A 57671-nucleotide genomic window follows, 5' to 3' on the forward strand; every position below is an offset into this window, starting at 1 on the left:
ACTCTTCGCCATGATCTTCGCCAGGTTCGCGTAGAATCGAGCAGAGTGAGCAGATCGTCGACGGCACCGGGACCTCTCATCGACGCACCGCAGCGGTCGCTCACCCAGGCGGGTGAGCAGCACCCGCTGCGCGCGAGCTGTCAGGTCGTCGAGGCGACGGTGGATGTCGCGGTAGGCTATTGGAGCTCCCTGGCCACCGCGGTCTGGATGAAGACGACCCACCCGCACCACGCCGCCTCCCTGAAGGCGGCGATCATGGGGGCGCAGGCGAGCTCCCCGTCCCGCAAGGTGTGGCTGCTGCAGATCGTGACCCCTGAAGCCATCGTACCCGACACGCGCAGCCGCAGCGCTCTCGCCGCGATGTTGTCTTCGGTGGATGGCATCGTGTCCCACTCGGCGGTGATTCACATCGGGTCGGGCTTTCACGCGTCCCTCGTGCGCAGCATCGTCACGGGGCTCAACGCCCTGGGACGCCAGCAGTTTCCACATTGTGTCTTCGGCAGCATCGAGGAAGGCGTTGCCTGGCTGGCCACCCACGGCCTGCCGGACCGGGCGGCCGCCCATCACGACCTCTCGGCGTTCCATGAGGCCGCGGTCGCGGGCCAGCTCACGAACGTTCGGACGTGAGCGCCCGGCCCGGGGCATCGTGGCCTCGAGCCTCGCGTTCCCGCGCGCCCGGGGCGCCACGTTCTCGACCGATCGAGGAGCTCCTCCTCGTCTTGACGGGCGCGCCGCGACCAGGGATCCTCACCGGCATGCGTTTCGCCGCGTTCGGGGTGATCCTGTTGCTCGTGGGCGACGCGCACGCCGAGTCGACGGCGCCAGCGCCCGCCGTCGACACCACCCGGCGCGACGTGGGCACTGGCCTCTCCGTGGGCGGACTGGTCCTCGGCTCCGTCGGAGCAGGCATGTTCTTCCTCACCCGACGGAGCGGCGACGATTCCTGCGGTTGCGCGTCTCGCGCATGGGTCTTTCCCACCGTGCTCATGAGCGTCGGAGGCGCGATGACCCTCACGGGTGTACCGCTCTGGATCACCGGTCAGATGAAGCTCGATCGCGCCACGGCCCAGGCCGAGCTGCAGCTCGGTCCGCTCGGCGGAAGCGTCCGGCTCCTGTTTTGAAGCGCGCTCACGGCTCCGCGGGCGCCCCGTCCCGTATCCCGAGCGTCTCCTCGCGCGCCGACAGGCACGCCTCGCTCCCCACGACGAACGCGCGGCAGTTGTCCGGCCTGATCTCGTAGATGGCGCAGCGCCGGTCCTCGCAGAGGTGCTGGCACCGCCCGCTCGCCGCGAAGCGCAGCGTGATCTTCCCGTCCCGCGCCCGCCGCACGTAGGCGCGCCCCGTGAGGTCGCCGCGCCCGGCGCCCCGGAAGCGCGCGAGGTCCACCTCGTCGAGCAGCACGTTGGCGTCGTGGCAGCAGGCGCCGCACGAAAGGCAGTCGAGCGCCACCTCGCGGATCGCCCCCGGGTGCGTGCTGTCGCGCTCGCACCAGTCGAGGACCGAGCCCTCGTACTGCCGCTTCACCCGCGCCGTCGCGAGCCCCTTGGCCGGCCCCTCGCCCACGCGGCGGAAGCGCTGCTGCTCGATCGACAGGAGCGACCACAGCCCGAGCTCCGTGAGCTTCCCGTCCTCGCCGATGGAGAGCAGGAGATCGACCCGCTCGTCCGGCAGCACGATGGCCGCGTGCCCGCCGGCCCTCACGTGCGCCGCTGCGCGGCTCAGGAAACGCGGGCGAAACCGGCGCCAGACGGGGCGAGACACGACGTATGCGGACATCGGGGCGCATCTTCGCGCCCCGGCCCCGCGCTGCCAAGCCCCGCCCTCGCCCGGCGGGCGCGCTGCGCTATGTTGGAAGGGTGCGACATCGCAAGAAGATCGTCATCGTGAAGACGGGTGAGCCCGTCCCCCCGGTCCTCGAGCGACGCGGCCAGTTCGCCGACCTGATCGAGCAGACGATCGGCGCCAGCTGGACGGGCGGATACGCCACCGTCGACGCCCGCACGGACGAGCTCCCCGCGCCCGCCACCCCCGAGACCGCCGCCTTCGTCGTCACCGGCTCGTCGGCCAACGTCCCCCACCGCGAGCCCTGGATGCTCCGCTGCGAGGCGTGGCTGCGCGGCGTCGTGCACGCCGGCACCCCCACGTTCGGCATCTGCTTCGGCCACCAGATCCTCGCCCAGGCCCTCGGCGGCGAGGTCGTCCGCAACCCGCGCGGCCGCGAGATCGGCAGGATCCGCGTCCAGCGCCGCGCCGACGACCCGCTCTTCGACGGCCTGCCGTCGAGCTTCGAGACGCACGCGACCCACGTCGACACGGTCGGCACGCTCCCCGAGGGCGCCACGAGCCTCGCGTTCACCGAGCTCGACGACCACCAGGTCATCCGCTTCACGAGCACGTGCTACGGCGTGCAGTTCCACCCCGAGATGGACCACGACGTCATCGCCGGCTACATCGCGTGGCGGCGCGAGATCCTGCAGGCCGAGGGCCGCGACGTCCCCGCGCTCCTCGCCCCCATCGCGCCGGATCAGCTCGGCACACGGACGCTGCACAATTTCATCCGGCACGTGGTCGTGCGCGGCGCCTGATCCGTACGCTGCCGACCTGACCTGGGTAGTCCCCGCCCTGACTGACGCGCCGGTCAGTCGCCCCTCGACCTGGCCCGCCGGCCGCGCGACGGGCTCACCCGCTCCGGCGCCTCGCCGGGGGCGTCCCCCGTCGCGGGCGCGGCGCGCTCGCCCTCCGGGCCCCGCGCCGCGAGCCCGGCCGCGGGGTCCATCCGGAGGTAGCCGCGCCGCAGGAAATCGTGGAGCGCCGTCACGATCCGCTCGCGCGGGCGGGCCTGCTCCTCGAGGGCGTTCTCGAACAGCACCTCCTTCAGCGCGCCGATCGTGAACGTCGCGTAGAGCTCGGTGTCCCCCGGCTCGATGACGCCGAGCCGCTGCCCCTCCGCGAGGCTCTGCTGCAGCAGGAGCTTCACCTCCTGGCGGAACGCCCGCAGCTCCTTCACGAACGCCGGGTCGAGCCCGGCCGCGTGCGACAGGAGGATGCTCGTCAGCGCCGGATCGTCGAGCAGGACGGCCACGATCGCGCGGATGTTGTGCTTGACCTGCGCCTCGACGTCCGCCGACGGGTCCACGCGCAGGATGGCGCCGCCGAGCCGCGAGAAGAGGCCGCGCACGAGCTCGCCGAACACCGAGCGCTTGTCGGGGAAGTAGAGGTAGAACGTCCCCTTCGCGACCTTCGCGAGCGCGACGATGTCGTCGACCTTCGCCTCGTGATACCCCTTCTCGGAAAACACGGTACGCGCGGCGCGGAGGAGCGCTTGGCGGCGCTCGGCCTTGTCCATGGGCCGGTCGCTTTACCATCACCGGCCCGCCATCTGGGGACCGATGTCTCCCCTCCGGGGTCGCGCGGGCCCGCCGCCTGAAAAGATCCGGAAAGTTCGCGGCACAGCGCACGACACGCGGACGCCGGGGGGCACCCCGCGCCATCAGACGCAACCAGCCGCAACCCAACCAAACCGAGCGCGGCGTCGGAACCTTGCACCCTGGACGCAGCGATGGCCCGAGATGGCCGGAAAACGGCGTCGCGCCGCGACCAAGACGCACCGGATTGCTTGATTTCCCGGGCATCCCGTTGTAGCCATCACGACTGACCAGCCAGTCAGTCGGACGCTGGGGACCGGCGACGGCGGTGGGAGGAGCCCCGATGGGAAGGCAGATCCAGGAACCGGTCGTGGTCGGCATCGACGTCGGCTCGACGACGGTGAAGGCCGTCGTGCTCGATCCGCAGACGCTCGAGATTCTCTGGAGCGACTACCAGCGGCATCAGACGAAGCAGCCGGAGAAGGTGCTCGAGCTCCTCGAGGCCATCGAGGCGTCGTTCCCGGCGTCGCCGAGGGACAGCTGGCGGGTGTTCATGACGGGCTCCGGGGCCGCGCCCCTCTGCCCGGGCCTGGGCGCCAAGTTCGTGCAGGAGGTCAACGCGGTCACGCTCGCGGTCGAGAACCTGCACCCGGACGTGGGCAGCGTCATCGAGCTCGGCGGGCAGGACGCCAAGATCATCATCTTCCAGCGGGATGAGAAGACGGGCGACAAGACCGCCGCGCCGTCGATGAACGACAAGTGCGCCTCCGGCACGGGCGCCACCATCGACAAGTGCATGATCAAGGTGGGCCTCCCGCCGGCGGAGGTGGTGAAGATCCACTTCGACGACTCGAAGCTCCACCACGTCGCGGCGAAGTGCGGCGTCTTCGCCGAGACGGACATCGTGAACCTCGTGAAGAGCGGCATCCCCTCGACGGAGATCCTCTGCTCGCTCGCCGACGCGATCGTCCTCCAGAACCTGTCGGTGCTGACGCGCGGCTCGACGCTGAAGCACAAGGTGATCCTGCTCGGCGGCCCCAACACCTACCTCCCGTTCCTCCAGGAGTGCTGGCGCAAGCGGATCCCCGAGACCTGGGACGAGCGCGGCTACAGCTGGCCGAAGGACCAGCCGGTCGAGGAGACGATCTTCGTCCCGGACAACGCGCAGTACTACGCGGCGTTCGGCGCGTGCGTGTACGGGCTCAAGGAGGCGCCGGAGGTCGGCCGCTACGCCGGCAAGTCGGGGCTCGTCGAGTACATGACGAACGGCAGGAAGGCCCGGCTCGGCGAGAGCGCGGGCCCGCCGCTCGTGAAGACCCGGGACGAGGTCGACGAGTTCCGGAAGCTCTACAGCATCCCGAGGTTCACGCCGATGAAGCTCGCGCCCGGCCAGGTGGTGCGCGGGGTCATCGGCCTCGACGGCGGCTCCACCTCGTCGAAGGCGGTGCTCATCGACGAGGACGGGAACATCGTCTGCAAGGCCTACCAGCTCTCCAAGGGCAACCCGATCCAGGACGCGAAGGAGCTGCTCTCCCAGCTCCGGCAGTACGTGCTCGATCAGGGCGCGACGCTCGAGGTGCTCGGCTTCGGCGGCACCGGGTACGCGGCCGACGTGCTCCAGGAGTGCATGCGCGCCGACGTCAACATCGTCGAGACCGTCGCCCACATGATGAGCGCGGTGAAGTTCTTCGGCGACGTCGACGTCATCTGCGATATCGGCGGACAGGACATCAAGGTCCTGTTCATGAAGAACGGCGATATCGCGAACTTCCGCCTCTCCAACTCGTGCTCTGCGGGCAACGGCATGTTGCTCCAGGCGATGGCCGACCAGTTCGGCCTGAAGGTGACCGAGTACGCCGACACGGCGTTCGGCGCCGAGCTCGCGCCGAAGTTCAGCTACGGCTGCGCGGTCTTCCTGGACACGGACCGCGTGAACTTCCAGAAGGAGGGCTTCTCGAAGGAGGAGCTGCTCGCCGGCCTCGCCCAGGTGCTGCCGAAGAACGTGTGGCAGTACGTCGTGCAGATCCCGCGGCTCGCGGCGCTCGGCACGCGCTACGTGCTGCAGGGCGGCACGCAGTACAACCTCGCGGCGGTCAAGGCGCAGGTCGATTACATCAAGGAGCGCGTCCCCGGCGCCGAGGTGTTCGTCCACCCGCACACGGGCGAGGCCGGCGCGCTCGGCGCCGCGTTCGAGACGCTCCGGGTCGTGAAGCGCAAGGGCCGGTCGACGTTCATCGGGATCGACGCGGCGATCGCCCTCGAATACACGACGAAGAACGACGAGGAGACGGTCTGCCACTTCTGCCCGAACGAGTGCAAGCGGACCTTCATCGACACGAAGCGGCCTGACGGGACGACGAGCCGCTACATCTCGGGCTTCTCGTGCGAGAAGGGCACGGTCGAGAGCGAGCAGGCGATGCTCGCGCTCGTCGCCGAGCGGAAGAAGATCGCGAAGCAGTTCCCGAACCTCGTCGACTACGAGTCGAAGCTCGCCTTCCGGCACTTCTACGACACGGCGCCGCTCCCGGAGGACGGCGCGCCGGTGAAGGACACGGTCGTCAAGAAGGGCTTCCTCGGCATCCGCCGCGTGGAGACGACGCGCCCGTTCCGGCGGAGCGGCATCGAGGTGCGGGAGCGCCTCCGCCGCGTCCGCATCGGCATCCCGCGCGTGCTCAACATCTACTCGACCGGCCCGTATTACCGCGCCTACTTCGAGGCGCTCGGCATCCCCAAGCAGAACGTCGTCTTCAGCGACGCGACGAGCGAGGAGATGTGGGTCGAGGGCGGGAAATACGGCTCCATCGATCCGTGCTTCCCGTCCAAGGTGGCGCAGGCCCACGTCCACAACCTGCTCTTCCACCACCACACGGACGAGAAGAAGCTCCATTACATCTTCTTCCCCATCCTCACCCATGTGCCGAGCTTCGGCGAAGGGGTGATGGACAAGACGAGCTGCCCGATCGTCGCGGGCGTGCCGGACGTCATGAAGGCGGCGTTCACGAAGGAGGTCGACTTCTTCAAGACGCGCGGGATCGAGTACCTGGACCCCGCGCTCACGTTCTCCGAGATGACGCTGACGGCGCGCCGGATGTTCGAGACCTGGGGCCCGCGGCTCGGCATCACCGAGGACGAGAGCGATCACGCGCACCGCGAGGGGATGCGGGCGCTCTCGCAGTTCGAGCGCGACCTCCAGGACAAGGGGCGGGCGATCCTCGAGACGGTCGAGTCCGAGAACCGGGTGGCCATCCTGATGATCGGGCGGCCGTACCACTCCGACCCGGGCCTGAACCACGGCATCCCGGAGGAGTTCCAGGTGCTCGGTTATCCGATCCTCTCGGTGCGGTCCATCCCGCGCGACATGGAGTACCTCGCGCGGTACTTCAAGGACGAGATCGCGATCGGCCAGCACCCGCTCGACATCAACGACGTCTGGCCGGAGAACTACTCGGCGAACAGCGCGCAGAAGGTCTGGGCGGCCAAGTTCGCCGCCCGCCACCCGAACGTCGTCCTGCTCGATCTCTCGAGCTTCAAGTGCGGCCACGACGCGCCGACGTACGGGATCATCGACAGCATCGTGAGCTCGAGCGCCACGCCGTACGCGGCGCTGCACGACATCGACGCCAACAAGCCGGGCGGGTCGATCAAGATCCGCGTGAAGACGTACGCGCACAGCCTCAAGCTGCACGAGGAGGCGCTCGAGGACGCGGCGAAGAAGAAGGCGCAGCTGGTCCAGCGCATCGAGGAGAAGCGGCTCGAGCTGCTCCAGCTGAAGCGCGACCAGCAGGCGGCGCGCAAGATCACGGATCCCGCGCTCGAGCGGGAGATCGCCGCGCTCGCCGAGAAGGTCCGGAGCTACGTCGCGCCGGTCTCGCCGCCCGAGGCGCCGAAGACGGGCCTCGTGCAGATCAAGAAGAAGCAGTCCGACGGGACCGTCGTCCCCCTGGAAGCCTGAACCACGTCGAAGGTCGAGGGGGGGACGGCGGGGCCGCCCCTTCCAGCATCCAAGCGAAGGGAAGCCACGCCATGCAACATACGAGCACGACGAGCACGACCACCACGCAGAAGACGCGCCTTCCTCTGGCGGGCGAGACGCGATCCATCAAGACCGACGTCGACATCGAGGCGGAGCTCAGGGCGTTCGAGGAGGCCGAGCGGGAGCGGCTCGGGCTCAAGGCCGAGCGGCGCCAGTGGGTCGACAACATGCTCAAGCCGAAGATGACGAAGAAGGAGCGCGAGAACGTGACGCTCCTCATCAGCGGCCTCACCGCCGCGCAGGACTTCCTGTGCGAGGGCGCGCTGAAGGGCCTCGGCTACAACGTCCACTACTTCGGGATGAGCGACAACGCGGGGCTGCAGACGGGCAAGGAGTTCGGCAACCGCGGCCAGTGCAACCCGACGTACTTCACGGTCGGCGGCCTCGTGAAGTACCTCATCGACCTGCGCGACAAGCAGGGGATGTCGACCGAGGACATCATCAAGAACTACGTGTTCCTGACGGCGGGCGCGTGCGGGCCCTGTCGGTTCGGCATGTACGTGACCGAGTACAGGAAGGCGCTCCGCGACGCCGGCTTCGACGGCTTCCGGGTCATGCTGTTCCAGCAGACCGGCGGGCTCTCGCAGGCGACGGGCGACGACGTCGGGCTCGAGATGAACCCCGCCTTCTTCATCGCGATCATCAAGGCCATCGTCTGCGGCGACACGCTGAACGCGCTCGGCTACCGGATCCGGCCTTACGAGGTCGAGCCGGGCGCGACGAACCGCGCGATGGAGAGCGCGAAGCGCATCCTCTACAAGGCGCTTTACGAGCAGACGAACGTGTTCAAGGCGCTCTACGAGGCGCGCAAGGAGTTCGAGGGCGTCCGGGTGGACAAGCTCCGGCCCAAGGCGAAGACGTCGATCATCGGCGAGTTCTGGGCGATGACGACCGAGGGCGACGGCAACTACGCCCTGCAGAAGTTCCTCGAGAGCGAGGGCGGCGAGAACGACATCCAGCTCACGACGGCGTGGCTGCTCTACAACATCTGGGAGTGCGCCCGAGACACGCGCGAGCGGCGCGACCTGCGCGGCGCCGACGAGGGCAATTACGGCCTCGCCAGCCTGGACGAGTTCGGCGTGGCGAAGCGCCTCGCGACGATGCGCCTCGCGGAGGGCGCGCTGCGCGTCGGCTTCCAGGCGTTCGCGCTGCCGCTCGGCCTGTTCGACTACCACCTTCCGGACATGGAGCTCGTGGCGGAGGTGGCGAAGGACTACTACTCGAACGACCTCCGCGGCGGCGAGGGGCACATGGAGGTCGGCAAGCTCATCGTGAACGCCGTGAAGTCGAAGGCGCACCTGACGGTGAGCGTGAAGCCGTTCGGCTGCATGCCCTCCTCGGGCGTCTCCGACGGCGTCCAGTCGCTGATCACGGCGCGCTACCCCGGGACGATCTTCTGCGCGGTGGAGACGAGCGGCGACGGCGCGACGAACTTCTACTCGCGCATCCAGATGTACATGTTCAAGGCGCGCATCCTGGCCGAGCAGGAGCTCACCCGCGCGTACGAGGAGGCGGGCGTCACGGAGGCCGAGGTGCGCGCGTTCCTCGCGAGGAACCCGAAGTACGCGAGCCCGCTCCACCACGCGCCGCACCGCGTCGCCGGCTCGGCCGCCAACCTTGTCTACGAGGTGGCGCCGCTCATCAAGCAGACGGCCGCCGAGCGCGCCGTGGGCAAGGCCAGGGCGGCGGCGGGCGCGCTCCGCGACGCCGTGAAGGCCGCCCCGGCCAAGGCGAAGGCGGCCAAGGAGTTCCTCACGGACCCGGAGACGCTCGCCCGGGCCCGCGAGGACGTCGCGCTGATCCGCGACATCGTCGGCGGCAAGGCCGCGGAGCGGTTCAGCCCGCTGGTCAAGCGCCTGGCCGGCAAGGCGTACTTCGAGAACAACCCCGAGGTGCGCCACGTGAGCCACGGGGCGAACAGCGTGGAGCCCATCGCCGCGGAGTGAGGCCGACGAGGCGGACGCCGCCGGGCGAGCTGCGCCCGGCGGCCCCCCTCCGCCTCTCCGCGATCGGCGCGCTGCGCCGCGCCGCCCCGCCCGCCGCGCGCCGTCCGGCCGCGACGCACGCGCGAAATTCTGCTAGATATCGCGCGCCATGACCGAACTGCGCTCGTTGTCTCCCGATGCTCTTGCCTCGCTCACCCGTGAGCTCGAGGCGCGTTTTGCTGCCTTTGAAGCCCGCGGCCTCAAGCTCGACATGACGCGCGGCAAGCCGTCGTCCGAGCAGCTCGATCTCGCGAACGGCATGCTCGCGCTGCCCGGCGCGGGCGACCTCGTCGCCTCGGACGGCTCGGATACGCGCAACTACGGCGGCCTCGACGGCCTGCCCGAGATGAAGGCCATCTTCGCCGAGATGCTCGAGGTCCCCTCGGAGCAGGTCATCGTCGGCGGGAACAGCAGCCTGACGATGATGCACGACGCGGTGGTCCGCGCGCTCCTCCACGGCGTGCCCGACGGCAGCGGCCCCTGGGTGAAGCAGCCCAAGGTGAAGTTCCTGTGCCCGAGCCCCGGCTACGATCGTCACTTCGCGATCTGCGAGCACCACGGCATCGAGATGATCACGGTCGACCTGCGCGACGACGGGCCGGACATGGATCAGGTCGAGAAGCTCGTCGCCGAGGACGCGGCCATCAAGGGCATGTGGAGCGTGCCGAAGTACTCCAACCCCACCGGCACCACGTACAGCCCCGAGGTCGTGCGCCGGCTCGCGGCCATGAAGACGGCGGCCCCCGACTTCCGCCTCTTCTGGGACAACGCCTACGCGGTCCACGACCTCTACGCCGAGGGCGACAAGCTCGCGAACATCGTGCCGGCGTGCCAGTCCGCGGGCCACCCCAACCGGCCGATCGTCTTCGCCTCCACGTCGAAGATCTCGTTCGCCGGCAGCGGCGTCGCCGCCATGGCCTCCAGCCCCGCGAACGTGGCGGACGCGAAGAAGCACCTCGGCATCCAGACCATCGGTCCGGACAAGGTGAACCAGCTGCGGCACGTGCGGTTCTACAAGGATTACAAGGGCCTGCTGAGCCACATGCAGCGGCACGCCGAGCTCATGCGGCCCAAGTTCGAGGCGGTGACGACCACGTTCGAGCGCGAGCTCGGCGGCAAGGGCATCGCCACCTGGACCTCGCCGCGCGGCGGCTACTTCGTCAGCCTCGACACCCTCGACGGCTGCGCGAAGGAGGTGGTGCGCCTGGCCAACAAGGCGGGCGTGAAGCTGACCGGCGCCGGCGCGACGTACCCGTACGGCCGCGATCCCCGCGACCGCAACATCCGGGTCGCGCCCTCGATGCCGCCGCTGGAGCAGATCCGCGTCGCCATGGACGTCGTCGCGGTCTGTGTCCAGCTCGCGAGCGTCCGCAAGCTCGCTGGTTGATCGCCGTCATCGCCGTTATCGTCGCTCGCTCGCATTGCGATCGACGCACCGCAGTGCAAGGGTGGGCGCTCCCTCTCGGAGCGCCTCACCATGCAGCAACTCACCCTCGAAGGTCAGCAGAGAGTTTCCGACCTGTCACAGCGCTATTTCGTCAGCACCGACGCGGTGATGACGCTGTTGCAGGCGCTCGTGAACGGCCATGGAACGATGGCGCAGTTCTACCACCCCGAGCTGGGCGGCGGTGGGCAGTGGATGCAGGGCGGCATGACCATGGTCGGGGACATGTTCAACAACGGCCTCAAGGCCAAGGTGGACGGCCTGTGCTCCGAGCTGTCCAGCCTGCTGGCCAGCCAGCCTTTCGTTCCAGCGCCCCCGAGCTATCCGTCGCAGGGCGGTCAGCAGCAGCAGCAGGGTGGCAGTGGAGGGTTTGGGGGATCGCCGGTCAGCCTGTTCGTCCCGGGGTCGGGAGGGGGCTCGGGCAGCTGGTGGCCCGGGGAGCTCGGCGTGCCGAGCTCCAGCGGATCGCAGAACAACGTCCGATATGCCTACTTCCCCGGCGCGCGGCGGCTGGCCGTCGAGGTCAACGGGCGCGTCAGCGTCTATGACACGCTCGATCATCAGATCGGCGGCGTGTCGCAGCAGCAAGGGTCGGGGGCGTCCGTGACGTTCACCAGCCAGTACGGCGTGGTGAGCGTGCTGAGCTTGCCAATCATCTCCGGCGACCTTGCCGTGAAGCAGGCGCCGATCGCCCCGCCCGCTCCGGCGCAAGCGGCCGCTCCGGCGCAGGCGGACGCCGCCCTCCCCCGCCCTGCTCCGGCGCAGGAAGGGGATATCTTCGCCGCCATCGAGCGACTCGCCGATCTCCGGCAAAAGGGGTTCATCACCGAGCAGGAGTTCACCGCGAAGAAGACAGAGCTCCTCGGCAGGCTCTGAGCGCGAGGAGAGGACGGCCGCCGAGGGCGAGGAGGAGCGGGCGGCGAGCGCCGGAGAGGAGCGCTCGCCGGACTCCCGTCAGCCCTCACCCGCCGTGACAGACCGCTTCGACGTTGTGCCCGTCAGGATCGCGCACGAACGCACCGTAATAGCCCGGGTGGTACTGCGGCCGTGGCCCCGGCGGACCGTTGTCGACCCCTCCAGCCGCGAGCGCAGCCCGGTAAAACGCGTCGACGTCGGCCCGCGTCTTCGCGGCGAAGGCGACATGCAAGCTCCCCTGGAGGGGAGTTCCCGTGCCGATCCAGAAGTCCGGCTTCCCGTCTGCCCCCAGGCCGGCGTGGCTGCCCGCACCGCCGGTCATCTCGGGCGTGATCTCCATCACGAGCCCGTAACCGAGGGGGCCCAGGGCCGCGAGATAGAAGGCCTTGCTTCGCTCATAATCCGAGACTGGAAAACCGATGTGGTCGATCGCCATGCGCGCCATCATCGCCCAGGCAGACCGCCCCAGCTGAAGAAAAAGGACTGCACCTCTTTTCCCGGCAAAGCGCACCGCACAGCGCCGTGAACGGCATTCCGATAGGCCACAGGGAATTGCCATCCTCCGCAGGAAATCGGCATCGCGCGCCACGGCCGCTCGGACGCCGCCCTCGTTGTTCGTCCACACGCGATCTTCCGCCCGGCGCCGCGATCTGGGCGGGCGGCGCTGCCTGGCCTACCGCGCGGGCCGCGCGCTCGCGCGCTCGAGACCGCGGAGGACCTCCTCGAGCGCTTCCTGGGTGATGAGACCCACGTGCCGGAAGACCTCCCGGCCCCCCGCGTCGAGGATGACGACGCTCGGCACGTGGTGCAGCCCGGCGAAGGGCCCCTCTCCGGCGATCGTCGGGGCGTCCGCGAGCGCCACCGGGTACGGGAGCTTGAGCGCCGCGGCGAAGGCCTCGACGAGCGGCCGGTTCTCGCTCGCCTCGAGGACCAGGAGCGCCGCGTTGATGCGCGGCGTGTGATCGCGGAACAGCCCCGCGAGGAACCGCGCCTCCGCCTGAGACGCCACATCGTAGGTCGCGACGAAGCCGATCACGCTGAACCTGCCCGAGAGCGATCCGGTCGAGAGCTCGCGGCCGTCGAGGGTCTCGTACGAGAAGCTCCGCACCGGGCCGGGCGCCGGGGCCGGCGCGGCGACCGGCGGCCCCGCCGCCGGCTCCCGGACGGCGTCGCCGCCCCCACCGCAGCCGATCGCGAGCAGCAAGAGCGGCGTGCACACCGGCGCGAGCGGCCTCATGGAAGCGGATCACCCTCCAGGTGGGCGTCGAAGAGATCGGCGCAGAGCTGCAGCGAGGGCGGGAGCTCGGCGCCCTTGCGCCGCTGCGCCAGGACGGCATGGCACAGCTCCTCGATGACCAGCTTGATCGGCGTGGCCTCGAGCTGCGCGCCGTCGAGCAGGATCCCCGGACCCGGGGCGTCCTCCGCGCGGACGATGGGATCGTGCCGCGCCCAGGCGATGCCATCCTCGGGGAGATAGCGACACCAGAGCACCCGCACGAAGCGCAAGTAAAGCGGCGTCACGAGCGCCACCACGCGATCGCCCCCCGCGGCGACGCCGCGCAGCGCGAAGCCGCCCGCCGGGCGCGGTGCGCGCTCCCCCCCCTCGATCGCGACCTCGATCCGCTCGCGGCGCCCGGCGTCGCTCTCGACCGACAGGAGCGGCGCGTAGATCGCCACCGCGGGCACCTGCAGCTTGGGCGCGTCCTCCGCGAGGACGTCGAGCCACGCCTCGCGCGCCTCGGGGCCGAGCTCCCCGTACACGTGGGCCGCGGCGATGGCCGCCTCGGCGTCGGTCGCGAGCGCGGCGAGCCACTCCCGCCAGGCAGCGAGGATGCGCGGGTCGAGCAGCGCGCCCGACGACGCGGGCAGGCCCTGCGCCGCGCCGTCGGGCGCGGCGGCGTCCAGCGAGGGCTCCTGGACGAGATCGACCGAGCTCGGGTCGCGGCGCTCCGTCATGCCACCCTCAGCGCAGCGCGTCGCGGCGACGCGCCCCGACGTCGCGCTCCAGATCGCGCACGAGCTCGGCGAACTCGTCGCCCCGTCCGAGCGGCGCCGCGAGCGTGATCTCTCCGCCGCGATCCGCGAACAGGAGCGCGACGCCGTCGCTCGCCTCGACGATGCTCTTCACGAACACGACGTCCGCTGGATGGACCAGGACGTGTTGCACCAGCATCCCGGCGCTCGCATCCGCGATCGAGAGGGGGCCGCGCGCGGGCCCGAGCTGTCCCGCGGCCCCCGAGGGCTCGCCGGCCGGAGACGCGGACGCGACTCGCCTGGAATTGCTGTCGTTCCGGCCCATGGACGGCGGAGCTAAGCACCGCTCGCCGGAGGGATCCAGCGGGCACACCCGGCGGGGATGGCCAGCCCCCTCGCCGCGTCAAGAGGCCGCGTCCCTCCGTCGATCCGCGGGCCCCGCGGCGTTCTCGCGCCCGCCAAAGCGGCGCGAGATCGTCGGGCCGCTCACGTTCACCCTTCATGATTCGCACGGGCGGCTCGCCGGCGGCGTCGTCGGGAGGCGACGGGCCGCGGGCCCGAACCAGACGAGAGCCGACGAGAGCCACCGCCGCGAGCCGGGGCAGGCGGGCTCTGGGGCCCGCGGAGCGCTCGGGGATCGCCGCGCGGGGCGAAAGCGCCGCGAGGGGCGCTACACTCCCGCCGATGTCAGCCTCACGAGCCTGCAGCGAGCGAATGGAGGAGCGCCGCGAGACGTGCCCGGCGCCGCAGCCGAAGACCGCCGTCGATGACGACGAGCGCGAGCACGACGAGCACGACGAGAACGACGGCAAGCTGATCGACCTGCCGCCGCTCGGGCACGACGAGGAAGAAGGGGGCGACGAGGGCTTCGACGATCTCCTGCAGACGCTCGACGACGCGGAGCAGGGGCTCGACGACGCGAACGCGAGCGACCTCGAGATCGGCGTCGAGCTCGCCGTGGACGACGGCGGGACCGGGGAGGACGAGCCCGCGGAAGAAGGCGTCGACGTCGGGGCGCTCCACGAGGGGATCGCGGAGGCCGACGCGAGCACGTGGCTGTCCGATGAGGCCGTCGAGCAGAGCGACGCCGAGCAGGACGATCTCGACGATCACGGCGGGCCGCACGGCGACGACGGCGGCGCGGAAGGGACGGGAGAGGACCCGTCGGACGACGTGGACGAGGGGGAGCTGCCGGCGCTCGACGCGGACCAGGAAGGCGCGTACGAGGGCGAAGATCTGCTCGCAGAGCTGCCCGATCTCCCCGACGACCAGGCCCCCGTCTGGGACGCGCTGCCCTGGGTCGTCGTCGAGGACGCGGGCGCCGCCGTCCCGTGCAGCACGCTCGCGGTGGCCGGCGGCTACGTCGTCGCGGGAAGCGCCGGCGCAGAGCCCGGGCTGACGGGCGAGCCCGCCGCGCGATCGGGAGGTCGCCCGCGCCGCGCGGAGCGTGCGGGCGGCGAGCGCGGGGCCGTGCTCGTCGTCGACGCGGGGGCGCTCTCCGCGCGCCGCGCAGGCATCGACACGTCGGCGTCCTCGATCGCGCTGTCGGACAGCGCGATCCTCATCGCCACGCGCCGCGGCAACCTGCTGCTGAGCGACGACCGGGGGAAGAGCGCGAGCACGCTCGGCGCGTGGGGCTCGGGCGGCGCGCCGGTGACGCTCGCGACGACGCCGGGGCGCCTGTGGGTGCTGGCCGGCAAGACGCTGTGGTCGCCCGCGGCCGGCGCGGTCGTCGCGCCGCCGGAGACGGGCGCCGCCGCGGCCGCGGGCTCGCCCCGCCGCGACGGCGCGCCGTCTCCATCGAAGGGCGCGCTCTCCCTGTCGCCCGGGCCCGCGCTGCGGGACGGCGTGCTCCGGATGAGCGCGAGCGAGGGAGTGATCGTCGCGCTCACGAGCGCGGCCGAAGGACCGCAGCTCGAGCGGCTCCGCGGCGACGACGAGGGCTCGCCGGTCGTGCCGCTGTCGGGGGCGGCGCGGCGCGCGGCCGAGGCCGACGACTGCAGGCTCGCGGCGGCGGCCGGCGGGCGCTCGATCGCGATCTCCGGCGCCGGGCTCCTCTGCGTGTCGCGCAACGGCGGCGAGACCTTCCGCGTGCTGGAGGGGCTCGCGGTGGTCGTCGCCCTCGCCTTCGCGGGCGACCACAAGACCTCGCCGCTGCTCGCGCTCGTCGCGCGCGAGGGCGAGCGCCGGGCGCAGCTGGTCCACGTGCCGTCGAACGCCGCCCCGACGCTCGTCGCCGAGCTCGGTGCGGCGCCCCCCGGCGCCCCCGAGGAGGAGGCCGCGTCGATCGGACCGGCGGCGATCGCCTGGGACGCGTCGCGCGAGGTCGTGTGGGCCGCGTGCTGGGCGGGGCTCGTCGCGCTCACGCGACAGAGAAAGCACTGACGGCCGTCCTCCGCCTCGCGAGCGGCGCGCTCAGCCGCCGACGAACGACGCGTGCAGCAGGCGCTGCGCGGCCGCGACGTCGGCGGCGTCGACGAGGGCGCCGAGGCGCAGGGGGCCCGCGACCGTGAACCGAGGCGCGATGCCAGAGCGCGCGAGGACCTCCACGAAGCGCGCGAGCGGCTCCGCCGTCGCGGAGAGCCCGTCGCCGACGACGCTGACCGCCGCGAGCCCCTCGACGAGCTCGAGCGACGGCAGCAGCGCGGCGAGCTTTCGCCTGGCCCCCTGCCATTCGGGCACGTTGAGGAGCGGGATCACGAGCGCGCCGCCGCCGTGACCGAAGGAGAGATCCCGGAAGCCCAGCCCGAGCTCGCCCGCCGCGCGGAGGACCTCGTCGAGCCGGAGCCCGCCGTCAGCCCGCGCGAGGACGACGTTGCCCTCGGCGACGATCGCGCGCGCCGCGAGCGCCGGAGGCGCCGAGCCCGGCGCGAACCGGCGCACCACCGTCTCCCGCGCGCCGGGGCCGGCGTCGAAGGTCGACCGCGCGATCAGGGCCACGCCGGAGCGCCGCGCCCACTCGACCGCCTGGGCGCAGACGACCTTCGCGCCGCACTCGGCCATCTCCTGGAGGACCGCGCAGTCGAGCTCGGGCAGGTGGCGGGCGTCCGGGACGACCCGCGGATCGGCCGAGTACACGCCGTCGACGTCGCTGTAGATCTCGCAGCGCTCGGCGCCCAGCGCCGCCGCGAGCGCCACGGCCGTGGTGTCGGAGCCCCCTCGTCCGAGCGTCGTGATCTCGCGGCGGTAGCTCATCCCCTGGTAGCCGGCGACGATCACGATGCGGCCGCGCGCGAGCTCGTCCTCGATGCGGAACGGGCGGACCTCGATGATGCGCGCGTCGAAATGGCGATCGTTCGTGAGGATGCCGGACTGGGAGCCCGTGAACGAGATCGCCTCGAAGCCCCGGGCCTGGATGGCGATCGAGAGGAGCGCCATCGACACGCGCTCGCCGGTCGAGAGCAGCATGTCGAGCTCGCGCCGGGGGGGATCCGCGGCCGCGCTCGCCGCCTGCCGGGCGAGCGCGAGCAGGCCGTCGGTGGTCTTGCCCATCGCGCTGACCACGACGACGACGTCGTTGCCGGCGCGCTTCGCGGCGACGACGCGCTCGGCGACCTTGCCGATCCTGTCGACGTCGGCGACCGATGAGCCGCCGTACTTCTGCACGATGATCGGACGGCCCGCCTTCGCGGGCGAGGCGCCCGGCTCGCACGGCGAGCCCTGCTGCTGGGCGCGGTTCGACGGCTGCTCGGCCATGCTGCACCTCCAAGCGCTGCGCGCGCTGCGCAAGAGCTCGGGCTATCACGGGCGCGGCGCGTGGGCCAAGCGCGCGGCTCGCTGCTCGGGCGCAGACCGCGCGGGCGCGCTCAGGCGGGCTCGCTCTGGAGCAGCATCTCGTAGAGCTCCGCCTCGGAGTCGCGCCCCTCGGCCCGCGCCCGAGCAGCGAGCCGCGCGAGCACGATGCGCCGCCGCGGCGCGACCTCCTTTCGGACGGCGTCGTCCCCCTCCTCCATCCGCGCCGAGAGCAGGGCGAGGAGATCGAGATCGCGACCGAGCCGATCGAGCACATCGGCGAGCGCCATCGCCACCCCCTGATCGGCGGGATCGGCGCGGAGCCGATCGGCCAGCCGCTCGGCCAGGAGCTCGTCGTCGACGCCGAACGCGCGGGCCAGCGGCACCTGCCCCTCCGCCAGCGTGACGCTGCTGGGGATGGGCGCCGTGAGATCGGTCGACGTGTCGGTACCATCGAGCGTGGGCATCTCGTCGATGGTCCCGGGGTCGATCGGCGCGGCCTTGGGCGGGGCGGCCGGCGCGCGGGGGACAGCGGGAGGCTTGATCGGCGCCGGGGCGATCACCACGGGCTCGGGCGGGATCGTGCGCCGGCGCGGGGCGGCGACGTGGACCTCGATCCGCTGCTCGGCCGAGCGGGGCCGCTGGACGGGGCCAGGGGGCGCCGCCGGGGCAGGCGCGACCGGCGGCGCGATCTCGCCCGAGACGCGGCGGAACGCGGCGGTGATGCCCGGATCGCGCGGCCGGAGGCGCAGCGCGAGGCCCAGCTGTCGCTGCGCCGCGAGGAGATCCCCCCGGGATCGCTCCTCGATCTCGGCGGCCTCGGCGAGCAGGGCCGCGACGGCGGCGGCGCCGTCGCCGAACGGCGCTCCCTTCGCGCGAGCGGGGCCCGCGTCGTCCGCGCGGCCCTGGAGGGCGAGCTCCACCGCGTCGCGCAGCCGCCCGAGCGCGACCGACGCTCCCCCGAGATCGCCGAGCCCGGCGCACCAGCGGCCCTCGAGAAGGCGCGCCTCCAGCGCCTCCGGCACGCCGGGCGGGACGCTCCGCACGCGCGCGATCGCCGCCGGGAGATCCCCCGCGATCTCGGCGAGGCCGCGGCCGAGCTCCAGATCGAGCGCGCACGCGGGCGCGCCGCTGCGCGCGGCGAGGGCGCGCGCCCGGGCGAGGAGGTCGAGCGCGCGCCTCCCCTCCCCCGCCGCCCGCAGCGAGCGCGCGAGGCCCGCGACCACGTCGGGGCTCTCCGGCGCGTAGCGGAGCGCCCGCTCGAAGAGCACCCGCGCGTCGGCGACGTCGCCCCGCGCGAGGAACGCCTCCGCGGCCCTGCGAGACACGGCGTGGCGCGCCTCGGCGCCGCGCGCAGAGGCCTCGAGGTGCTCGGCGTCCGCGAGCGCGCCGCGCACGTCGGCGACGTCGAGCCGCGCGTGGAACCGCGCCCACCGCAGCGCCTCGATCCCGGGCGCGCGCGCCACGCCGAGGTTCAGCGCGTCGAGGCGCACGTCGACGGCGTCCGCGAGCGCCGCCGCGCGCAGCCACGCGAGCGCGGCGAGCGGGCCGTAAGGCTCCGCGTGCGCGGCGCGCGCGAGCGCGGAGAACGCGCCGTCACGATCGCCGACCGCCTCGAGGAGCGCGCCGCCGAGGAGGCCGGCGTCCACGGCGGGCATGGCGTCGACGACGGTCGAGAGCGCCCCCTCGGCGCGCTCGCCGATCAGGAGGTCGAGCCAGGCGAGGCGCGAGGAGATCTCGGGGTGCCGCGGGGCGCGCTCCAGCGCGGCGAGGTACGCGCGCCGCGCCTCGTCGAGCCCGCCCGCGAACGCGAGCTCGTCGGCGGCGCCCGCGAGCTCGGCCGCCTCGAGCGCCCTGAGCGCGCGGTCGCCCAGCGCGGGAGGCGCCGCGCCGAGCGCGCCCTCGGCGCGGAAGCGGCCCGCCTCCGCGACGACCACGGCCCACTGCACCCCCTCCACCGCGGGCGCCCTCGCGCCCGCCGCGGGCAGGAGCAGGCGGACGATCCGCTCGACCGCGGCGTCCAGAACGATCGCGCCCTCGACGAGGCGCCCGTGCGTACCCGCCATCATCGAGAGCGCCTGCAGCGCGAGCGCGTGCGGCGGGGCGGCGAGGCCGATGCCGCGGGCGCGCTCCGGCAGGAGCCTGAGCGCGCGCTCCCCCGGGGCCACGGCGACGTCGAACGCGAGCGCCGTCTCGCCGGATCGCAGCGCGACCAGCGCGCCGTCCTCGATGGGCGCGATGAGGAGCTGCGGCGCGCCGTCGCCGAGCAGGCCGCGGAGCCGCGGCGCGGCCCAGCCGGCGAGCTCGGTCCCCTGCGCCTCGACGGAGAGCCGGACGAGCTGGCCGCGCCGGTGCCGGAAGCGCGCCACGCCGCCGGAGAGGTCGACGGGGAACCGGATCCCGGCGAGCCGCACCACGAGCTCGGTGACGCGGAGCGGGCCGAGCGCGAACGGCTCCCCGAGCTCGATGGCGAGCGCGCCCTTGCTGACGGCGAGCCGGAGGACAGGGCGGTCGTCGGGCGGGCGCGGGGCCGCGCCGCCGCCGGGCGCGAGCGCGCGGATCGACGGCGCAAGGCCCAGCGCGCGCGCCGGCCGGCCGCGCCTCTGTCCAGCAGCCATACCCGCCAAGGGTATCAACCCGGCGGCACATCAGGCGAGTTCACGGCGATCGCGCCGGACGAGGCGCGGCGGGGCGGGTCAGACGTCGCCCTTGGCGAGCTTGTCCTTCATTTTCTGGATGAGCGCCGGGAACCCATCCTTCTTGATGATCTTCGTGAACTGGGCGCGGTAGCTCCCCACCAGGCTGACGCCCTCGGTGACGATGTCCTGCACGCGCCAGACGCCGCCCTTCTCGGAGAGCTTGAAGGCGATCTCGACCGGCTCCTCGCGCGCGTCCTTCCTGGAGACGGCCTTGGTCTTGACCGTGATGGCGCTGCCGCTCGGCGTCTCGCTGAGGTACTCGACGTTGAAGTCGAGCGTCTTCTTCAGGTTGCGCTCGTAGGCCTTGCGCACGAGCTGCTTCAGGAGCTCGCTGAACTGCTGCTTCTCGGCGTCGGTCCGCGCGGCCCACTCGCTGCCCAGGGAGGCCTCCGCCAGCGCCGAGTAATCGAGCATCTCGTCGAAGACCGCGCCCACCTTCTTCTGGTTCTCGACCCCCCCCTTCTTCAGGAGGTCGAACAGGGCCGTCTGCTTGGCCTTGACGACGTCCGTCGCCGTCCCGGCGCTGGCGAGGCCCACCGGGCCGAGCGTGAGCGCGAGCAGCGAGAACGTCGCCGCGAAGAGATGGTTCATCCTGCGTGTCACGTATGGTTCTCCTTCTGTGCCTGCGGGCAGCGAGCGCGCCTCGGGAGGCTTCTACTGCTCACCTTGGTCCTACGCAAACGGCCTGCCAGGTCGGACCCAGGGCCCGGCGGCCCGGCGACGTCGCATCCCTGCTCTCCACGAACACCGCGAAAAGAGACAGCAATCCGACTGCGCTGGCCCGCTCCCCAGGGGCAGACGACCGCCTCGGCGGCCTATTCACGCGCGGCGGCGGGCTCGGCCGCAATCTCTCGGCTGGCCGCCGGGAAAAGCGCGTGCGCGGCGCAGCGGGGCGTGAACGGAGCGCCACGCGTCCGATGTGACGATGCATCGACCGCGGCAGCGCGGGCTCCGCGTCAGGCCGCCGGACGCGATCGTGGGGGCAGCTCCGCGGCGACGGCGAGGCGCTCCGCGCCGCCGGACTCCGGCGGCCGGTCCGGGACCCTCACCCGGAACGCGGTGCCCTCGCCCTCGCGGCTGTCCACCTCGATCGCGAAGCCGTGATCGTCGAGGATCCGCTTCACCACGGCCAGGCCGATGCCCATGCCATGCGTGCGGGTCGTGAAGAACGCGTCGAAGAGGCGATCGCGGGCGCCCGCGGGGATGCCTCGCCCCTGGTCGCGGATCTCCAGGAGCCAGGCGCTCGGGTCGCGCCAGAGGCGCACGGTCACGACGGCGCCCGCGGAGCTCGCCTGGATCGCGTTCCGCACGAGGTTCCAGACGACCTGGCGCATCTGGGCCGCGTCGGCGGTCACCGGCGCGGACGGCGGCCCATCGAAGCGCACCTCGACGTCGCTGCCGCGGCCCGAGCGCCCCGCGAGGACGACGACGTCGCGGGCCGTCGCCGAGAGGTCCACGCCCTCGAGCGTGGGCACCCGCGGGCGCGACAGATCGAGCATGTCGCCCACGAGGTCGTTCAGGCGCGCGGTCTCGCGCTCGATGATCTCGCAGAGCTTGCGGTCCTCGTCGGAGAGCGTCCCGCCCGTGCGGAGGAGCTCGATGGATCCCGCGATCGAGCCGAGCGGGTTCCTGATCTCGTGGGCCAGCCCCGCGGCGAGGCGGCCCAGCGCCGCGAGCCGTTCGGCCTGCTCCGCCCGCGCGGTGGCCTGCTCCGCCCGCGCGGTGGCCTGCACGAGCCGGCCGCCCGTCGCGCGCAGCCGCTCCGCCAGGTAGCTCGCGAGCAGCGTGACCACCAGGAGCGCGAGCAGGTTGACGAACATGGGGTACCGCAGCTCGCCCCACTGCGTCGCGTACGCCCCGGCGGGCTGGTCCGGCGGCACCCCGAGGAGGTGCAGCCCGAGCGCCGCGCACAGGACGAGGTACGCCGCCGCCCCCGACGCCGCAGCGACGATGGCGCCGGGGAGCCCGAGGAGGATCGCCCCCGTGAGGCAGGTGAGGCCGTAGAGCGACGTCGCGCCGCTCGAGGCCCCGCCGGTGATGTACACGAGCGCGGTCCAGGTGATCTGATCGGTCACGAGCTGCGCCCGCGCGATCGCCCGGAGGGCGCGGTTCATGCGCAGGAACACGGCGTAGATGCCGGAGACGCCGTACGCGGCGGCGACCGTGACCAGCGCGACGATGCTGGAGAAGCGCCCGGGGGTGAAGCCGCCGAGGTACACCGCCGCGGTCACGACGAGGAAGACGGTGAGCACCGCGAGGCGCAGCGCGATGAGCCAGGTGAGCCGGCTCGCGAGCGGCGCCTCGGCGCCGCCGGGAGCGCCGGACGGGAGCAGCATCGACGGCGTCGAGGCGCGGGCGTCGCGCGACGGCGCGGCCCCGGCGTGCTCTCGCGGCGCCCCGGCCTCGCCGCCCGGGCTCGCCGGGGAGGCCGCGGGCGACATCACTCCGCCTTGATCTTGCCGGCGAGATCGAAGATCGGCAGGTACATCGAGATGAGCACGATGCCCACCATGCCGCCGACGATGACCATGAGGAGCGGCTCGAGCAGCGACGTCAGCGCGGCGACGGCGACGTCGACCTCCTCTTCATAGAAGTCGGCGATCTTGTTGAGCATCGTGTCGAGGGCGCCGGTCTGCTCGCCGACCGCGACCATCTGCACGACCATGCCGGGGAAGACCTGCATCTCGCCGAGCGGCTCGGCCATGTTCTTCCCTTCGGAGATCTTCTGGCGGGAGTACATGAGGCCCTCCTCCACGACGACGTTGCCGGCCGTCTTCGCGACGATGTCGAGCGCGTCGAGGATCGGCACGCCGGAGCCGAGCAGCGTGCCGAGCGTGCGCGAGAACCGCGCGACGGCGATCTTCTGCATGACCGGGCCGATGATGGGGAGCCTGAGGACGAGGCGGTGCACCATCCGCTTGCCGGACGGCGAGCGGTAGAAGTAGGTCGCGCCGAAGGCCGCGGCCACGGTCAGGACCACGATGAGCGGGAGGTAGGTGACGAACGTCTTCGAGACGGCGATGACGATCTTCGTGAGCTGCGGGAGCGCGTCCTTGGCGCCGAACTCCGCGAACATCGTCTCGAAGGACGGGATGACGAACGACATCAGCACGACCATGACGACGACCATGATCACGATGACGGCGATCGGGTACGCGAGCGCGCCCCGCACCTGGCGCGCGAGCTTCACGCGCTTCTCGATGTAGATCGCGAGCCGGTTCAGGATGCTGTCGAGGATGCCGCCCACCTCGCCGGCCTGGACGAGGTTGACGAACAGGTCGTCGAAGATCTTCGGGTGGCGCCGGAGCGCGTCGCTGAACGTGGCGCCCTGCTCGACCGTGTTCTTGATGTCCTTCAGCGCCGCCTGGAAGATCTTGTTCGGCTCCTGGTTCGCCAGGATCTCGAGGCACTGGACCAGCGGGAGGCCCGCGTCGATCATCGTCGCGAACTGGCGGATGAACTTGACGAGGTCCTTCGGCTCGACGCCCGAGCCGAAGCTCAGGCTGAGGCTGAGCTGCGCCCCCTTCTTCTTGACGCGGGTGGGGTTGAGCTGCTGAGCGCGGAGGCGGTTCTGCACCGCCGCCTCGTTCTCGGCCTCCATGGTGCCCTTCCGGATCTCTCCGGTGCGGCCGCGCGCCTCCCAAACGAACTCCGCCATAGTGCTCCCGGTCTTCTCCCTGATCCACGACGGGCCTAGCCGACGCGCAGGGGCGGCCCCGCCTCGGGGAGGCCAGGATAAAGTTCCAGGCGGTCCAGGGTCAAAGACGGTGGCGCCTTCTCTGATCCGGCAGGGGGGCGGTGGGGGGCGGAGCGACGGACGGGGAAGGAAGAGAGGGCGCCGCGCCGAGCAGCACGCGCCGGCGGGGGTCTCCGCGCGGCGGGGGCGGGCGGGCGCTCGGCCATCCGCCAAGACCGGAGCCGGGGCGCTTGCGCTGAGAACACCGCCCGGCATGTCTCCCTTCGGGCCATGCCACCTGGAACGTTTCGTCGCGCGCCACACAAGGCGCGCCTGAGACGCCATGCCCCCTGACACCGGATGGTACCTCGGTCGGTGCTCGCCGCGCCCACCCGCCCCCGCCGCGCGGAGACCCCCGCCGGCGCTCACCTCGATCCAGCCCTGCCGCTTCCATCCGATCGCGATGGCCCTGAGCCATGAGCCCGGATCACAACCGCTCGCGCACGGACACGATGGCGGGTCATCGGGACAGGAAGATGGGTCGTCTGGACACGAGGGTGTGCCATCTGGACAGGAAGATGGGTCATCTGGACACGAGGGTGTGCCATCTGGACAGGATGATGTGCCATCTGGACAGGATGTGTGTCACAAGGACGTGGGACAGATCCATCCGGACGGCACAGACCGCCAGTGCGGGATCGTGAGATGGCTCCGCCTGTCCGGAGGACGTGGCGGGCGGTCCGGAGGGGTCAACACCGGACGGCAAAGGCGTCTGCGCGTGGCGGCTGCGAGAGCTACCCGCGCCCGCGCTCCGCCACGTAGCGGACCGCGCCGTGCACCTCGCGGAGGAGCGCGCCCTGCCGGCGCTCGACACGCACGAGCTCCTGGTGGCCCTCCCACGCGCCGACCGGCGCGACAAGGACGCCCCCGTCGCTCAGCTGCGCCTCGAGCGCCGTGGGAGGCTCGGTCAGCGCGTACGTCACCGCGACCTTCCAGGGCCGCTCCGACGGCGATGTCCGCTCGCCCGCGAGCACGCGCTCGGCGAGCGAGCGCCCGTCGCCGCACAGCAACGTGACGCCCGCGCCCTCGTCGGACGGGCCGGCGGCGCTGGCCGCGCGCGCCTCGTCGCCCTCCTGGCGATCCGGCCGCGCGCCGAGCAGCCGCACCGCGCGCGCGTGCAGCACGGGGTCGATCTCGATCGAGGTGACGTGCCCGGTCGGGCCGACGATGCGCCGCGCGAGCGCCACCCCGTAACCGGTGCCCGTGCCGAGCTCGAGCAGTCGATCGCCCGGACCGAGATCGAGCAGGCTGTACGTGAGCAGGTACGCGTGCGGCGCGCTCACGGTCGCCTGCCCCGCGCGGTCGAGCGGCAACGGCGTGTCGTCCGCCGACGCGGCGAGATCCTCCGGCAGGACGAAGCGCTCGCGCGGCACGAGCAGGATCGCGTCCAGGTAGTGGGCAAGGAACTCGAAGCGGCGCGCGAGCTCGGCCACGAGCGGCGCCCGCGCGACGCGGCCGGCCTCGGCGAGCTCGACGTCGCACGCGATGGCCGCGTCGAGCCGCTCGGGGACCGGCTCCCAGCGATCGGGCCGGCGATCGTCGTACCTCGCCGCAAGCGCGGCGAGCGGCGCGACGGCGGCGCGTGTTTCGGTGCCCACGGGAGAAGCCACGGGGAGATCCTGAAGCAGGACCGCCGGTGCGGCTCGATCTTTCGGGGAACGCGTCGCGATTCTCCACGCGTCGTCGGGCTCATCCCCGCCGGCCGCCAGAGCTCGTTTGACACGGGCGCCCAGCCCTCCCCATCCTCGGCCATGACCCCCGTCGATCTCACGCCGATCGCAGCGCTCGCGATCGAAGCGCACCGCGCCGCGCCCTGCGCGTGCGTCGCCGCAGCCGTGCGCACGCGAGACAACGTCCGGTACGGAGCGGGCGCCGCTGGACGCTTGTGGCAGGAAGACAGCCCGCCGGCCGGCGCCCGCGGCGCGACGCCGGCCGCGGCGACGGGCGACGCGATCTTCGATCTCGCGTCGGTGACGAAGCCGTTCACCGCGCTCGCGTTCGCCCGGCTCGCCCGCGCCGGCAAGGTGAGGTTCGACGAGCCGCTCGGGCAGGTGCTGCCGGAGCTCGCCGGCACGCGATCGGCGCGCGTGCCGCTCGAGCTCCTCGCCGCCCACCGCGCCGGGCTCGAGGCGCACCGCCCGCTCCATCCGCCCGGCAACGACGCGCCGATCGATCCCCTCGGCGCGCTGCTCGACTGCGCGAACGGGCGCCGCGCGGGGTGCGAGGGCGATCCGCCCGCCGGCGGGTTCCCGCCGGTGTACAGCGACCTCGGGTACCTGCTGCTCGGCGCCGCTGTCGCGCGGCGCGGCGAGGCCGAGCTCGACGAGGTCGTCGCGCGGGAGGTGACAGGCCCGCTCGGGCTCGCGGTCGCGCCGGTCCGCGCGCTCCGGCGGCGCGATCCGCGGTTCGACGAGCGCGTCGTCCCCACCGAGGACGTCGCGTTCCGCGGGGGCGTGCTCCGCGGCGCGGTCCACGACGACAACGCCTGGACGATCGCGCGCGACGGGATGGCCGGGCACGCGGGGCTCTTCGGCGACGCCATGTCCGTGGCGCGGCTCGGGGTCGCGCTGCTCGAGGCGCTCGCGGGCGAGCGCCCGGAGTGGCTCTCGCGCGACGAGGTAGAGCGGCTGATCGCGCCGCGCCCGGGCGGGTCGCTGCGCGCCGGGTTCGACGGCAGGAGCGGCGAGAGGCCGAGCTCCGGCGCGCGCTTCGGCCCGCAGACCTTCGGTCACCTCGGCTTCACAGGGACGAGCCTCTGGATCGATCCGGAAGCGGAGCTCGTCGGCGTGCTGCTCACGAACCGCGTCCACCCGACGCGCGCCTCCGACGCGATCCGTCGCGCGCGGCCCGCCGTCTATGACGCGATCGCGGAGGCCATGGCGCAGGCGCGATGACGCGAGGACGGATGGCGCGCCGCATCGCTCCCGCGTTTTCGCGGGCCGGCGCGGAGCGATGCTAGGCTGCCGCGGTGTCACACGGCGCCGTCCCCGAAGAGCTGGGCCCGTCCTCCGGGCTGGTTCGCTCGCCCGCAGAGCCGCCGCGCGCGGGCGGCGAGCCGCGCCCCGGCGTGGTCCAGCACGAGCGCGACGGCGCGCACGACGCGGACGGCGCGCCGCGCCCCGGCGTGGCCCAGCGCGAGCACGACGGCGCGCACGACGCGGACGGCGCGCCGCGCCCCGGCGTGGCCCAGCGCGAGCACGACGGCGCGCACGACGCGGACGGCGCGCCGAGGCCTCCCGACGCAGGCCACGCCCCGCCGCCCGGATCCGCCAGGGCGCCGCGGCGCGCGCAGACCCCCGCCGCGAGGCCCAGCTCGCTGCGCCAGAACGCCGCGCAGAGCGGCCGCTTCATCCGCGCGTACCTGACGACGTTCACCGTCCTCGCGAGCTACCTCTGGTTCTTCTTCCTCCGCCGCCTCTTCGGAGAGACGTGGGCGAACAACCGCGTGGACGAGGTCCACGCGAGGAACGCCCGCCGCATCGAGCGCACGATCGTCGAGCTCCAGGGCCTCTTCATCAAGGTCGGCCAGATGCTCAGCATCATGGCGAACTTCCTCCCCGCGACCCTGCGCGCGGGGCTCGAGGGGCTCCAGGACCAGGTGCCACCGCGCCCCTACGAGGAGATCGAGGCGCGCATCGCCGAGGAGCTCGGGCGCCCCATCGGCGAGGTCTTCGCCCGCTTCCACAGGGAGCCGCTCGCGAGCGCGTCGCTCGGCCAGGTGCACGAGGCGTGGCTCATGGACGGCACGCGCGTGGCCGTGAAGGTGCAGCACCGCGACATCGACGAGATCGTCCGCCTCGACCTGCGCACCATCCGCCGCATCATGGCGATCGTCGCGCAGTTCGTCCCCGTGCAGGGGCTCGACGCGTACTACCACCAGATCCGCTCGATGATCCTGGAGGAGCTCGACTTCGTGCGCGAGGCCAGGAACATCGTGCGCATCGCCGACAACTTCGCGAAGCAGCCGCAGGTCCGGTTCCCCCGGCCCATCGAGGCCTACTGCACGCGCCGGGTGATGACGACGACGTTCGTCGAGGGCATCAAGGTGGGCGACGTCGCGGCGCTCGACGCGCACGGCGTCGATCGCAAGGCGCTCGCCCGGCAGATCGTGCAGGTCTTCTGCCAGCAGATCTTCATCGACGGCATCTACCACGCGGATCCGCACCCGGGGAACATGCTGGTCGGGCCGGGCGGGGAGCTCGTCCTGCTCGACTTCGGCGCGGTCGCCGAGCTCTCCCAGGAGATGCGCGAGGGCATCCCCGAGTTCCTCGAGGCCGTGATCCGCCGCGACACCGAGGGGATCATCAAGGCGCTGCGCAAGATGCGCTTCTTCTCGCGGCGGGACGCCGTCGACGTCAGCGAGAAGGTCGTCGAGTTCTTCCACCAGCGCTTCCAGGACGAGGTGAAGCTCGAGTCGTTCAACCTGAAGGACATCAAGCTCGACCCGCAGAAGGGCATCGAGAGCCTGATCGACCTCCGGCGCATGAACATCGGGCTGAAGGAGCTCTCCGGCGCGTTCCACGTGCCGCGCGACTTCGTGCTGCTCGAGCGCACCCTCCTCCTCTTGACCGGCGTCTGCACGCAGCTCGATCCGGACCTGAACCCGATGGACGTCGTGCGCCCCTACCTGCAGGACTTCGTCCTCGGCAGCCGCGACTGGGCCCAGATCGCCCTCGAGGCGGCGAAGGACATGGGGATCAAGGCGCTGACGATCCCGGACGATCTGCGCAAGTACCTCACGCGCGCCAACCGCGGCGAGGCCGAGGTGAAGATCCGCGGCCTCGCCCAGGCCGCGTCGCTCGTCTATACGGGGGTGCGCCAGCTCATCTACGCGGCGCTCGCGATCGCCGCCGGCTTCGCGGGGCTAGAGCTCTACCTGGCTGGCCAGGCGGCGCTCGCGCGCTATTGCCTCTACGGCGCCGCTGCGGCCGGCGCGCTGCTCGCAGGGAGCCTCCTGCTCACGAACCGAGGGTGACGACACGCCATGAGCTCGATCGATCTTTCCCAGTACGAGGCCGACGTCGCGGCCGCCGAGGCCGAGGTGACGCGGATCAGGGAGGAGAACGCGGAGCTCGCCGAGGCGTACCGCGGCGTCCCCGCGGAGGACGCGCGCGAGATCCTCCGCCGCGGCGCGGCGTCGCTCGCCGCCGCGCGCGACCGCTGCGAGGCGGCGCGCGTCGCGCTGAAGCTCGCGCAGACGACCGGCTCGCCGCACGGGCTGCTCGCGAAGGACGGGGTCGTCGTGGGCTCGGTGGCCGTCGCCATCCCCGCCGGCTCGTCGAGCGGCGAGCGGGCCCGCCTCGTCGACGAGGCGCTCTCGGCCGAGCTCACCGGCGCCGCGCGCGACCTCGGCGTGGTGCTCGCCGCGCCCGCTGAGCGCTACACGCGAGAGCGCCCCGGGCGCGACGCGGAGGGGCGCACCATCCTGGACGTCTCCGGCCACGTGGAGGGCGACCTGCTGATGCCCGCCGTCTCCAAGGGGGCCAAGAACGCGCGCAGGAGCTGAGCGCGGCGCTCAGCCCCGGAACGCGGCGATGATCGCGGCGGCCCGCTCCTCGACGCGCGCGCGGAGCGGGGCGAAGCGCGCGTCCGCGCGCGCGCGGTCGAGCACCGGGCAGCGCTGCATCCAGAAGGCGTCGAAGAGCCCTGCGTCCACCGCGCCGGCGAGCACGCGGAAGAGCGCGTCGTCCTCGCCGAGGAAGGCGAGGATCTCGGCGTACATCTGGAAGAAGAGCGGGCGCAGGCGGCTGCCCGGCTCGGAGCTGTCCGCCTTCGCGCTCAGCAACGCCCGCTGCTCGTCCGAGAGCCGCGACGTCGCGAGCACGTCGCGGTAGATGCGCGCGTACTGGATCGGGATGGTCTCCGTCGCGAGCGAGAGATCGTCGATGGGGAACGCGGCGCCGCGCCACAGCCCGAAGCGGGCGCGCATCACCGCCTTGTGAAAGCGGCTCGACGGGTCCTCCGCCGGCAGGTCGAGCAGCACGCCGGCCGCCGGCCAGTCGCCGAGCAGCGCGCGGCCGCGCGCCAGCTCCCAGCGCGGGAACGGCTCGCTCGGATCGAGCGCCAGCGCCGTGTCGAGCCGGAACATCGCCTCGTCGACGAGCCCCGCCTCGAGGAGGATGCGGCCGAGCAGCTCGTGCGCCTTGGCCAGGCTCGGCGCGCACTGGAGCGCCTTGCGCAGCGCCGGGACGGCGCCGACCGGATCGCCCGCGCTGAAGCGGACCGTGGCGAGCGCCACCCACGGCTCGCCGAGCGCGGGAGCCAGCGCGATCGCCCGCTCGGCGGCCTGCTGCGCCTTCGCGAACTGCGCCGCGCCTTCGCCCCGCGCGCCCATCAGCCGCGCGAAGGCGATCGCGTAACCGGACAGGATGCTCGGATCGTTCGGGGAGAACGAGAGCGCCTCCTCGAAGAGCGCCACGGCCGGCGCGGCGTCCCCGTACCAGAGGCGCCGCATCTGGTGGCGCGCGCGCAGGTACAGGTCGATCGCGCGCGGGTCGCTCGGCGACTCGCGCTCGCGGCTGGCGGCGTCGACGGTGAGCGCCGCGGCGATCGCGCCCGCCGCGTCGTCGCTCACCGTGAGCAGCGCCTCGGGCGAGCTGTCGAACCGCTTCGCCCAGAGCTGGAAGCCGTCCTCGACGCCGATGACACGCACGGTGACGCGCACGCCGCCAGGCGGCACGCGCGACGCCGGCCGCGAGTACGGCGCGGGGGGCTGCGAGCGCGGCCCATCCGGCGCGTAGCCGACGCCGCCGGTGCGGCGGATCGACCCCTCGACGACGACCTGCACGCCGAGCTCGCGGCCGACATCCCTGGGATCGCGGCCGTCGAGCCGCACCCGGGAGACCGCTGCGCGCGGCCGGACCTTGAGGCCGGCCGTCATCGACAGGGTGTCGGTGAGGTCCTCGGTGAAGCCGTCGGCGAGGTACTCGTCGTCCGGCGCGCCGACGTTGCGGAACGGGAGCACGGCGACCGTCTTCAGCGACGACGTCGGCGTCGGCGCGGGCGTGGGCACGGGCGCGGGCGCCGCCAGCGTGGGCGAGTTGAGCCGCCGCTGCGGCGCCGTCACCGCCTCGACCGGCGACGCGGCGACCCGGGTCGGGTTCTGCTCGATCGGCTGCGGCGCCGTCGGCGCGGCCGTGGCGGAGGACGCGGCGATGGCGGACACGAGCGACTGGGCCGGCTGCGGGGCGATCGACAGGCGCGAGCGCGCGAGCAGCAGCGCGCGGTGAGCCTCGGCCGCGCTCGCGTAGCGGTCCTCACGGCGGATCGCCATGCACCGCAGGACGACGTCCGCGACGGCGAGGGGCACGTCCGGACGGACGGAGCGCGGGTCGGGCGGCGGGGACTTGAGCCTGGACATGGCGGCCGCGATCGCGCCGGCGCCCGGCCACGCGCGCCGGTGGGTGAGGCACTCGAAGAGGATCATGCCGAGCGCGTAGATGTCGGTGCGGGCGTCGAGGTCGGGCTCGCCGGTCAGCTGCTCCGGCGACATGTACGCGGGGGAGCCGAGCACGAAGCCCTGCGACTCGCCGGCGCTCGGCCCGGACGAGGTGCGCGCGATGCCGAAATCGGTGATGACGACGCGCCCGTTCCTGTCGATGAGGACGTTCTCTGGCTTGAGGTCGCGGTGCACGATGCCCGCCGCGTGCGCGGCGCCGAGCCCGTCGCAGAGCGAGCAGCCGATGCCGATGGCCTGCTGCGACGGCATCGGGCCCGTCCGCGCGAGGACGCTGTGCAGCGACTCGCCCTCGACGCACTCCATCGTGAGGAACTTCTCGCCGTCGTGGTCGCCGAAGTCGAACGTCCGCGCCACGTTCCTGTGCGTAACGCGGCGCGCGAGCTTCACCTCTTGCCGGAAGCGCTCGAGCATGCCGGCGGAGTCAGCGAGATCACGACGGAGCATCTTGAGGGCGACCACCTCGTCGAGCTCCACGTCGCGGACGCGGTACACGCTGCCCATGCCGCCGCTGCCGAGCAGGCCGAGGATCTCGTAGCGCCCGGCGATGCGCTGAGGCGCCGCGACGAAGCCAGATCCATGGCTCGGCTCGCTGCGGGGCGTCGGCTCGGAGGCCGTAAGTCGCCTGTCGCTCACCCGCTCAGTCTACCCACGCTGGAGGGGAGAAGTCAGCGCGAGCGAACCACCGGACAGAAAACATGAAATTCGCCGCGTCCTGCTCACCTCGACATACCTTCTTCCCGCTTCCGCTCCTGGCGTCGCTCCGTTATATGTACGCGCTCCGCGGGTGGACGAATGCAGCATCGCACCAAGCATGAGCCGTCGTCCTCTCTGCTGGAGGTGAGCCTCGATCCGGGCGAGGCGCTGCTCGCGGAGGCGGGCGCCATGGTCGCGCGGTCGCCGAGCCTGCGGACGGAGGTCCGGCTCAACGCGGGCCGCGGGGCCGGGCTCCTCGGGCGGCTCAAGGCGTTCTTCGTCGCGCTGCTCCGGAAGCTCGCGGGGGGCGAGACGTTCTTCGTGAACCGGATCGAGGCGCCGGAGGGCGGGTGGGTGTGGCTCGCCCCGCCGCTCAACGGCGGCATCAAGCACGTCCGCCTCCAGGGAGAGACGGTGCTCTTCGGCGCGGGCTCGTACCTCGCGAGCGCGGGCGACGTCGACGTCAAGGTGCGCTGGGGTGGGCTGCGCGCCATCCTCGCGCGGGAGGGCGTCTTCTTCATCGAGGCCTCCGGCGTCGGGGATCTCTGGATCACGAGCTACGGGGCGATCGAGGAGCTCGCCTGCGACGGCTCGCTCGTCGTGGACAGCGGGCACCTCGTCGGGTTCGACGCGTCGCTCGCGCTCACGATCAGGAGCCCTGGCGGCGGGCTCATGGGCCTCATGGTCTCTGGCGAAGGCGTGGTGTGCGAGCTCTCGGGCCGCGGCCGCGTGCTGATCCAGTCGCGCAGCGCCGGCGCGCTCGTGGGGTGGCTCGCGCCGCTGCTCCCGCCCTGAGGGAGCGGCGGAGACGTCCGATGCAGGTGAATCTCCTCTACCGTCCCTCCCAGGCCCTCGCGCAGTGCTGGCTCGACCCGGGCGAGCGCGTGTTCGCCGAGAGCGGCGCGCTCGTGGGCATGTCGACGAACGTGCGCGTGGAGACGCAGTCGGGCGGCATCATGTCGGGCCTGAAGCGGATGCTGGCCGGAGAGTCCTTCTACAGGAACGCGTTCGCCGCGCAGGGCGGGCGCGGAGAGGTGCTGTTCGCGACACCGCTGTCCGGGGACATGGCCGTGCTGGAGGTGGGTGACCGGCAATGGTGCGTCCAGAGCAGCGCCTATGTCGCGTCCAGCCCCGATGTCGAGGTGAGGACGCGCTCGTCCGGCCTGCGCGGCTTCTTCTCGGGGGCGGGGCTCTTCGCGCTGGAGACGGCCGGGCAGGGGCAGATGATCATCGGCGCGTTCGGCGCGCTCGAGGAGCTCGAGGTGAGAGGCCACGTCGTCATCGACACGGGGCACATCGCAGCGTGGGAGTCGACGCTCGCCTGCCGGATCGGCAAGAACACGTCGACGTGGCTCGGCACGTGGCTCTCGGGCGAGGGCCTCGTCTGCCACGTCGAGGGGAGCGGCAGCCTGTGGGTCCAGTCGCGCAACGCCGGCAGGTACGGCGCGGCGATCGGCGCGCGGCTCGCCCCGCGGCAGCCCTAGAGATCGGGGGGACGGCGTGCGCGACGAGATCCGAGGCAACCCCGAGTTCGGCGTGCTCCACGTGACCTTCGAGCACGCCGGCGAGCAGATCGTCGCGGAGAGCGGCGCGATGGTCGCGCGCGACGCGGCCATCGACATGAAGACCAGCCTGCAGGGCGGGCTCGCCAGCGCGCTCAAGCGCAGGATGACGGCCGGAGAGAGCCTCTTCCAGAACACCTTCACGGCGACGGCGCCCATGCAGTCGATGCGGCTCGCGCCGGCCCCCGAGGGCTCGATCGAGCGCCTCGTGCTGCGCTCGGGCATGGAGGTGTTCCTCCAGTCGGGCGCCTATCTCGCCTCCACGCCCGGCATCACGCTCGACACGAAGTGGCAGGGGGCCAAGGGCTTCTTCGCCGGCGGCCTGTCGCTGCTCAGGGCGTACGGCGAGGGGCTGATCTGGTTCTCGAGCTACGGCGGTATCCACGCGATCGACGTCGGCCGCCAGCACGAGGGCTATCTCTGCGACAACACCCATCTGCTCGCGTTCACCGAGGGCCTGAGGTACCAGGTGCGCAAGCTGTCGGGCCTGAAGGGCCTGTTCCTGTCCGGCGAGGGGCTCGTCTGCGAGTTCCAGGGGCACGGGAGGCTCTGGCTGCAGACCCGGAACCCGGGAGCGCTCTCGGCGTTCCTCCATCCGTTCCGGCCCGTGGGCGGCGGCCACTAGCTCCGCCCGCCGGAGGTCCGGCCAGGCATTCCGGGATCGCCGCGCTGGCGGGCGGCCTGCCTGGCCCGCCCGGCGCTTGCCCGGCGCGCGCGGCGATCCGAGGCGCGCTCGTGGATTTCGGCGCTGGCGACGGCGCGGTCCCGGCCGTCCGCCATGGGCCGGCGCGCCGTCATTGCCTTCCCGGAGGCGGACTCGCTAAAGTAGTCCCGCCTCGCTGAGGAGGCTCGTACGGCGAGCGGTGGGTGGCACGGATCCACAGGGGCTCGCGGGGCGAGCCTGGCCCCGCCCGAGTACCCCGAACCCGCTATGTGGAAGCTGACGATCGAGGATGACGAGGGGAAACAGACGGGGCTCCCCCTCGCCCATGAGGAGTACGCGCTCGGACGCGGAGAGTCGAACTCGATCCGGCTGACCGATCGCAACGTCTCGCGCACCCACGCCACGCTGGCCAAGAACGGCCAGGGCTGGGTCATCCGGGATCTCGACAGCTACAACGGCACGTACGTCAACGGCGGGCGCGTCACCGGCGAGCAGCACCTGCGCCACGGCGACCTCGTGCAGCTCGGCGACTACCGCATCGAGATCGTCGATGAGGCGCTCTCGTCCGCCGTGACGAGCCCGACGCCGCCGCCGGGCAGCCGCAGCACGGCGCACCTGCCGCTCCACACCCGCCCGAACCGGCTCGTCATGGTCGTCGGCCCGACCCCCGGCGCGGAGTTCCCGCTCGACGGCGAGCGCTTCACGATCGGGCGCTCCGAGGACGCGACCATCTCGATCAACCACAGCTCCGTGAGCCGCCTGCACGCCGAGCTCATCAGCCTCGGCAGCGGCCGCTACGAGGTCGTCGACAAGCAGAGCGCGAACGGCGTGCGCATCAACGGCGTCGAGCTCAAGCGGGGCCTGCTCGAGGCGGGCGACGCGCTCGAGCTCGGCGACGTCCGCCTCCGCTTCGTCGCTGCCGGCAAGATCTTTCGCGCGGGGCCGGACGGCGGGCCTGGCGTGGCGCCGGGCGCTTACGGGAGCGTGGCCCCCTCCGCGCAGTCGTCCCGCTCGCTCGGCGGGGCGAGCAAGGCGATGGGGCTCCTTCTCGCGGTCGCGTTGATCGTCGTCATCGCCGTGATCGTGGCCACGCGCGCCCGGTCGCACGGGTCCACGACGCCCGAGCCGGACGTGAGGCCCGTGGTGGCGGCGCAGGCGGGCGACGACGCGAAGATCCTCGACGCGGCGCAGGAGCACCTCCGCTCGGGGGACATCGACGCCGCGCACCGGAAGCTGCAGGAGATCGCCGAGACGTCGCCGGTCCGGGAGACGCCGCGCTTCAAGGAGATCGAGGAGCGCTGGGCGGAGGGGATGTTCCGGCAGGTCGAGCAGGCCGAGACGAAGGCGGAGAAGCTCGCGCTGCTCAACGAGATCGCGAAGACGACGGGCGTCCCGACGGCGCTCCGCGCGCGGGTGGCCGAGATGCGGCGGCAGGTCGACCCCGAGGCGCCGCCCGAGCCGGAGCCGGCGCCGCAGCACGTCGGCTCGCCGGCGGCCTGGATGCCGCAACCCGCACCCGCGCCTGCGCCTGCGCCTGCGCCTGCGCCCTCAGCTTCGGCCTCGGCGCCGGCGCCCTCGGCCTCGGGCGCCGCGCCGGCGAGCTCTGGCCTCGACTCGAGCTCGTACCCCGCGCAGCGGCGGGCGCTCGAGCCGAAGGTCTGGAACGGGAAGGCGTCGGCCGGCGAGATCAAGCTGCTGCGCGCGATCTGCATCCACCAGGGCGACGCGGTCTGCCGCGACAAGGCGACGGCGGCCCTGGACAAGCTCGACAAGAAGGGCCTGTAGCCGCCGCTTCCATCCGTCTTTCCCACGTGCGTCGATGACCTCCAGGAGCAGCACCAGGGCTCACGAGCCGGCCGTCCGCGCGCCGGATGCGCGCGAGGCCCACGTCCACGAGGCGCAGCCGCCGGGCGGGCGTGATGGACCTCCGGCCGGGCGCGACGGAGGCTCCGTGACCGTGAGCTCGCCGGCGCGGAACGGGCTCGCCTCGCCGGCTGCCCGGGCGATGGCGACGCTCGCCCTGCTCGTGCTCGTCCCCTACGCGCACCCGAGCCTGTCGCGGCTGCGGGTGCTCACGCCGCTGCCCGAGGGGGAGGGGCTCGTCGTGGTCCCGGCGCCGGCGCCGGTGGCGTCGGTCGGCGAGACGACGCTCGTCACCGAGACCACCGAGCAGGCCGAGCTGCGCCAGCCCGAGGAGGTCGCGCTGCCGGCCGCGGCCGCCGAGCTCATGCCGGCGGCGGTCGCCTCCGAGGGCAAGCCGCCGCGGCCGATCGAGGACCCGAGCGGCAAGGCGATGGCGCCGTTCTTCCGCGCGCTCGCGGCGGTGGAGCGCAAGGCGCCGCAGTCGATCGCGCGCATCACCTACTTCGGCGACTCCATCGTGGCCAGCGACTTCGTGACGGCGACGCTGCGGCGCAAGCTGCAGAAGCGGTTCGGGGACGCCGGCCACGGGTTCATGCTGATGGCGAACGCCTGGCCGGGATATTTCCACAACGACGTTGTCCGCTTCGCCGGCCCGGGCTGGCAGGTGAGCCGCGTGGTGGGCCCGTTCGCCAAGGACGGGCTCTACGGGCTCGGCGGCGTGTCGTTCCGGTCGCAGGGCGCGGGGGTGTTCTCGCGCTTCGCCACCGCGGAGTCGGGGACCTACGGGCGCGCGGTCTCGCGGTTCGCCGTCGATTACCTGAAGCACCCCGAGGGCGGGCGGATGGAGGTCAAGATCGACGGCGAGAGCCGCGAGATGATCGACACGCGCGCCGACGCGGCCAGCTCGGCGATCGCGACCTACGAGGTCCCGGACGGGCCGCACTCCATCGAGGTGCGGGCGCACGGCCCGGGGGTGCGGGCGTTCGGCGTCTGGATGGAGCGGGACACGCCGGGGGTGGTGCTCGACGCCATCGGCATCCAGGGCTGCCGCATCCGCTTCCTCGACAAGAGCGACGACGCCCATTTCGCCGAGCAGCTGCGCGCGCGGAGCCCGTCCTTGACGGTGTTCCACTACGGCATGAACGAGAGCGAGGACGGCGAGCTGTTCCCGCTCGATCAGTACGAGTCGACGATGAAGGCGGTGCTCGAGCAGGTGACCGCGGCGCTGCCCGGGTCGTCGTGCCTGCTCGTGGGCCCGATGGACCGCGCCGACAAGAAGGGCGAGGTGTACCGGAGCCGCCCGGTGATCCCGAAGCTCGCGGCGATCCAGCGCAGGGTGGCCGGGCAGGTCGGCTGCGGCTACTTCGACACCTTCGGCGCGATGGGCGGCTCGGGCTCGATGGGGATCTGGGTCCAGCGCGGGCTCGGCGGCGCCGATCTCGCGCACCCGTCGGGCGCGGGGGCCGAGGTCATCGGCCGCTGGCTGTACCTGGCCTTGATGGACGCCTACGAGGGCTGGAAGGCGAACGCCGCGCGGCCCTGAGGCGCCGCGCGGCCCTGAGGCTACGCGGCCTCGAGGTCATCGGACGCCGCCGGCTCGTCCGCGGCGCGCCGCCTGTGCTCCCGGGCGATGCCGGCCACGACGCCGAGCCACACGAGCGCGAGGGCGATATTGACCATCGCGAAGTGGCGTGTGGAGAGCGCGAGCACCTGGCCGGCGATCACCCCCACGGCGGCGAGCACGTCGCCCGCGCGGACGACGAAGGTGTCGATGGCCGCCTTGGCGCTGTACTTGGCGTCGCGGCCGACCGGCAGGAAGAGCGCCTGCCGCGCGGTGTTCTGGATGGAGTAATCGGCGCTGTTCTCCGCGATCTTCGCGACCCGCACGACGGCGAGCGCCGGCAGGACGGCGAGGGACGCGTAGCCGAGCAGCGCGATGGCCGGGAGGATGAACAGGGCGAATCGCACGCCGAGGTACTTGAAGATGCGGGAGACGAAGAAGAGCTGCAGGACGACGCCGAACGTGTTGACCCAGTAAAAGAAATCCCCCTTGAAGGTCCCGATGATCGCGCCGAGCGCGGCCTTTTTCCCCTTCTCGGTGCGCGGGTGGACGAGCCCCGCCCCGGCGCCCTCGACGACCTTGCCGCCTGCCTCGACGTCGAACGCGCCGCCCTTGACGGCGGCGATCTTCCCTTCGAGCAGGCGCGAGGCCTGCGGATCGACGAGGTAGACCGCCGCGCCCGCCGCGAGCGGGGCGCCCGGGGCCGCGCCGGCGGGGGCCGCGTCGGGCGCGCCGCGCTGCTCGCTCCCCGTGTCGAGCGCGCTCGTGGCGGACTCGATCAGGGTGCGATCGAGGATGTACTCGCCTGTCGAGTTCACCCAGTTGAGGACGAGCGTCAGTCCGGCGATGAGGAGCAGATAGCGGTCGCGCGCGATGATCTTGAAGCCGCCCGCCGCGCCCCCGGGCGGCGCGTCGGCCTTGTCCGCGGCGTCCTTCGAGCCCGCGAGATCGTCGCGGTGGACGAGGTAGGTGAGCCCCAGGCAGGCGAGCAGCACGCCCGCCGCGAGGAGCATCATGTTGTAGGGGCCGATCGGCACGTAGACGCGCTTCGCGATCTGCGCGCCGAACATGGCGCCGAGCGAGCTCCCGATGCCGACGATGGCGAAGAGCCGCTTGCCCTGCTCGGGCGTGTAAACATCGTTGGCGAAGGACCAGAACTGCGCGATCACGGTGAGGTTGAAGCAGCCCACCCACAGATAGAAGGGCACCCCGAGGGGGACGCCGAGGCGCGCGAGGAGGAAGAAGAGGACGAGGTTCGCGGCGAAGAAGAGCGTGAGCGCCGTGGTGAGCTGCATGCGCCCGAAGCGCCTGGCCAGGGCGCCATAGGCGCGGACCACGCCCACGAGGAGGAGCGCCTGGCCCGCCGCCGCGTAGGCCTTCACCTCGGCGCCGTCGAGGTCGAGCCGCCGCCCGCCGATCTCGAGCCCGCCGCCCGCGAGGATCAGCGGCTCGCGGACCACCTTGAGGAGGTAATAGCCCGTGAGCAGGAGGAACACGTTCAGCGTGAGGACGAGGACGCTGAAGACCTCGCGCGGCTTCACCTCGGCGAAGATCGCAAGGAGCCTGTGAAGCACGCCCCGGGCCCGTGTCTCGTTCTCGCCTGAGCTCGCCACCCGCCGCTCCATGCCCGGAAAACCGCCGTTCTGGCGGCACCGGCACAGGACCGATGCCGAGCGCGCGAGGCTATCGAGCCTGGTCCCGGCCGGCAACCTCCCTCTCGCCGCCGGGCGTGTGAACCGCCGCACTCGCCGCGCCGTCGCGCTGGACGCTCGACAGGCGCGCCGCGCAGACAGGCGTCTCTCGGGTCGAGAACTCCGCTATGCTCCCGCGCCGCGACGTGTTTCCGTGCGAGAGGCGAGGCGGATTGGGCACCAACGAGAAGGGACCGACGCGCGCGCTCGGCACGGCCTTTCGGCGGCGCGCGGCCGCGCTCGCGAGCTGCGCCGCGCTGTCGCTTTGCGCCGAGGCACAGGCCGCGCCTCCGGCGGGGGGCGCCGCGCCGCCGCCCGTGGTCCCGGGGGCTCTGCCGGCGGCGCCTCGCGCGCCGGCAGAGCCTGCTACGCCGCCGCGTCCTCCCGCCGCGGCGCCGCTTTCGCCCGGCGCGAAGCGCCCTGTGCCGGACTACGACGGTCGCCCGGACGAGGCGACGAGCGCCGGAGACGCGCTGCTCTGGGTGCCGCGCGTCGTGTTCTTCCCCGCCTACCTCGCCAGCGAGTACCTGGTCCGGCGGCCGCTCGGCGCTCTCACCGTCGCGGCGGAGCAAGGCGAGTGGATCAAGGAGCTCAAGGACATCTTCACCTTCGGGCCGAACAACGACATCGGCATCGTCCCGACGGCGCTCTTCGACTTCGGCTTTCGCGCGAGCGTCGGCGTTTACTTCTTCTATGATGATCTGTTCGTCCCCGGCAACGAGCTCCGCGTCCACGCCGCGACCGGCGGGGTCGACTGGTGGCGGCTCACGGTCGCCGACCGGATCCCCCTCGGCGGGCGCGCTCACCTGAAGCTCCGCGGCGAGGCGGACATCCGGCCTGACTGGCTGTTTTCGGGGATCGGCCCGAGCTCGCTGGAGCGCGACTGGGCCCGCTACAGAGCCCGCAGCGTCGAGGGGACCGCGACGCTCCACGCCGATTTCGGTGCGTTCAGCTTCGTCGAGGCGATCACCGGCGCGAAGACCGTCGACTTCCACGACATCTGTTGCAAGCCGACGGTCGGCTTCCGGGTGGCGCGCGGCCGTTATCCGATGCCCCCGTCGTACGACACGGGGTATACGGCCTACCGGATCGGGGGCCGCGCCGGCCTCGACTCGCGCCTGCCGCGCCCGGCGCGGGGCAACGGCGTCCGGCTGGAGCTGTCTGGAGAGCACGCCGCCGACCTGGAGCGGCCGCTGGAGAGCCGGTGGATCCGCTACGGCGGCTCGCTGGGCGGGTTCGTCGATCTCACCGGGCACGATCGCATCGTGAGCCTCGTCCTCTCGGCGGCCTTCGCCGATCCGCTCGGCGCCGCGGAGGTCCCCTTCACCGAGCTCGCCGAGCTCGGCGGCGACGCGCCGATGCGGGGCTTCCGCGAAGGGCGCCTCCGCGGGCGGAGCGCCGCCGCGGCGACGCTCGAGTACCGTTATCCGGTCTGGGCGTTCGTCGACGGCACGGTGCAGGTCGCCGCGGGCAACGTGTTCGGCGAGCACCTCCGCGATTTCGATCTCGACCTGCTCCGCATGTCGTTCGTGCTCGGCCTGCGCACGAGCGGCGAGCGCGACCACTCCATCGATCTCCTGATCGGCTCGGCGACCGAGACCTTCGAGCAAGGGGCCGGCCTCCAGGAGCTGCGGTTCATGGTCGGCGCGACCCACGGTTTCTGAGCGAGCGGCGGCGAATGTCCGGCGGGGATCGGAAGCATCCCCTCGAACTTTCGGGGAAATTCACAGGGAGGCAGGGAGACGGGGAGTAAAATCCCCAAAATCTCCCCGTCTCCTCGCCTCCCTGTTCAATTTCTCTCTAAAAATGAGGGCCATTGTCAGGGTGAGGACCTCAGTTGGGCGGCTCGGCGTCGTCGGGGCGCTCGATGCCGACGAGCTTGTAGCCGCGGCGCGGCCCGAGGTCGTAGAGGTGGGCGCGCAGCGGACCGGGCGCCTGCCCGTTCAGCACATCGACGATGGCGTAGCGCGAGGGCGCGTCGTCGGGCGCGCCGCCGTCCGCGGCGATGTGGGGGAGCGCGAGGCACACGCGGCCGTCCGGCGAGGGGCGCACGACCGGCCGCGCGCGCAGGGCGAGCGACTCGCCGGCGTACATCGCGGCCTCGTAGCGGAGGTCTTGCGGGCGCGCGACGCCGGTGCGCCGCGCGAGATCGACGCCGCACAGCGCCGCCGGCGAGGCCAGGGCGACGTCGGCGATGGGCGACAGGCGCGTCAGGTACCGCGCCATGATCGCGCGCTGTCGCGAGAGGAGCTTGCCGATCAGGAACGCCGTGTGGCGCGGCGCCGTGAAGTCGCCGGTCTTCACGGCGGCCTCGATGAGCTCCGGCGTGAAGCGCGCGAGCGTCCGGGCGGCCCAGGCGCCGTCGAGCTCGGTCATCCGCCCGAAGGCCGGGTTGGGGTAGCCGCCGCGCCAGGCCTCCGGCCGGAAATCGCGATCGCTGAAGAAGCCGAAGATGTCGCCCTGCGGATCGTGGCTCGCCCGGTCCCAGGGCCGCTCGGGGATGCCGAGCGTCACGAAGTCGAGGAGCGCGTACTCGGCGTCGAAGTAGAAGGCGTGGCCGAGGCGCTTCGAGATCTCCTCCCACTCCCACTCGCTGCCGAAGCAGTCGCCGAGATCGATGGTGTAGTGGCGCACGTGGCCCGGCGACGCGTCCTTGTCCATCGGGTCCTCGGCGAGCCAGACATCCATCGAGTTCTGCTCGCGCGAGTCGAAGTGGTTGAGCCAGGCGGCGAGCAGGCGCCCCCCGCGCAGGTCGCGCCGGTCCTCGTGCGGGATGACGTCGTTCGGATCGTCCTCCCGGGTCCCCTCGTACCTGAACGGGCCCATGGCGCGGCCCGGGAGCCAGCGCGAGGCGACCATGCGGACCCGGTCGCCGCGCTTCGAGGCCTTGGCCAGCACGCCGTCGAGCGCCGCCTGATCGAAGGGCCTGGCGACACCGCTGTTGTCGGTCACGGTGAGCCCGGGCGACAGCTTCAGGATCGACGGCTTCAGGTAGACCACGCTGTCGCACGGCGCCCAGAAGCCGGCGGCGTGGTAGAGGCGCGCCGCGATGGCGGTCGCGCCGGTGGCCCGCTCGGGCTGGTCCGAGGGGTCGGCCTTGAGCATGAACTTGCCGACGCCCTCGACCTTGATCCGGAAGCCGGGGTTCGCGCCGTTCGGCTTGCCCATGTCGATGACCCAGGATCCGTCCGGCGCCTCGGGATCCAGCGTCTTGTCGTCGCACGGCCCGCGCACCAGCTCCTCGGCGGAGAGCGGCCGCTTGCCGATGCGGTTCGTGAACCAGCTGGAGTCCGGCACCTCGTCGACGCTGTTCACGTTGGCCGCCTCGCCCCCCGGCTCCACGGCGAGGAACCGCGACACCGGGCGGAAGACGAGGTTGTCGGCGGCGTCCCACGCGAACGAGGACTCGTAGGGCGCGGGCGAGCAGAGGCGGTGCTGCGGATCGTCGCTGGGCGCCTCGGGATCGGGCCGGCAGGGCAGCGAGACGGGGTTCAGGTCGGCGTCGCGCCAGACCGGATCGCGCAGGGGGAACCGGCGCACGTCGCCGCTGCACGCCGCGCTGAGCAGGGCGAGCAGCGGGAGAGCGCGGGTGAGCGGCGCCTCGAGCATCGGCGGGGGATGGTAGTGGAGAGGGCGGCCGCTCGGGGCGGTTTTCGGCGAATCGAGCGGGGCGAGCGCGGGTGCGCGCGGGCGCGCGGGCTCGTCAGAAGCCTTCTTGCCGGAGCCGCGCGATCACGGAGCGGTAGAAGTCGATATAGAGCCAGGGGTTCCCGGCGCCCGGACTCTGTCCGAAGAGCTGGCCTATCTCGTCGAAATGGTCGGCCGGGATACAGCCCCAGAAGTCCCCCCACCGCGCGTCCCGCGCGCGCACCAGGCCGTCGTTCGGGAACGACTCGCCGATGCCGCCGTCGAGCAGGGTCTCGGTCAGCGACAGCAGCGGGTGGACCGGGTCGAGGCCGTCGTCGAACTGCGCGACGAAGGGCGCGGGGGTGAGCGTCGAGCAGTCGCTGCCGCCGCGCGCGCGGTTCGTCCGCCCGCCGAAGGAGGCATAGAACACCCCGGGAGCATCGGTGAACCTCGCGTTGAACTCCGCGATGCCGGGCGTCGAGAACTGCTCGAGCGCCGCGAAGACGCTCGTCTCGTTGCCTATCTGATCGTAGAGCGGCGCGCCGATCGCGTTGATGAGATCGTCCAGGATGTCCTGCAGGCGCTCGTGGGCGACGAGCTCGAGCGCCACGTCGGCGACCTTCGAGCCCAGGTGGGGTGTGGCGACGGTGACGATGGAGGCGACGAGATCGGGCCTGTCGTGCGCGACAACGCGGGCGTCGAGCCCCCCCTGCGAGTGGGCGATGATGTTCACCTTCTCGTGGCCTGTCGCGTCCAGGATCTGCTCGATCCGCGCGAGCAGCTGCGCGCCGCGAACCTCGGAGCTGTTGAACGGGTCGACGGCGGGCGTGAAGACCGTCTCGCCGCTCTCGGCGAGGGTCTCTTTGACGTTGTAGAAGTAGCTCACGTATCCAGCGCCCGCGAAGTCTTCGAATCCGAAGAAGCCGTGAGCGAACACGATGGGATACGGCGGCCCGAGCTTCCCTGACGGCCAGCCGCCGCCGACTTCGCCCGGGTCGTCCGATAAGCCCGACGAGCTCGCCCAGCCGCCCGAGGCGGAGCCGCCCCCCGCGCCCGTGAGCACTTCGCCGGTGCTCGCCGGCGGATCGAACTGCTCCCCGGCCGCGCTGCAGCCCGCGAGGAGCGCACAGGAGACGACCATCGCACACCCTACGAGACCAGCGATCACCCACTGTCGCATTGACGAGCCCCCGTGTGAGACTTGCACTTACGCGAACCACCAACAGGCGATGACGAGGATGCTTACGAAGAAAGATCCAGCACGACCACCTCCTGCCGGAATCAGCTCAGACTCTGCTGATGGGATGCTGATGTCAAGCGCTGTCGGAAATTTGAACCATTCAAGGCCTTCGGCGCTTTGCGTTGGGGGCGGCGGTGGGCGTCCTGCAATGCGCCACGGGTTTTGACGCCGTGCTGGCGCATTGCGTCGCGGGTCGGCGTTGTTTTTCCATGCGGAGGGGCGGGCTGGCTCCGGTAGGTTCGTGGGCCATGCGATCTGTCCAGAGCTCGTTTGCGCTTGTCCTGGTGGGTACCCTGGCCGCTTGCGGTGGCGCGGCGCCTCCTCCGTCGGAGCCGGATCGTGCGGAGACCGAGGTGGCTGCTGCGGCGCCGGCCGCGAAGGAGGGTGAGGCGGCGGAGGGTGAAGGTGGGAAGAAGGAGGAGGACGCCGCGGCGGAAGCGTCACGGCAGATCCCGACGACGTGCGAGCAGCGGGGCAACGAGTGTTTGCCGCCGGTGGCGTTCGTGAAGCGGCTCTGCAGCGGGTTCCATCCGGACGTGGCGCTGACCCTGTTCGCGAAGGGGTCGCCGTTCACGCGCGGGTACCTGACGCGGGACACCGACGCGGTGAACGCCTCTGGCGGGTCGTCCTCGAACGACAAGCTGGTCTTCGATGAGGAGGTGCTGATCCTCTATCACCGGGAGCCGGAGACCGGGGGCATGGTCGTGAGCGGCGCCGGCGGCGGATACGAGGTCCTGCGATGGGACGGGACGTGCGCCACGCTGATGGCGGAGGAGGTCCGGCAGCACGTGCCGCCGAAGCCGAAGTTCGCGGCGATCCCGTGGAAGAGCCTCGATCAGAAGACGCGCGACGCGTTTCTGGCCGACGAGAAGACGGGCAAGCTCATCATCGAGCGGAAGAGAGAGTGCAAGGGCGCGACGATGGGGGCGGTCACCGCGAAGTGCGAGAAGGTCGACAAGCAGATGGCGGCGGCGCTGATCGAGTACGTGCGCAACGGCGGAGCGCTGCCGGCGCCGGGTCCGCTGCCCTGAGGGGCGGCGGGCGGGGGCGGGGCGCTTCCGGATGGGGTGGTTGGAAGCGCCGCCGGGCCGATGAGGGACGGGGGACCGCGGTCGCGGTCGGCTACTCCGGCTTGTCCTTGGGCGCCACGTAGTCGGGCGGGAGCTGCGCGGCCTCGTTCCCGCCGGTGAAGAAGTACTTGTCGAGCTCGGTCATCCAGATCCGCTGGCCGGCCTCGGAGATGAGGTCGAGGCGGTACTCGTTGATGAGCATCTTCGAGTGCTCGAGCCACATCCGCCACGCCTCCTTCGAGACGTTGTCGAAAATCCGCTTGCCCAGCTCGCCCTTCAGCGGCGGCTTCTCCAGCCCCTCCGCCTCACGGCCGAGCTTCACGCACTGGACCATCCTCGCCATAAGTTGCCCGACTCCTTTTCCTTTTCGCGGGCTTCTTAGCCGAGCCGCGAGGAGCCGTCGAGAGCGGCAGGCGCGCAGGCGTGGTCAGCGGGGGGCGACCACGGGGGGGGCGACCAGGTAGCGGCCCGACCAGACCAGGCGGGCAAGCGGACGGCACCAGGTTGGGGCAGCTGGAGACGGGCAAGGCCGGCGGAGGCGCGTGGAGGCAGCAGGAGGCAGGAAAGCCGAAAGAACCGGACGAATCGGCCCCGACCGGCGCACGGCGACGTCCGCGACGGCGTCAGCGACGGAACGATCTGGCGCCGAGGGGTTGACGGCAGCACGGTTTCTAGCAATATTCGGTCCGTCTGAACGAACCACGAGGGGGCGATCGGCTTCGACGTGGGGACTGAAGGTCTGTCTGCGTGCTGGCGGCTCCTGCTCCGCCTATCAAGCGGGACGTTACAAGTGCGAACGACAACGCATACGCTGTCGCGGCCTAATAACCGCTAAGCCATCCGAGGAGAAGGTCGTCCTAGTACTCTAAGGGTGTCAACCACAGGGCTGGGTCGCGTGAGGACGCCCTCGATAACGCGGCCGAGATTCAGTGAGGGATAGGTCGTAGCCGAATCTACGAACGCCGTCGCCGGCGCATGGCGACTACGCACGTGAACGAAGGTAGACTGGATGCCTTGCGGACCCGGGTTCGATTCCCGGCGCCTCCACCAAGAAGACACGGCGAAAGCCGTGTCTTTTTTCTTTTGTGGGCTCTGCGGGTGACCTGACAAAGTTTTGCGAGGTCTGGCGAGGCTGGACGGTGTGAGACAGAGCACCGGCAGCGGATGGCCATAGCCGAACCGGCGGAACGGAACGGGGCGGGATGGTCGACTGGGGGCCTGCGATCCGGATCCCGGGTCCGCCCTGCTGGAAGCCAGGACCAGTGAAGCGGGACCGGTTGTAGGTGGACCGGAGGCGACCCCGATCCCCCTACCTACCCGAGACGATGCAGCCGAGCGGGCGCCTCTTGACACGGGACGGTAGCTCCGCTGACCTCACAGAGGGAGGTGGCCACGAGGATGGCTCGAGCGGCCATGAGGGCCGGAGAGACGCGCTCTCGGCGCGGACCGCATCCGTCGGCGCGTAGGGTTGTGCCGTCGGATCTTCTGTCAACGAGATGGACGTCTCGTTGTCACTGCACACGACGTAGGCATCCCTGGCCACGCCTTCACACCGTGAACGATGAGCACCTTCCGATCTGGGCGCACCTTCTTGCCGGACTACCTACTACCGGCACACAATCTCTGTCTACTGAATCAGAAATCCCTCCTGGATCTACTTCGATTTGGCGAAGAAAACCGCTCGTTCGACCAAGAGATTCTGTTTCGCAACGACAGCGACGAGAGCGCATACAAGACAACAAGGAGCTTACTGGAGTGGCTCGATCAAACAGGCCGACAGAATGAATACGCGACGTTTTTGACGCGCACCACATTCTCAGCCCTGCTTTCCGAATCGCTGCACTTCTTCCGATCGGCTCTCGACGCGTCGGAGATGGCCCGATTAAGCGTTGCCTACGTACTGCTCAGGAAACCGCTTCAAGACATACTGCATGTTCTTGAGGACATGGCCTTGAACCCCGGCGAATTTGCAGACAAATTGCGGCAGGATCCGATCCTGCTCGATCCCAAGAAAAAAGAAAAAGGCGGAACGTTGCTGTCGCGCCATCTTCAGCGAATCGAACGAGTTGTAATCGCGCTCGGAGAAGCCGATCGATTCGATGCCGATTACGTCATGCGGCTTCGATATGACAAGAACCTCGACGACAGCTTTGATCGGCAATGCAACTTCGCCATGCATCTGGTCACGACCAGGGACAGCATGAGCACGCCGCCGCTGTCCCTCAACTTCGTTTTCGCTTCCGGGCAAGATGCAAAATTGGCCCAGTGGTACCACTTGTACAGTCGACTTCCGTATTTGCTGTTCTACACGAGGCGGCTCTTTGAATACGTATTTTCCGTCTTCGAGAAATCCGGCCCGATGAACCTTGATGACGTCGAGCGACGGATCCCCGCCAGCAGCATTCTCTGGTGGCGCAATGTTCCTGATGAAAACAAGTCTGCCTCGATCCAACGCTTCATTGACGCGACACAGCAACGGCTCATTGTCGCATGCAAGACCAACGGTTTCCCCGCACCTGCTGACTCCGATTTGCTCCGCATGAGTGCAAGTGGTGCTTGGCCAGGTGAGCGAACGCTTCGGGTGCGACTACGTGAGACACGCTACTCCATGTCAAATTTACGGCGCCGTGCAATCAGTTGGGCACGCGATCTTGCAGATGAGGAGAACGCTGATCCGGACAGGGTACGAGACGTAGCTTGGCGCCCCCGGTGAGAGGGGGCTCAGCGCTCGCATTTAACCTTTCGAGGCCTGCTCGGACTTCACTCGCGTTGCGGCCCGCACGCTTGCAGATCCACCTGCGTGGATTTTTCCCCCGAGGCTTCGACGGGTCGGTCACCCTCCCCGCCGCTCGGGTGGCTACCGGGCTGCATCGACATTTGCCCGGGCTGAACTTCCATCAGCTGCAAGAACACTCCTTTCCACGGCACACTCTCAAACCCGTTGGCATTCTCCGGGGCTGGCGGAGGTCGTGCGCATCGCGAGCAAGGGCCGCGGTAGGGCATGAGCGTTCGCCACACTCCCCCCGACCTACCCCACGAGGGCTTGACACGGGCGAAAATCTAGTGTTTCGTGCCCCCGGGACTCGGTCATACGAGCGCCACCGGGGCGCTCCCGGTAGAGGAGACGATGATGCTGAAGCACTGCCTGCTGGGTCTCGCATCGTTGCTTGGATTCTCGGCGTGCAGTCCCTGTTGCGACTCGAGCCCCAATCGCCCCAAATACTGCAGCGCCCAGGTACCCCCCCCGGTCGGACCGGTGGGGGGGGGCGCGAGTGCCGCTCGCGCGGTGATGGCGAGCTTGGAGAGCATCCGCTGTTCGCCGTACTTTAGCGATAGATCTGCGCTGCCCAACGGAGGGGCACCACAGGGAGCCACGGAGCTTTTCTGGCCGACCATCGATGGGCTCGGCGGCTTCGCGGCAGTATTCGTCGGACCGAACGAGGTACGCACCGGGCTCACTGTGAACGAGTACCGGGGGATCGCCACGGGGAATCCGATCTCCGCGCGACCGCAGCCACCAGGCAAGATGCGGCGGGTGTGCGTCGGGCGCTGGGGCTCGTACGGAGTTATGGATCGCACGCCGGCCGAGCAGGGACTGTCGGTCGTGCCCTTCATCTGGTCGCACCTGCTCCCCGCTGTGCCCTCGGGCGAGGACATCGTCCCGTTCGACGGCCCGGTCGACGGGTTCGCGGCGACGAGCCCGGACCATCGCGAGATTCGACTGCACCGAATCACGGATACCGTCGCAACCTCCGTCCTCCATCAGGGCGCTTCTCTGGAGCTCGGAGGCGGGACGTTGCCCGACGGGAAGCTCCTCCTCGTGATCAACGACTACGCGGGTCCGCAGCCCAAGCTAGTGCTGATCGAGGACGTTCTCGGGACGCCTGTCAAGACGGAGCTCGCGTCGCCCGAGAGAACTCTTCCCCGCTTCTCGATCGTCGCGCAGCGCCAATCCGGGGCAATCGACGTGCTCCTCTACGACGTGACGGGGCGGCTTTGGTTCGCCAGGAAATACAACGGCGCGTGGTCCGCGCCGAAAGCCACCACGGCCTCCGTGTATGGCGCCGCGGTGGAGAATTCCCTGATTTATACCCCCGAGGGCGCAAAGCTCGCCTTCGTCAAGCACGTCGACGTCCCCCGTGGCGTGGCTGAGCCTTTCGACCAAGATATCGTCTATGTGATGGAGGAGTTCACCGGCCGATGGACGGAGGGCTCCGTGCAGGGGTTAAAGGCTGAGTACGTGGGGGGCCTGGGTTGGTTCGCCAGACCCGCCGTCGCAAATGACCGTGGCGTCCCAGAGGACAGCGCGGTCTCCGAGCTCTATCTCCGAGCCTCGCCACGCTTCGCACGCTGGTTTCACACCTATTCAGGGCTTGGTCTCGTCTACCAGTCCACCGACGGGCCCACGAGCAACCAGCTCGTTGTCCGCCAGCCGGAATTTCGGCCGGGAGCGCTGTCGAGCGACGGACTGCGCCTGAGCAAGCCGGTCGCCACCGGAAAGGCGTATGCCCTCCCCGGAGCCATGACCGACGACGTGAAGAGTGCCATTGCGGCGCATAAGCGAGAAAAAGCGCAGCAGAAGCCGACAACGCCGACGCCGAATCAGCCGACGCACCCGCGGGGGATCACGCTCTTCAACATCAGTCACCAAGCAATCGGCCTCTGCGGCTTGAGCCCCTATGGGCAGATGATGGCATTCTCCATCGCGCAGTCCGGAGGCAAGGTCACGCTTGGTCCGACCGAGCTCGAAGCGATTTACCGCGGAACGCAGAGCCAGTTCCTAACCCTCTACGTCGTTCCCGACTATCTCACTCCCAACAACCTCACGACGTCAAGTCTTTCCGGCTACGATTGTCAGTCTGTGGGTGGCGCACCATGGGGTCGATTTGTCGACATGGCCACGGTCGCAATCGAGCTCGAATGTCGAGACGAGATCATGGGTGGCTTTGTTGCGTGTGACGAGGACTGAGTCGCTCACCTCGATCAACTCCGTTAATCGAAACTCCGTCCAGCGGTTCGATCCACTGCGTGGTTCGACGTGACGCCGCGGATAGGCATCCCTAAAGCGACGACGAGAATCTTCTGCGGCCGTCGGTGAGGGGACCACTGGGTGACGGAACGGGCATTTTGCCCGCCGAACAAGCCGCTGGTGCGCGACGGCGCGCTGACCCCTCGCTCCGCTCGGGGCCGCGCGCCGCGGCACAGCGGCCGATCGTTAGGCCGCTTACGCGCTGGAGTGCTCGACCTCCTTGTCTCTGCTGCAGCGAGCAGCCGCCCGATGGTCTCGTGGGCGATGCGAGCCGCCTCGACGTCGCCCGCGGCGAACGCCGCTCCGCCGGCGCTACCCGCCGCGGCGAACGCGCTCGGCGGCGAGGTCAATGACGCCGGCAGCATCGGCTCTCGGCGCGCCGAGCAGCCGCCCGATGGTCTCGTGGGCGATGCGAGCCGCCTCGACGTCGCCCGCGGCAAGCGCAGCCCTCATGCCTTCCGCGAGCTGGCCGAGCAGCACCGTCCGCGGGTCCGCCAGTTTCGTCTGTGATTCGTCCGGCTCACGAGGTTTCGCGCACTTACCCGCTGTCAACGGCACGGTTGCCGCTCCCGACCCATGCGGAAACCCACGCGTTCCCTGCAGATCCCCACCCTCGGCAGGCGTTTCGATTCCCGGCGCCTCCACCAAGAAGACACGGCGAGAGCCGTGTCTTCTTGCTTTTGTGGGCTCTGCGGGTGACCTGACAAAGTTTTGCGAGGTCTGGCGAGGCTGGACGGTGTGAGACAGAGCACCGGCAGCGGATGGCCATAGCCGAACCGGCGGAACGGAACGAGGCGGAATGGTCGACTGGGGGCCTGCGATCCGGATCCCGGGTCCGCCCTCCTGGAAGCCAGGACCAGTGAAGCGGGACCGGTTGTAGGTGGACCGGAGGCGACCCCGATCCCCCTACCTACCCGAGACGATGCAGCCGAGCGGGCGCCTCTTGACACGGGACGGTAGCTCCGCTGACCTCACAGAGGGAGGTGGCCACGAGGATAGCTCGAGCGGCCATGAGGTCCGGAGAGACGCGCTCTCGGCGCGGACCGCATCCGTCGGCGCGTAGGGTTGTGCCGTCGGATCTTCTGTCAACGAGACGGTCGTCTCGTTGTCAATCTTCGCGAACGTTCTGGACTCCAAGCATGACGACGCCACCCGTACCCTCCACAGAACGCCCCAATGGGAAACCATCGCCTTGGGCGACCCGGGCATGTATCGCATTTGGAATAGCGCTGCTATTGAGCTTAGCTGCTGGCTTCGTCCTCAGTGACAGAGCCGCTGTCGTAGCCGTCGCTGCGCCGACACTGCTACTCGCCATGGCGTTCGCACGGATCGACCTGTTCCAGGAGATCAAGGGCGCCGGTATTGAGCTGAAACTTCGCCAGGCAGAGGAGGTAACAAGAGAAGCGAAAGCAACAATTTCAGAACTCCGGCTCGCGGCCAACACGATGGCAAGGATCTCGCTCGAACTGCTTGGCCGAGCGGGCGTACTGGGAAAGATCCCGGACGCCGATAAAATCACCATCAAGGACGACCTCATCGGCACGCTCCGGACAATAGGCGTCTCCGATGGCGAGATCGAGATGTCAACGCGGGGATTCAATGCATTGCTCCGGCTTCGGCATGCGAACAAGATTGTTGAAGCAGCCTTCGAGACTCAGCTGGAAGTCACCGAAGCCGCCAAGAGCAATGAGGTTCGCTCTAAGCTGGATGAGGCGCTCAAGCCATTAACTGACCCCGATTCACTAACCGTTTCCTCTCCCGAGCGCTACCGAGCAGCGATAGAGAAAATCGGAGTGATGGGCCCTCGGGTAGAAGAACGGATCGTCGACTATGAGTTCTTTATCGCAAATGGCAGGATCCGCCGGCCGACGCATTGGGACTAAGTGATTGTCATGGGCACTCAGGGCTCTGATTGCTCAAAAGACCCGCGAAACCGCTGTTGTCCTGCGCTACGCGTCCCGCGTGTGCGCTTCGTCGCGAGAGCGAGCCCCCTGCCTGCCTCCACACAGAACGCGCCGAGCAGCCGCCCGATGGTCTCGTGGGCGATGCGCGCCGCCTCCACGTCCCCCGCCGCGAGCGCCGCCCCAGCCGGCGCTACCCGCCGCGCCGACTGCGCTCGACGGCGAGGTCGATGACGCCGGCCGCGTCGGCCCTCGGCGCGCCGAGCAGCCGCCCGATGGTCTCGTGGGCGATGCGCGCCGCCTCCACGTCCCCCGCCGCGAGCGCCGCTCTCATGCCTTCCGCCAGCTGGCCGAGCAGCACCGTCCGCGGGTCCGCCGGTTTCGTCCGGGATTCGTCCGGCTCACGAGGTTTCGCGCACTTAGCCGCCGTCGTCGGCACGCTTGCCGCTCCCGTCGCATGCGGAAACCTACGCGATCCCTGCGGATCCCTACCCTCGGCAGGCGTTTCGATTCCCGGCGCCTCCACCAAGAAGACACGGCGAGAGCCGTGTCTTCTTGCTTTTGTGGGATCTGCGTGTGACCTGAAAGATTTCGGTAAGGGTCTGGGCCGGGCTGGACGGTGTGAGGCAGGGAACCGGCAGCGGGTAGAGCCATAGCCAACAGGCGGAACGGAACGGGGCGGGATGGCCGACTGGGGGGGCCGCGACCGGATCCCGGGTCCGCCCTGCTGGAAACCGGGACCAGTGGAGCAGGACCGGATGTAGGTGGACCTGCGGCGACCCCGATCTCCCTACCCACCCGAGACGAGTCTGCCGAGCGGGCTCTTCTTGACACGGGACGGTATCTCCGCTGACCTCGCAGAGGGAGTTGGCCAAGGGGTTGATCAAGCGGCAAAGCGGACCGGAGAGACGCTCTCTCGGCGCGGACCGCATCCGTCGGCGCGTAGGGTTGTGCCATCGGTTCTTCTGTCAACGAGATGCTCGTCTCGTTGTCAATCTTCGCGAACGTTCTGGACTCCAAGCATGACGACGCCGCCCGTACCCTCCACAGAACGCCCCAGCGGGAAACCATCGCACTTGGCGACCCTGGAGTATCTCGACCGCGACGCCGCCCTCGCCCCACCAGGTAGCAGGATCCGCGGGGTTGCCGATGCCCCGCCCTCGCCGGCTCTCCGCAGCGGCGGCCCATCTTCGGAGATGCGCAGATAGGTCGCGGAAGTCGCTGCCTATTCACGGGAATACGCAGATATGCCGCGGAGCGTCGCGACCTATTCGCGGGAATACGCAGATATGCCGGGGCGCTTCGCCGCCTACATGCTATAACCCGCCGCTAGGCCCTGCGACGCAACTGATTGCGACGTTGGGCACGCGAGAGGGACCGTGATCGAGAGAGCTGATGGGACCTCTAGCGTGCGGCCATGGTATCAACGGGTCCACCCCAGACCTCACAGCGTCTCCTTTTCCTCCGCGAGCATGCGGCGATGACCAATAACCTCGACATGTTTCTTCCCGATGACACTTTCACCTTTAATCATCCTCCTCTCAATAGTTCAGGCGACATCTATCATACTGTGGCTCTGCTGTTGGTCCTGAAACACCTGGGGCTTCCGCTGCCGAAGGTCAGAGTGGGCTACTTCGATGTTCCCGACGGCTGCTTCAAGACTGAAGGGAAGCTCAAGGCTACAGAGCTTCACGCGACCCGAGCGACGAGCTTTGCGTCAGCGCTCGGCTTTGATGCCCAAGTGCAGATGATCAAGGTGAACCTTCCGAGGTGCGTCCGCATCAACTCAAGGCTCAAAGCTACGCGCGAGGCAATTTTCCGCGAGGATTCATCCGCGAAAGTGCTCGATCAGAAAGTCTCTACCGGCCTGTTAGCGTTGATCGCAGACCACCTCGGTAGCACAGCTGTTACTGATATCATTCGCACGGGGTTCACAACCTATGCGAGCCCACTCACGACTCAGTTAGACGCGGCGTCGAAACGTTGGCTGGATGACGAGTACGAGAAGGTTCGCAAACATGCAGCACCCGATGCACAGATAGTCATCTTCCACGAGCGTCTGGCGGACAATCAAAATCAGAACAACTCGACTGGCCGCGCGTTCGACGCGATAAGGAAGAAGATCAAGGCTCTCGCCAACGTGCGACAATTCACCTTCCGAGCAGGCCCAGCTCCGACCTCTTGGCCCAATAGCTCTCGTTCAAGGGCGTACGGGGACTGCGATGAGACATGCTCCAAGGGTCTCACAGAGCACTGCGTTCACCAGGTACGGTATCTCCAGCTTCTTGCACGTCTCAAACGAGAGCTAATCACCCACGATGGAGGAAGCCGCTTCTTGGGAATTTATGGTTCCAGTTCGGGCACACTCGACGCACCCAGCTTTATGGGATTGCGAGCGCTCTCCTTCCATCAATTTGCCGATGGCCCCCACGGCCGGAACGAGAGCAGACGCGATACAGTTCGCAATGCCCAGGACCAGAGGGAGGCCCTGATGTCTTGCTTCAAATCAGTTGCTGCAAAAACCCAAAGGCACAAGGATGCTGCCGACATCTTCGCGCAGTGGATGGCCGGGAGCTACGAAGGCCTCAAACTCGTCGCGACCCCCAGTGTCGACCGAGTCTACACTCAAGTTCATACGCGACCAAGGAAGGGGCGTAGGTCGCGAGAAGTCGCAAAAGACATCGCAGGAATCGATAAAAAGCTATGCACGCTACTAAGACGGTGCCTAACACGGTAATGCAGCTGACAAGCCCCGACGCTGCGCAGAGTGTCATTCTGCCACTCTGCTTGCTTTCGTGGCTTGCAGCTGATTACCACGTTCGGCCCGCACCCGCCACGGGCGACTGCGCGCCTCGTGATCCGAGCGCGGCGGCCGCACAAGGAGGCCGCCGCGGCGCGGCGCGCGTGGCTCGCCGGCCGCCCGCCGTCGCGCGGAGTCGCGAGCTCTCGCGCAGCCGCGCGCCGCTTCCACCGAGCGCGCTCGCGGCGCGCGCCCTCGGCGCAGGCGTGGTCTCCCCGGCGCTCCCGCCCGCGCCGCACCCAGGCCGAAGGCCCGCGCCGCAGCCCCTCGCAGGCGCTCCCGAAGCGGCCAACGCGCGCGCCGATGAGAACCTGGCGCGGCTCGCCGACTTCGTGCGGTGCCTCGCGCGGGGCGCGGAGCAGGTCAACCTGGTCTTCCCGGAGGAGAGCCCTGCCGTGGCGGAGCGCGATCGGCTGAGCGAGGCGCTCCTGCCGGAATGACGGAGGGGTTGCGGCGGGTCCGAAGCGCTAGCGCGCCGCGTTCTCGATCCGGCGCGGCGTCAGACCGGCGCGCCTGTCGGCTCGACCGGCGCAGGCTCGGGCGGCGCAGGCTCGTCGGGCGCGGCGGCGCTGCCGCGGCGCTTCGGGCGGAGCCGCCGCAGGGCGCTGCGGAACGAGGTGGCGCTGAAGCGGCGCTTGCAGTATTACGAGGGGTATCTCGTGCCGTATATCCTCTATGGCATCAGAGCCATCGGCCTCGACGCGACCAAGGCGATCCTCGCTCCGCAGATGATCGACGAGTTCCGGGTCAACACCGGCCTCGACGTGGTCCCCGCGGACAAGATCGACGCCTATTACGACTTCCTCAGCTCGATCGGCGCGCAGTAACACCGCGTTGGCCAGGACGAGTTTGCCGTGGCAAACCGTCCCCCACCTCCCGTCTCCCTTCGGCGAGCGCGCTCGGACCTTCGGCGAGCGCGCCCCGACGGGATCGATGCCGCCGAGCGCACGCGAGCCGGGCGCAGACCGTCACCGCCGGTCCCGCGCGGCGCGGCCTGGTGATCCGGTCGGGGATGCCTGGTAAAGGTGGAGCAGGAGGCTCTCCCTGAAGATCTCTCGACGGCTTTCGCCCTTCACCTTGGCGCTGCTCGCAATCTCGTGTGGTCCTGCCGCCGGTCCGGCTCCAGCGGCGCCCGCGTCGGTCGCCATTCCTCCCGCCCCGCCGGAGGCGTCGGTGCGCGCCGAGGGCGGGCCCGCCGGCGGTCCCGTCGATCCGTCGGCCCCGCTGGTGTTGCCGGCCGCCGCGATCCCGCCTGCGCCCTGGATCGAGCCGCCCCTCGACGAGCAGGAACGCGAGCTGGCCGAGCGGGACCTGTTCCGCGAGCACCGCGAGATCGCCCTCGGCGCGCGCGTCGCGGTCTTCGCCGCACCTGGAGACGGCGCCGGCGCCGCAGGGCGAGCCGGCGGTGCGAGCGGCGCCGGCGCCCCGGGCGCAGCCGCTGTCGGCGCCTTCGCGGTCCACCAGGACCTCGGCGTCGTCGGCCCCTTGAAGCTGCCCGCGGGCTTCATCTGGGTTGGCGTCGCGGGCCAGCGGGACGACGCCCTCTACGCGGCGACGCCCGAGGGCGCGCTCCACCGCGCCGCCGACGTCCACGCCGCGCTCCGGCCCGACGGCTTCGAGCTGCGCGGCAGCGTCCCCGGCGCGACGGCCTGGGACGCGGCCGGCGGCCTCATCGCGGCCGCGGCGGGGGAGCGCGTCAGCGTCTCCGCGGACGAGGGCCGCACCTTCACCTCGGCCGTCGTCGCGCCGGGCAAGCCGGTGCGCGCGGTGCTCGTGCGGCCCGACGGCGTGCTCGTCGCGCGCGTGCCCGCCGAGGCGCCCTCGCACGGGCGCCCGGCGCCGCCGGGGCGTGCGGCGCCCCCGGGCACGTTCGTCTCGTCGGATCGCGGGCAGACCTGGGCGCGGTCCACGTTCCAGCCGCGCACGCTCGAGCGCGCGGGCTCCTGGATCTGGAACGGCGATCCGGACTGCCCCGCCGTGCTGAGCCGCGACGGCCGGGCGTGGACCCGGGCCGCTCCCGCCAACCTGCTGTACGACCTGCCGCCCTTCGGCCTGGCGCTCAGCCTCTCCACCACGATCATCGCCCAGGAGGCCGGCGCTCGCCGTTCGGCCCTCGTCCCGCCGGCGCCCGAGCCGCCTGCGCGCGGCGCCGCGGCGGTCGGACGGGAGCCGCAGTGCAAGGAAGGCGGGCTCGGGCTCACCGGCATCGGGGAGGGCGGCGGCGGTCATGGTGGCTGCGAAGGGGCGCTGTGCCTGCGCTTGGACTTCCGGCAGCCGCCGCCGACGCGCACGTGGCTCGCGGCGTTCGACGACGGCCTCTGCGATCCGGCGCGCGTCCCGCCGGGCGGCAAATGCGCCGCGCACCTCGTGCGGCCGCCGACGTTCGCGGTCGTCGACCAGCGCGCGGGCGCCGTGACGCCCGTCGCGGCGCCGGAGGGGTGCGCGCAGCCGGTCGACCTGCGCAACGCGGCCGGCGTCGGCGTGCTCGTCTGCCGTGCCGCAGGCGGGGGCGCGGCGCTCTTCGTGCGGGGCGCGCAGGGCCCGTGGCGCGCCGAGGGGACCCACGCGATCCCGGCCGACGCGATCGGGCGGATCATCGCGGCGCCGGACGGCACGCTGCTCCTGCTG

44 protein-coding genes and 1 other RNA gene (1 of these 45 only partly in view) are annotated in these 57671 nt (G+C 70.8%); 27 read left to right on the forward strand and 18 right to left on the reverse strand.

The genetic code is table 11. The features are described from left to right. Positions 1 to 45 precede the first annotated feature (45 nt). Together WMF34_RS31995 and WMF34_RS32000 are read left to right on the forward strand one after the other, a co-directional pair. Positions 46 to 627 carry a hypothetical protein gene (locus tag WMF34_RS31995; protein ID WP_437990181.1) on the forward strand — a complete coding sequence of 194 codons (582 nt, stop codon included), beginning with the start codon at positions 46 to 48 and terminating at the stop codon, positions 625 to 627. A gap of 128 nt (positions 628 to 755) precedes the next feature. Beyond that, positions 756 to 1121, forward strand: coding sequence for a hypothetical protein (locus WMF34_RS32000; RefSeq protein ID WP_437990182.1), 366 nt, complete (start codon positions 756 to 758; stop codon positions 1119 to 1121). A 7-nt stretch (positions 1122 to 1128) separates the two neighbouring features. On the opposite strand, the gene WMF34_RS32005 is transcribed toward WMF34_RS32000, so the two are convergent. After that, positions 1129 to 1776 (reverse strand): YkgJ family cysteine cluster protein, encoded by a 648-nt coding sequence (locus tag WMF34_RS32005; protein ID WP_437990183.1) that lies wholly within the window; start codon positions 1774 to 1776, stop codon positions 1129 to 1131. A gap of 80 nt (positions 1777 to 1856) precedes the next feature. Here WMF34_RS32005 and WMF34_RS32010 point away from each other — a divergent pair, with 80 nt between their 5' ends. After that, entirely contained in the window at positions 1857 to 2585 is a 729-nt protein-coding gene (locus WMF34_RS32010) for a glutamine amidotransferase (protein WP_437990184.1), read from the forward strand. 53 nt (positions 2586 to 2638) lie between these two features. On the opposite strand, the gene WMF34_RS32015 is transcribed toward WMF34_RS32010, so the two are convergent. Continuing rightward, entirely contained in the window at positions 2639 to 3346 is a 708-nt protein-coding gene (locus WMF34_RS32015) for a TetR/AcrR family transcriptional regulator (RefSeq protein WP_012238857.1), read from the reverse strand. A gap of 362 nt (positions 3347 to 3708) precedes the next feature. Between WMF34_RS32015 and WMF34_RS32020 the strand changes: the two genes are divergently transcribed. The 4 genes from WMF34_RS32020 to WMF34_RS32035 all read left to right on the forward strand — a co-directional run bounded on the left by WMF34_RS32020 (position 3709) and on the right by WMF34_RS32035 (position 11703). Next, positions 3709 to 7317 carry a BadF/BadG/BcrA/BcrD ATPase family protein gene (locus WMF34_RS32020; protein WP_012238858.1) on the forward strand — a complete coding sequence of 1203 codons (3609 nt, stop codon included), beginning with the start codon at positions 3709 to 3711 and terminating at the stop codon, positions 7315 to 7317. A 71-nt stretch (positions 7318 to 7388) separates the two neighbouring features. Next, the gene (locus WMF34_RS32025; RefSeq protein WP_012238859.1) at positions 7389 to 9344 is read left to right on the forward strand and encodes a 2-hydroxyglutaryl-CoA dehydratase; all 1956 of its coding nucleotides are present in this window, start codon (positions 7389 to 7391) and stop codon (positions 9342 to 9344) included. 148 nt (positions 9345 to 9492) lie between these two features. After that, positions 9493 to 10770 (forward strand): aminotransferase class I/II-fold pyridoxal phosphate-dependent enzyme, encoded by a 1278-nt coding sequence (locus WMF34_RS32030; protein WP_012238860.1) that lies wholly within the window; start codon positions 9493 to 9495, stop codon positions 10768 to 10770. A gap of 90 nt (positions 10771 to 10860) precedes the next feature. After that, positions 10861 to 11703 (forward strand): SHOCT domain-containing protein, encoded by an 843-nt coding sequence (locus WMF34_RS32035; protein ID WP_437990185.1) that lies wholly within the window; start codon positions 10861 to 10863, stop codon positions 11701 to 11703. An 85-nt stretch (positions 11704 to 11788) separates the two neighbouring features. Here WMF34_RS32035 and WMF34_RS32040 read toward each other — a convergent pair whose 3' ends face one another. The 4 genes from WMF34_RS32040 to WMF34_RS32055 form a co-directional block, all read right to left on the reverse strand. After that, the gene (locus tag WMF34_RS32040) at positions 11789 to 12178 is read right to left on the reverse strand and encodes a VOC family protein (RefSeq protein ID WP_157907039.1); all 390 of its coding nucleotides are present in this window, start codon (positions 12176 to 12178) and stop codon (positions 11789 to 11791) included. A gap of 237 nt (positions 12179 to 12415) precedes the next feature. After that, on the reverse strand, positions 12416 to 12979 hold the full coding sequence (locus WMF34_RS32045; protein WP_437990186.1) for a TlpA family protein disulfide reductase: 564 nt from the start codon (positions 12977 to 12979) through the stop codon (positions 12416 to 12418). Further along, the gene (locus WMF34_RS32050) at positions 12976 to 13698 is read right to left on the reverse strand and encodes a hypothetical protein (RefSeq protein WP_012238864.1); all 723 of its coding nucleotides are present in this window, start codon (positions 13696 to 13698) and stop codon (positions 12976 to 12978) included. Before WMF34_RS32050 ends, WMF34_RS32045 begins: the two co-directional genes overlap by 4 nt. A gap of 7 nt (positions 13699 to 13705) precedes the next feature. Next, positions 13706 to 13915, reverse strand: a complete 210-nt coding sequence (locus WMF34_RS32055; protein WP_044969590.1) for a DUF4911 domain-containing protein — start codon at positions 13913 to 13915, stop codon at positions 13706 to 13708. A gap of 485 nt (positions 13916 to 14400) precedes the next feature. Here WMF34_RS32055 and WMF34_RS32060 point away from each other — a divergent pair, with 485 nt between their 5' ends. Then, a complete protein-coding gene (locus WMF34_RS32060; RefSeq protein WP_437990187.1) occupies positions 14401 to 16101 on the forward strand; it encodes a hypothetical protein in 1701 nt (566 codons plus the stop codon). Positions 16102 to 16131: 30 nt separating this feature from the next. Here the strand turns inward: WMF34_RS32060 and WMF34_RS32065 are convergent, their stop codons facing one another. From WMF34_RS32065 to WMF34_RS32090, 6 genes are all read right to left on the reverse strand, one after another. Beyond that, positions 16132 to 17412 carry an aspartate kinase gene (locus WMF34_RS32065; protein ID WP_437990188.1) on the reverse strand — a complete coding sequence of 427 codons (1281 nt, stop codon included), beginning with the start codon at positions 17410 to 17412 and terminating at the stop codon, positions 16132 to 16134. 110 nt (positions 17413 to 17522) lie between these two features. Further along, a complete protein-coding gene (locus WMF34_RS32070; RefSeq protein ID WP_437990189.1) occupies positions 17523 to 20066 on the reverse strand; it encodes a tetratricopeptide repeat protein in 2544 nt (847 codons plus the stop codon). 78 nt (positions 20067 to 20144) lie between these two features. After that, entirely contained in the window at positions 20145 to 20738 is a 594-nt protein-coding gene (locus WMF34_RS32075; protein WP_012238869.1) for an MlaC/ttg2D family ABC transporter substrate-binding protein, read from the reverse strand. Positions 20739 to 21103: 365 nt separating this feature from the next. Then, positions 21104 to 22588 carry a sensor histidine kinase gene (locus WMF34_RS32080; protein ID WP_012238870.1) on the reverse strand — a complete coding sequence of 495 codons (1485 nt, stop codon included), beginning with the start codon at positions 22586 to 22588 and terminating at the stop codon, positions 21104 to 21106. Beyond that, positions 22588 to 23805, reverse strand: a complete 1218-nt coding sequence (locus tag WMF34_RS32085) for a type II secretion system F family protein (RefSeq protein ID WP_437990190.1) — start codon at positions 23803 to 23805, stop codon at positions 22588 to 22590. Before WMF34_RS32085 ends, WMF34_RS32080 begins: the two co-directional genes overlap by 1 nt. 812 nt (positions 23806 to 24617) lie before the next feature. Continuing rightward, positions 24618 to 25481, reverse strand: coding sequence for a protein-L-isoaspartate O-methyltransferase family protein (locus tag WMF34_RS32090; RefSeq protein ID WP_437990191.1), 864 nt, complete (start codon positions 25479 to 25481; stop codon positions 24618 to 24620). Positions 25482 to 25634: 153 nt separating this feature from the next. Between WMF34_RS32090 and WMF34_RS32095 the strand changes: the two genes are divergently transcribed. The 3 genes from WMF34_RS32095 to WMF34_RS32105 all read left to right on the forward strand — a co-directional run bounded on the left by WMF34_RS32095 (position 25635) and on the right by WMF34_RS32105 (position 29389). Beyond that, positions 25635 to 26777, forward strand: coding sequence for a serine hydrolase domain-containing protein (locus WMF34_RS32095; protein ID WP_437990192.1), 1143 nt, complete (start codon positions 25635 to 25637; stop codon positions 26775 to 26777). Between the two features lie 74 nt (positions 26778 to 26851). Then, on the forward strand, positions 26852 to 28858 hold the full coding sequence (locus WMF34_RS32100; RefSeq protein WP_437990193.1) for an AarF/UbiB family protein: 2007 nt from the start codon (positions 26852 to 26854) through the stop codon (positions 28856 to 28858). 9 nt (positions 28859 to 28867) lie between these two features. Next, positions 28868 to 29389, forward strand: coding sequence for a hypothetical protein (locus tag WMF34_RS32105; RefSeq protein WP_437990194.1), 522 nt, complete (start codon positions 28868 to 28870; stop codon positions 29387 to 29389). Positions 29390 to 29398: 9 nt separating this feature from the next. Here the strand turns inward: WMF34_RS32105 and WMF34_RS32110 are convergent, their stop codons facing one another. Then, on the reverse strand, positions 29399 to 31975 hold the full coding sequence (locus WMF34_RS32110; RefSeq protein WP_437990195.1) for a protein kinase domain-containing protein: 2577 nt from the start codon (positions 31973 to 31975) through the stop codon (positions 29399 to 29401). Between the two features lie 159 nt (positions 31976 to 32134). On the opposite strand from WMF34_RS32110, the gene WMF34_RS32115 reads away from it, so the two are divergent. The 5 genes from WMF34_RS32115 (at position 32135) to WMF34_RS32135 (ending at position 37667) form a co-directional block, all read left to right on the forward strand. Next, positions 32135 to 32830, forward strand: a complete 696-nt coding sequence (locus WMF34_RS32115; RefSeq protein WP_437990196.1) for a TIGR00266 family protein — start codon at positions 32135 to 32137, stop codon at positions 32828 to 32830. A gap of 20 nt (positions 32831 to 32850) precedes the next feature. Beyond that, complete coding sequence (locus tag WMF34_RS32120; RefSeq protein ID WP_437990197.1) at positions 32851 to 33519, forward strand: TIGR00266 family protein; 669 nt, start codon at positions 32851 to 32853, stop codon at positions 33517 to 33519. A 16-nt stretch (positions 33520 to 33535) separates the two neighbouring features. After that, entirely contained in the window at positions 33536 to 34222 is a 687-nt protein-coding gene (locus WMF34_RS32125) for a TIGR00266 family protein (protein WP_012238881.1), read from the forward strand. A gap of 306 nt (positions 34223 to 34528) precedes the next feature. Next, the gene (locus tag WMF34_RS32130) at positions 34529 to 36046 is read left to right on the forward strand and encodes an FHA domain-containing protein (RefSeq protein WP_437990198.1); all 1518 of its coding nucleotides are present in this window, start codon (positions 34529 to 34531) and stop codon (positions 36044 to 36046) included. Between the two features lie 34 nt (positions 36047 to 36080). Next, on the forward strand, positions 36081 to 37667 hold the full coding sequence (locus tag WMF34_RS32135) for a GDSL-type esterase/lipase family protein (protein WP_437990199.1): 1587 nt from the start codon (positions 36081 to 36083) through the stop codon (positions 37665 to 37667). A 20-nt stretch (positions 37668 to 37687) separates the two neighbouring features. On the opposite strand, the gene WMF34_RS32140 is transcribed toward WMF34_RS32135, so the two are convergent. Beyond that, positions 37688 to 39298 (reverse strand): NTP/NDP exchange transporter, encoded by a 1611-nt coding sequence (locus WMF34_RS32140; RefSeq protein ID WP_437990200.1) that lies wholly within the window; start codon positions 39296 to 39298, stop codon positions 37688 to 37690. Positions 39299 to 39549: 251 nt separating this feature from the next. Here WMF34_RS32140 and WMF34_RS32145 point away from each other — a divergent pair, with 251 nt between their 5' ends. Then, positions 39550 to 41040 carry a BamA/TamA family outer membrane protein gene (locus tag WMF34_RS32145; protein ID WP_437990201.1) on the forward strand — a complete coding sequence of 497 codons (1491 nt, stop codon included), beginning with the start codon at positions 39550 to 39552 and terminating at the stop codon, positions 41038 to 41040. Positions 41041 to 41209: 169 nt separating this feature from the next. On the opposite strand, the gene WMF34_RS32150 is transcribed toward WMF34_RS32145, so the two are convergent. Both WMF34_RS32150 and WMF34_RS32155 read right to left on the reverse strand, forming a co-directional pair. Next, positions 41210 to 42985, reverse strand: coding sequence for a hypothetical protein (locus WMF34_RS32150; protein ID WP_437990202.1), 1776 nt, complete (start codon positions 42983 to 42985; stop codon positions 41210 to 41212). 94 nt (positions 42986 to 43079) lie between these two features. Continuing rightward, positions 43080 to 44144 carry an esterase/lipase family protein gene (locus WMF34_RS32155; RefSeq protein WP_437990203.1) on the reverse strand — a complete coding sequence of 355 codons (1065 nt, stop codon included), beginning with the start codon at positions 44142 to 44144 and terminating at the stop codon, positions 43080 to 43082. A 347-nt stretch (positions 44145 to 44491) separates the two neighbouring features. On the opposite strand from WMF34_RS32155, the gene WMF34_RS32160 reads away from it, so the two are divergent. Beyond that, complete coding sequence (locus WMF34_RS32160) at positions 44492 to 45274, forward strand: hypothetical protein (protein WP_437990204.1); 783 nt, start codon at positions 44492 to 44494, stop codon at positions 45272 to 45274. A gap of 91 nt (positions 45275 to 45365) precedes the next feature. On the opposite strand, the gene WMF34_RS32165 is transcribed toward WMF34_RS32160, so the two are convergent. Continuing rightward, a complete protein-coding gene (locus tag WMF34_RS32165) occupies positions 45366 to 45656 on the reverse strand; it encodes an oxidative damage protection protein (protein ID WP_272095228.1) in 291 nt (96 codons plus the stop codon). Between the two features lie 362 nt (positions 45657 to 46018). Here WMF34_RS32165 and ssrA point away from each other — a divergent pair. The 5 genes from ssrA (at position 46019) to WMF34_RS32190 (ending at position 52225) form a co-directional block, all read left to right on the forward strand. Beyond that, positions 46019 to 46363, forward strand: a transfer-messenger RNA (tmRNA) gene (ssrA, locus tag WMF34_RS32170). A gap of 511 nt (positions 46364 to 46874) precedes the next feature. Then, on the forward strand, positions 46875 to 48026 hold the full coding sequence (locus WMF34_RS32175; RefSeq protein ID WP_437990205.1) for a hypothetical protein: 1152 nt from the start codon (positions 46875 to 46877) through the stop codon (positions 48024 to 48026). 855 nt (positions 48027 to 48881) lie between these two features. Further along, positions 48882 to 50282: a hypothetical protein gene (locus WMF34_RS32180; RefSeq protein ID WP_437990206.1), complete on the forward strand. Its 1401-nt coding sequence runs from the start codon at positions 48882 to 48884 to the stop codon at positions 50280 to 50282. A 309-nt stretch (positions 50283 to 50591) separates the two neighbouring features. Beyond that, on the forward strand, positions 50592 to 50852 hold the full coding sequence (locus tag WMF34_RS32185; protein WP_437990207.1) for a hypothetical protein: 261 nt from the start codon (positions 50592 to 50594) through the stop codon (positions 50850 to 50852). 803 nt (positions 50853 to 51655) lie between these two features. Beyond that, positions 51656 to 52225 carry a hypothetical protein gene (locus tag WMF34_RS32190; RefSeq protein ID WP_437990208.1) on the forward strand — a complete coding sequence of 190 codons (570 nt, stop codon included), beginning with the start codon at positions 51656 to 51658 and terminating at the stop codon, positions 52223 to 52225. 211 nt (positions 52226 to 52436) lie between these two features. On the opposite strand, the gene WMF34_RS32195 is transcribed toward WMF34_RS32190, so the two are convergent. Continuing rightward, positions 52437 to 52577: a hypothetical protein gene (locus WMF34_RS32195; protein WP_437990209.1), complete on the reverse strand. Its 141-nt coding sequence runs from the start codon at positions 52575 to 52577 to the stop codon at positions 52437 to 52439. A 1146-nt stretch (positions 52578 to 53723) separates the two neighbouring features. Between WMF34_RS32195 and WMF34_RS32200 the strand changes: the two genes are divergently transcribed. The 4 genes from WMF34_RS32200 to WMF34_RS32215 form a co-directional block, all read left to right on the forward strand. Then, positions 53724 to 54980 (forward strand): hypothetical protein, encoded by a 1257-nt coding sequence (locus WMF34_RS32200; RefSeq protein ID WP_437990210.1) that lies wholly within the window; start codon positions 53724 to 53726, stop codon positions 54978 to 54980. A gap of 167 nt (positions 54981 to 55147) precedes the next feature. Continuing rightward, a complete protein-coding gene (locus WMF34_RS32205) occupies positions 55148 to 55483 on the forward strand; it encodes a hypothetical protein (RefSeq protein WP_437990211.1) in 336 nt (111 codons plus the stop codon). A gap of 177 nt (positions 55484 to 55660) precedes the next feature. After that, a complete protein-coding gene (locus WMF34_RS32210) occupies positions 55661 to 55870 on the forward strand; it encodes a hypothetical protein (RefSeq protein WP_436614253.1) in 210 nt (69 codons plus the stop codon). Between the two features lie 250 nt (positions 55871 to 56120). Beyond that, positions 56121 to 57671: the 5' portion of a hypothetical protein gene (locus tag WMF34_RS32215; RefSeq protein ID WP_437990212.1), read on the forward strand. Its footprint extends 459 nt past the window's final position; only the first 1551 of its 2010 coding nucleotides appear in the window; its start codon is at positions 56121 to 56123; its stop codon lies beyond the right edge, outside the window.

This window comes from Sorangium sp. So ce145 (assembly GCF_051525985.1).
In the GTDB taxonomy this organism is placed as follows: Bacteria; Myxococcota_A; Polyangia; order Polyangiales; family Polyangiaceae; genus Sorangium; species Sorangium cellulosum_B.

Excerpts from the sequence above, each read along its gene's own strand:
- WMF34_RS32075 (WP_012238869.1), bottom strand. The coding sequence starts at position 20,738 with ATGAACCATCTCTTCGCGGCGACGTTCTCGCTGCTCGCGCTCACGCTC.
- WMF34_RS32040 (WP_157907039.1), bottom strand. The coding sequence starts at position 12,178 with ATGGCGATCGACCACATCGGTTTTCCAGTCTCGGATTATGAGCGAAGC.
- WMF34_RS32025 (WP_012238859.1), top strand. The coding sequence starts at position 7,389 with ATGCAACATACGAGCACGACGAGCACGACCACCACGCAGAAGACGCGC.
- WMF34_RS32190 (WP_437990208.1), top strand. The coding sequence starts at position 51,656 with ATGGCGTTCGCACGGATCGACCTGTTCCAGGAGATCAAGGGCGCCGGT.
- WMF34_RS32185 (WP_437990207.1), top strand. The coding sequence starts at position 50,592 with ATGGTCTCGTGGGCGATGCGAGCCGCCTCGACGTCGCCCGCGGCGAAC.
- WMF34_RS32165 (WP_272095228.1), bottom strand. The coding sequence starts at position 45,656 with ATGGCGAGGATGGTCCAGTGCGTGAAGCTCGGCCGTGAGGCGGAGGGG.
- WMF34_RS32160 (WP_437990204.1), top strand. The coding sequence starts at position 44,492 with ATGCGATCTGTCCAGAGCTCGTTTGCGCTTGTCCTGGTGGGTACCCTG.
- WMF34_RS32060 (WP_437990187.1), top strand. The coding sequence starts at position 14,401 with ATGTCAGCCTCACGAGCCTGCAGCGAGCGAATGGAGGAGCGCCGCGAG.
- WMF34_RS32130 (WP_437990198.1), top strand. The coding sequence starts at position 34,529 with ATGTGGAAGCTGACGATCGAGGATGACGAGGGGAAACAGACGGGGCTC.
- WMF34_RS32095 (WP_437990192.1), top strand. The coding sequence starts at position 25,635 with ATGACCCCCGTCGATCTCACGCCGATCGCAGCGCTCGCGATCGAAGCG.
- WMF34_RS32120 (WP_437990197.1), top strand. The coding sequence starts at position 32,851 with ATGCAGGTGAATCTCCTCTACCGTCCCTCCCAGGCCCTCGCGCAGTGC.
- WMF34_RS32005 (WP_437990183.1), bottom strand. The coding sequence starts at position 1,776 with ATGTCCGCATACGTCGTGTCTCGCCCCGTCTGGCGCCGGTTTCGCCCG.
- WMF34_RS32115 (WP_437990196.1), top strand. The coding sequence starts at position 32,135 with ATGCAGCATCGCACCAAGCATGAGCCGTCGTCCTCTCTGCTGGAGGTG.
- WMF34_RS32030 (WP_012238860.1), top strand. The coding sequence starts at position 9,493 with ATGACCGAACTGCGCTCGTTGTCTCCCGATGCTCTTGCCTCGCTCACC.
- WMF34_RS32070 (WP_437990189.1), bottom strand. The coding sequence starts at position 20,066 with ATGGCTGCTGGACAGAGGCGCGGCCGGCCGGCGCGCGCGCTGGGCCTT.
- WMF34_RS32195 (WP_437990209.1), bottom strand. The coding sequence starts at position 52,577 with ATGAGAGCGGCGCTCGCGGCGGGGGACGTGGAGGCGGCGCGCATCGCC.
- WMF34_RS32105 (WP_437990194.1), top strand. The coding sequence starts at position 28,868 with ATGAGCTCGATCGATCTTTCCCAGTACGAGGCCGACGTCGCGGCCGCC.
- WMF34_RS32045 (WP_437990186.1), bottom strand. The coding sequence starts at position 12,979 with ATGAGGCCGCTCGCGCCGGTGTGCACGCCGCTCTTGCTGCTCGCGATC.
- WMF34_RS32200 (WP_437990210.1), top strand. The coding sequence starts at position 53,724 with ATGACCAATAACCTCGACATGTTTCTTCCCGATGACACTTTCACCTTT.
- WMF34_RS32150 (WP_437990202.1), bottom strand. The coding sequence starts at position 42,985 with ATGCTCGAGGCGCCGCTCACCCGCGCTCTCCCGCTGCTCGCCCTGCTC.
- WMF34_RS32175 (WP_437990205.1), top strand. The coding sequence starts at position 46,875 with ATGAGCACCTTCCGATCTGGGCGCACCTTCTTGCCGGACTACCTACTA.
- WMF34_RS32050 (WP_012238864.1), bottom strand. The coding sequence starts at position 13,698 with ATGACGGAGCGCCGCGACCCGAGCTCGGTCGATCTCGTCCAGGAGCCC.
- WMF34_RS32180 (WP_437990206.1), top strand. The coding sequence starts at position 48,882 with ATGGATCGCACGCCGGCCGAGCAGGGACTGTCGGTCGTGCCCTTCATC.
- WMF34_RS32065 (WP_437990188.1), bottom strand. The coding sequence starts at position 17,412 with ATGGCCGAGCAGCCGTCGAACCGCGCCCAGCAGCAGGGCTCGCCGTGC.
- WMF34_RS32035 (WP_437990185.1), top strand. The coding sequence starts at position 10,861 with ATGCAGCAACTCACCCTCGAAGGTCAGCAGAGAGTTTCCGACCTGTCA.
- WMF34_RS32085 (WP_437990190.1), bottom strand. The coding sequence starts at position 23,805 with ATGGCGGAGTTCGTTTGGGAGGCGCGCGGCCGCACCGGAGAGATCCGG.
- WMF34_RS32155 (WP_437990203.1), bottom strand. The coding sequence starts at position 44,144 with ATGGTCGTCTCCTGTGCGCTCCTCGCGGGCTGCAGCGCGGCCGGGGAG.
- WMF34_RS32000 (WP_437990182.1), top strand. The coding sequence starts at position 756 with ATGCGTTTCGCCGCGTTCGGGGTGATCCTGTTGCTCGTGGGCGACGCG.
- WMF34_RS32135 (WP_437990199.1), top strand. The coding sequence starts at position 36,081 with ATGACCTCCAGGAGCAGCACCAGGGCTCACGAGCCGGCCGTCCGCGCG.
- WMF34_RS32080 (WP_012238870.1), bottom strand. The coding sequence starts at position 22,588 with ATGTCGCCCGCGGCCTCCCCGGCGAGCCCGGGCGGCGAGGCCGGGGCG.
- WMF34_RS32055 (WP_044969590.1), bottom strand. The coding sequence starts at position 13,915 with ATGCTGGTGCAACACGTCCTGGTCCATCCAGCGGACGTCGTGTTCGTG.
- WMF34_RS32020 (WP_012238858.1), top strand. The coding sequence starts at position 3,709 with ATGGGAAGGCAGATCCAGGAACCGGTCGTGGTCGGCATCGACGTCGGC.
- WMF34_RS32015 (WP_012238857.1), bottom strand. The coding sequence starts at position 3,346 with ATGGACAAGGCCGAGCGCCGCCAAGCGCTCCTCCGCGCCGCGCGTACC.